The 51,610-nt window shown below is 66.5% G+C and carries 48 protein-coding genes; 25 read left to right on the top strand and 23 right to left on the bottom strand.

Annotated features, from left to right (window positions below; all coding sequences use genetic code 11):
* The first annotated feature begins 479 nt into the window (after positions 1 to 479).
* Positions 480 to 1,655, top strand: a complete 1,176-nt coding sequence (locus EO174_RS20725; RefSeq protein ID WP_126947164.1) for a benzoate/H(+) symporter BenE family transporter — start codon at positions 480 to 482, stop codon at positions 1,653 to 1,655.
* 231 nt (positions 1,656 to 1,886) lie between these two features.
* On the opposite strand, the gene bphP is transcribed toward EO174_RS20725, so the two are convergent.
* From bphP to EO174_RS20740, 3 genes are all read right to left on the bottom strand, one after another.
* Positions 1,887 to 3,788: a bacteriophytochrome BphP gene (gene bphP / locus EO174_RS20730; RefSeq protein WP_104586030.1), complete on the bottom strand. Its 1,902-nt coding sequence runs from the start codon at positions 3,786 to 3,788 to the stop codon at positions 1,887 to 1,889.
* The gene (locus EO174_RS20735) at positions 3,785 to 4,378 is read right to left on the bottom strand and encodes a biliverdin-producing heme oxygenase (RefSeq protein WP_126947167.1); all 594 of its coding nucleotides are present in this window, start codon (positions 4,376 to 4,378) and stop codon (positions 3,785 to 3,787) included. Before EO174_RS20735 ends, bphP begins: the two co-directional genes overlap by 4 nt.
* Positions 4,379 to 4,477: 99 nt before the next feature.
* Positions 4,478 to 5,743 carry a TCR/Tet family MFS transporter gene (locus EO174_RS20740; protein WP_115678165.1) on the bottom strand — a complete coding sequence of 422 codons (1,266 nt, stop codon included), beginning with the start codon at positions 5,741 to 5,743 and terminating at the stop codon, positions 4,478 to 4,480.
* Positions 5,744 to 5,926: 183 nt separating this feature from the next.
* Between EO174_RS20740 and EO174_RS23020 the strand changes: the two genes are divergently transcribed.
* Positions 5,927 to 6,205 carry a hypothetical protein gene (locus EO174_RS23020; RefSeq protein WP_164739330.1) on the top strand — a complete coding sequence of 93 codons (279 nt, stop codon included), beginning with the start codon at positions 5,927 to 5,929 and terminating at the stop codon, positions 6,203 to 6,205.
* A 160-nt stretch (positions 6,206 to 6,365) separates the two neighbouring features.
* Here the strand turns inward: EO174_RS23020 and EO174_RS20745 are convergent, their stop codons facing one another.
* The 3 genes from EO174_RS20745 to EO174_RS20755 all read right to left on the bottom strand — a co-directional run bounded on the left by EO174_RS20745 (position 6,366) and on the right by EO174_RS20755 (position 9,633).
* A complete protein-coding gene (locus EO174_RS20745; protein WP_126947170.1) occupies positions 6,366 to 8,528 on the bottom strand; it encodes a lytic murein transglycosylase in 2,163 nt (720 codons plus the stop codon).
* A gap of 348 nt (positions 8,529 to 8,876) precedes the next feature.
* Positions 8,877 to 9,083, bottom strand: a complete 207-nt coding sequence (locus EO174_RS20750; RefSeq protein ID WP_126947173.1) for a hypothetical protein — start codon at positions 9,081 to 9,083, stop codon at positions 8,877 to 8,879.
* Positions 9,084 to 9,243: 160 nt separating this feature from the next.
* Positions 9,244 to 9,633: a YchJ family protein gene (locus EO174_RS20755; protein ID WP_104650598.1), complete on the bottom strand. Its 390-nt coding sequence runs from the start codon at positions 9,631 to 9,633 to the stop codon at positions 9,244 to 9,246.
* 199 nt (positions 9,634 to 9,832) lie between these two features.
* On the opposite strand from EO174_RS20755, the gene EO174_RS20760 reads away from it, so the two are divergent.
* Complete coding sequence (locus tag EO174_RS20760) at positions 9,833 to 10,612, top strand: TSUP family transporter (protein WP_206515096.1); 780 nt, start codon at positions 9,833 to 9,835, stop codon at positions 10,610 to 10,612.
* Here EO174_RS20760 and EO174_RS20765 read toward each other — a convergent pair.
* The 5 genes from EO174_RS20765 to folE all read right to left on the bottom strand — a co-directional run bounded on the left by EO174_RS20765 (position 10,609) and on the right by folE (position 20,069).
* Entirely contained in the window at positions 10,609 to 12,669 is a 2,061-nt protein-coding gene (locus EO174_RS20765; protein ID WP_164740287.1) for a TonB-dependent siderophore receptor, read from the bottom strand. The two genes, EO174_RS20760 and EO174_RS20765, sit on opposite strands and share 4 nt — an antisense overlap.
* Positions 12,670 to 12,818: 149 nt before the next feature.
* Positions 12,819 to 16,874 carry an SbcC/MukB-like Walker B domain-containing protein gene (locus tag EO174_RS20770; protein WP_126947179.1) on the bottom strand — a complete coding sequence of 1,352 codons (4,056 nt, stop codon included), beginning with the start codon at positions 16,872 to 16,874 and terminating at the stop codon, positions 12,819 to 12,821.
* Positions 16,875 to 17,289: 415 nt separating this feature from the next.
* On the bottom strand, positions 17,290 to 17,991 hold the full coding sequence (locus tag EO174_RS20775; RefSeq protein ID WP_126947182.1) for a DUF4194 domain-containing protein: 702 nt from the start codon (positions 17,989 to 17,991) through the stop codon (positions 17,290 to 17,292).
* Positions 17,978 to 19,447: a DUF3375 domain-containing protein gene (locus tag EO174_RS20780; protein ID WP_104586046.1), complete on the bottom strand. Its 1,470-nt coding sequence runs from the start codon at positions 19,445 to 19,447 to the stop codon at positions 17,978 to 17,980. The genes EO174_RS20775 and EO174_RS20780 overlap by 14 nt, the downstream gene beginning before the upstream one ends.
* 19 nt (positions 19,448 to 19,466) lie before the next feature.
* Positions 19,467 to 20,069 carry a GTP cyclohydrolase I FolE gene (folE, locus tag EO174_RS20785; RefSeq protein WP_104543982.1) on the bottom strand — a complete coding sequence of 201 codons (603 nt, stop codon included), beginning with the start codon at positions 20,067 to 20,069 and terminating at the stop codon, positions 19,467 to 19,469.
* A gap of 130 nt (positions 20,070 to 20,199) precedes the next feature.
* On the opposite strand from folE, the gene EO174_RS20790 reads away from it, so the two are divergent.
* From EO174_RS20790 to EO174_RS20810, 5 genes are all read left to right on the top strand, one after another.
* The gene (locus tag EO174_RS20790) at positions 20,200 to 20,655 is read left to right on the top strand and encodes a MarR family transcriptional regulator (RefSeq protein ID WP_104586048.1); all 456 of its coding nucleotides are present in this window, start codon (positions 20,200 to 20,202) and stop codon (positions 20,653 to 20,655) included.
* A 93-nt stretch (positions 20,656 to 20,748) separates the two neighbouring features.
* Entirely contained in the window at positions 20,749 to 20,967 is a 219-nt protein-coding gene (locus EO174_RS20795; RefSeq protein ID WP_024939640.1) for a DUF1656 domain-containing protein, read from the top strand.
* A complete protein-coding gene (locus EO174_RS20800) occupies positions 20,964 to 21,887 on the top strand; it encodes an efflux RND transporter periplasmic adaptor subunit (RefSeq protein WP_164740288.1) in 924 nt (307 codons plus the stop codon). Before EO174_RS20795 ends, EO174_RS20800 begins: the two co-directional genes overlap by 4 nt.
* The gene (locus EO174_RS20805; RefSeq protein ID WP_126947185.1) at positions 21,884 to 23,344 is read left to right on the top strand and encodes an efflux transporter outer membrane subunit; all 1,461 of its coding nucleotides are present in this window, start codon (positions 21,884 to 21,886) and stop codon (positions 23,342 to 23,344) included. Before EO174_RS20800 ends, EO174_RS20805 begins: the two co-directional genes overlap by 4 nt.
* Positions 23,341 to 25,533 (top strand): FUSC family protein, encoded by a 2,193-nt coding sequence (locus EO174_RS20810; RefSeq protein ID WP_126947188.1) that lies wholly within the window; start codon positions 23,341 to 23,343, stop codon positions 25,531 to 25,533. Before EO174_RS20805 ends, EO174_RS20810 begins: the two co-directional genes overlap by 4 nt.
* A 231-nt stretch (positions 25,534 to 25,764) precedes the next feature.
* Here the strand turns inward: EO174_RS20810 and EO174_RS20820 are convergent, their stop codons facing one another.
* Together EO174_RS20820 and EO174_RS20825 are read right to left on the bottom strand one after the other, a co-directional pair.
* Positions 25,765 to 27,126 carry an MFS transporter gene (locus EO174_RS20820; protein ID WP_024939637.1) on the bottom strand — a complete coding sequence of 454 codons (1,362 nt, stop codon included), beginning with the start codon at positions 27,124 to 27,126 and terminating at the stop codon, positions 25,765 to 25,767.
* A 189-nt stretch (positions 27,127 to 27,315) separates the two neighbouring features.
* Positions 27,316 to 28,209, bottom strand: coding sequence for a LysR family transcriptional regulator (locus EO174_RS20825; RefSeq protein WP_104650607.1), 894 nt, complete (start codon positions 28,207 to 28,209; stop codon positions 27,316 to 27,318).
* A gap of 99 nt (positions 28,210 to 28,308) precedes the next feature.
* Here EO174_RS20825 and EO174_RS20830 point away from each other — a divergent pair, with 99 nt between their 5' ends.
* A complete protein-coding gene (locus tag EO174_RS20830) occupies positions 28,309 to 29,148 on the top strand; it encodes an SDR family oxidoreductase (protein ID WP_126947191.1) in 840 nt (279 codons plus the stop codon).
* A gap of 149 nt (positions 29,149 to 29,297) precedes the next feature.
* Positions 29,298 to 30,563, top strand: a complete 1,266-nt coding sequence (locus tag EO174_RS20835; RefSeq protein WP_164739643.1) for a phospholipase D-like domain-containing protein — start codon at positions 29,298 to 29,300, stop codon at positions 30,561 to 30,563.
* Positions 30,564 to 30,605: 42 nt separating this feature from the next.
* Here EO174_RS20835 and EO174_RS20840 read toward each other — a convergent pair whose 3' ends face one another.
* Entirely contained in the window at positions 30,606 to 31,142 is a 537-nt protein-coding gene (locus EO174_RS20840; protein ID WP_126947194.1) for a hypothetical protein, read from the bottom strand.
* A 268-nt stretch (positions 31,143 to 31,410) separates the two neighbouring features.
* Here EO174_RS20840 and EO174_RS20845 point away from each other — a divergent pair, with 268 nt between their 5' ends.
* The 4 genes from EO174_RS20845 (at position 31,411) to EO174_RS20860 (ending at position 33,521) form a co-directional block, all read left to right on the top strand.
* Complete coding sequence (locus EO174_RS20845) at positions 31,411 to 31,617, top strand: hypothetical protein (protein ID WP_104586339.1); 207 nt, start codon at positions 31,411 to 31,413, stop codon at positions 31,615 to 31,617.
* Positions 31,604 to 32,716, top strand: coding sequence for a type II toxin-antitoxin system RelE/ParE family toxin (locus EO174_RS20850; RefSeq protein WP_126947197.1), 1,113 nt, complete (start codon positions 31,604 to 31,606; stop codon positions 32,714 to 32,716). Before EO174_RS20845 ends, EO174_RS20850 begins: the two co-directional genes overlap by 14 nt.
* A 137-nt stretch (positions 32,717 to 32,853) precedes the next feature.
* The gene (locus EO174_RS20855) at positions 32,854 to 33,108 is read left to right on the top strand and encodes an Arc family DNA-binding protein (protein ID WP_102582218.1); all 255 of its coding nucleotides are present in this window, start codon (positions 32,854 to 32,856) and stop codon (positions 33,106 to 33,108) included.
* Positions 33,105 to 33,521 carry a type II toxin-antitoxin system VapC family toxin gene (locus EO174_RS20860; protein WP_104627459.1) on the top strand — a complete coding sequence of 139 codons (417 nt, stop codon included), beginning with the start codon at positions 33,105 to 33,107 and terminating at the stop codon, positions 33,519 to 33,521. Before EO174_RS20855 ends, EO174_RS20860 begins: the two co-directional genes overlap by 4 nt.
* 125 nt (positions 33,522 to 33,646) lie before the next feature.
* Here EO174_RS20860 and EO174_RS20865 read toward each other — a convergent pair whose 3' ends face one another.
* Positions 33,647 to 34,207, bottom strand: coding sequence for a hypothetical protein (locus tag EO174_RS20865; RefSeq protein WP_126946845.1), 561 nt, complete (start codon positions 34,205 to 34,207; stop codon positions 33,647 to 33,649).
* A 389-nt stretch (positions 34,208 to 34,596) separates the two neighbouring features.
* Between EO174_RS20865 and EO174_RS20870 the strand changes: the two genes are divergently transcribed.
* Both EO174_RS20870 and EO174_RS20875 read left to right on the top strand, forming a co-directional pair.
* Positions 34,597 to 35,031: a DUF6393 family protein gene (locus tag EO174_RS20870; RefSeq protein ID WP_241240051.1), complete on the top strand. Its 435-nt coding sequence runs from the start codon at positions 34,597 to 34,599 to the stop codon at positions 35,029 to 35,031.
* A 450-nt stretch (positions 35,032 to 35,481) separates the two neighbouring features.
* Positions 35,482 to 37,107: an alpha/beta hydrolase-fold protein gene (locus tag EO174_RS20875; RefSeq protein WP_126947200.1), complete on the top strand. Its 1,626-nt coding sequence runs from the start codon at positions 35,482 to 35,484 to the stop codon at positions 37,105 to 37,107.
* A gap of 82 nt (positions 37,108 to 37,189) precedes the next feature.
* On the opposite strand, the gene EO174_RS20880 is transcribed toward EO174_RS20875, so the two are convergent.
* Positions 37,190 to 37,591: an antitoxin Xre/MbcA/ParS toxin-binding domain-containing protein gene (locus EO174_RS20880; RefSeq protein WP_126968946.1), complete on the bottom strand. Its 402-nt coding sequence runs from the start codon at positions 37,589 to 37,591 to the stop codon at positions 37,190 to 37,192.
* A 292-nt stretch (positions 37,592 to 37,883) separates the two neighbouring features.
* Here EO174_RS20880 and EO174_RS20885 point away from each other — a divergent pair, with 292 nt between their 5' ends.
* The 4 genes from EO174_RS20885 (at position 37,884) to EO174_RS20900 (ending at position 41,112) form a co-directional block, all read left to right on the top strand.
* Positions 37,884 to 38,339, top strand: a complete 456-nt coding sequence (locus EO174_RS20885; RefSeq protein WP_164740289.1) for a hypothetical protein — start codon at positions 37,884 to 37,886, stop codon at positions 38,337 to 38,339.
* A 337-nt stretch (positions 38,340 to 38,676) separates the two neighbouring features.
* Positions 38,677 to 39,435, top strand: a complete 759-nt coding sequence (locus tag EO174_RS20890; RefSeq protein ID WP_126947232.1) for a hypothetical protein — start codon at positions 38,677 to 38,679, stop codon at positions 39,433 to 39,435.
* A gap of 28 nt (positions 39,436 to 39,463) precedes the next feature.
* Positions 39,464 to 40,798 (top strand): XVIPCD domain-containing protein, encoded by a 1,335-nt coding sequence (locus EO174_RS20895; RefSeq protein WP_126947206.1) that lies wholly within the window; start codon positions 39,464 to 39,466, stop codon positions 40,796 to 40,798.
* Positions 40,799 to 40,839: 41 nt separating this feature from the next.
* Entirely contained in the window at positions 40,840 to 41,112 is a 273-nt protein-coding gene (locus EO174_RS20900; protein WP_126947209.1) for a hypothetical protein, read from the top strand.
* A gap of 94 nt (positions 41,113 to 41,206) precedes the next feature.
* Here EO174_RS20900 and EO174_RS20905 read toward each other — a convergent pair whose 3' ends face one another.
* From EO174_RS20905 to EO174_RS20915, 3 genes are all read right to left on the bottom strand, one after another.
* Positions 41,207 to 41,881: a DUF2306 domain-containing protein gene (locus tag EO174_RS20905; RefSeq protein WP_241240054.1), complete on the bottom strand. Its 675-nt coding sequence runs from the start codon at positions 41,879 to 41,881 to the stop codon at positions 41,207 to 41,209.
* A 115-nt stretch (positions 41,882 to 41,996) separates the two neighbouring features.
* On the bottom strand, positions 41,997 to 42,326 hold the full coding sequence (locus EO174_RS20910) for a hypothetical protein (RefSeq protein ID WP_164740292.1): 330 nt from the start codon (positions 42,324 to 42,326) through the stop codon (positions 41,997 to 41,999).
* Positions 42,327 to 42,444: 118 nt separating this feature from the next.
* On the bottom strand, positions 42,445 to 43,341 hold the full coding sequence (locus EO174_RS20915; protein WP_126947238.1) for an RluA family pseudouridine synthase: 897 nt from the start codon (positions 43,339 to 43,341) through the stop codon (positions 42,445 to 42,447).
* Between the two features lie 362 nt (positions 43,342 to 43,703).
* Here EO174_RS20915 and EO174_RS20920 point away from each other — a divergent pair, with 362 nt between their 5' ends.
* A complete protein-coding gene (locus EO174_RS20920) occupies positions 43,704 to 44,540 on the top strand; it encodes a restriction endonuclease (RefSeq protein WP_126947215.1) in 837 nt (278 codons plus the stop codon).
* Between the two features lie 28 nt (positions 44,541 to 44,568).
* On the opposite strand, the gene EO174_RS20925 is transcribed toward EO174_RS20920, so the two are convergent.
* Positions 44,569 to 46,131: a DUF5677 domain-containing protein gene (locus EO174_RS20925; RefSeq protein ID WP_126947218.1), complete on the bottom strand. Its 1,563-nt coding sequence runs from the start codon at positions 46,129 to 46,131 to the stop codon at positions 44,569 to 44,571.
* Positions 46,132 to 46,375: 244 nt separating this feature from the next.
* Between EO174_RS20925 and EO174_RS23360 the strand changes: the two genes are divergently transcribed.
* The 4 genes from EO174_RS23360 to EO174_RS20945 all read left to right on the top strand — a co-directional run bounded on the left by EO174_RS23360 (position 46,376) and on the right by EO174_RS20945 (position 48,221).
* Entirely contained in the window at positions 46,376 to 46,498 is a 123-nt protein-coding gene (locus EO174_RS23360) for a hypothetical protein (protein WP_256359937.1), read from the top strand.
* Positions 46,499 to 46,745: 247 nt separating this feature from the next.
* On the top strand, positions 46,746 to 47,078 hold the full coding sequence (locus EO174_RS20930) for a hypothetical protein (protein ID WP_102255212.1): 333 nt from the start codon (positions 46,746 to 46,748) through the stop codon (positions 47,076 to 47,078).
* A gap of 583 nt (positions 47,079 to 47,661) precedes the next feature.
* Positions 47,662 to 47,916 carry an antitoxin gene (locus EO174_RS20940; protein WP_126947221.1) on the top strand — a complete coding sequence of 85 codons (255 nt, stop codon included), beginning with the start codon at positions 47,662 to 47,664 and terminating at the stop codon, positions 47,914 to 47,916.
* On the top strand, positions 47,916 to 48,221 hold the full coding sequence (locus EO174_RS20945; protein ID WP_164740290.1) for a type II toxin-antitoxin system RelE/ParE family toxin: 306 nt from the start codon (positions 47,916 to 47,918) through the stop codon (positions 48,219 to 48,221). The genes EO174_RS20940 and EO174_RS20945 overlap by 1 nt, the downstream gene beginning before the upstream one ends.
* 35 nt (positions 48,222 to 48,256) lie before the next feature.
* Here the strand turns inward: EO174_RS20945 and EO174_RS20950 are convergent, their stop codons facing one another.
* From EO174_RS20950 to recD, 3 genes are all read right to left on the bottom strand, one after another.
* Complete coding sequence (locus EO174_RS20950) at positions 48,257 to 48,547, bottom strand: HigA family addiction module antitoxin (RefSeq protein WP_126947224.1); 291 nt, start codon at positions 48,545 to 48,547, stop codon at positions 48,257 to 48,259.
* A 48-nt stretch (positions 48,548 to 48,595) separates the two neighbouring features.
* Positions 48,596 to 49,654 (bottom strand): virulence RhuM family protein, encoded by a 1,059-nt coding sequence (locus EO174_RS20955; RefSeq protein WP_241240053.1) that lies wholly within the window; start codon positions 49,652 to 49,654, stop codon positions 48,596 to 48,598.
* 24 nt (positions 49,655 to 49,678) lie between these two features.
* Positions 49,679 to 51,610 (bottom strand): exodeoxyribonuclease V subunit alpha (gene recD / locus EO174_RS20960; RefSeq protein ID WP_164740291.1); only part of this gene is annotated, 1,932 nt, incomplete at its 5' end.

Below are 51,610 nucleotides of genomic sequence, written 5' to 3' on the forward strand. Positions count from 1 at the left end.
AGGCTTTTCATCTTCGTCAACCCCTCGTGAAGAGGAAGTTGCCGCCGCTGCACCTCAATCTGCCGAAGCATCTTTCCGTGTAGCGAGCCGCCCATCATAGCCGGCTTTTTCGTTTCGTCAACACCTTGTGATGTTTCCGATTCGCCCCGTTCGTTGTTGCGGTGCTTCGAGAAGCGCCGCCGTCCTGAGCGAGGCCGCGCAGTTTATCGAGACTGTGCAGAAGTGCAAGCACTTTTTGACACTGGCATGACAGGGACCTTGTTGCGCCCAAGCACGGCCCTGATTTCACGTGCCATGTGGTGTATCGGATCTGCTCCCTCTCTATCCGGCACATGGCACCGAATTGACGCGGTGGAGCCGCGCGGCACTTTCCATGCAGGACGAAAAGCACCGTCGATAGAGCAACCACGCAAGCTGCCGCGGTATCGATCATCGGCGCGCTCGGTGAAAATGCGGGCACCAGAGATAGAGAGCTCACGATGCCTCCTTCCCGCAGCCTGCTTCGCGATCTGTCCCTGCCTGCGATTGCCGCGGGCTTTGTCACGGTACTGGTGGGCTTTGCCAGTTCTGCGGTGATCGTGTTCGAGGCGGCACGTCACCTGGGGGCGGACCAGGCGCAGATCGCCTCGTGGATGTGGGCACTCGGGATCGGCATGGGCGTGACCTGCATCGGCCTGTCGCTGCGTTACCGGGTGCCGGTGGTGACGGCCTGGTCCACGCCGGGCGCGGCGATGTTGATCGGCAGTGCGGCCGGGGTGCCGTTGCGCGAGGCGATCGGGGCGTTCGTGGTGGCGGCGGTGCTTGGCATGCTGGCCGGCTTTTCGGGGCTATTTGAGAAGGCAATCCAGCGCATTCCGATCTCGCTGGCCTCGGGCATGCTGGCCGGGGTGTTGCTGCGCTTCGGGCTGGACCTGTTTGTGGCGATGCAGAGCCAGGCGTTGCTGGCGCTGGCGATGCTGGCGGCCTATCTGGCCGGGCGACGCTGGTTTGCACGCTATGCGGTGATTGCGACCTTGCTGGTGGGCGTGGCGATTGCGGCCGGTAGCGGGTTGATGCAGTGGAAGACCGTGCAGCTTGAACTGGCCCACCCGGTGCTGGTGGTGCCGTCGTTGTCGTGGGCGGCGCTGTTCGGGCTGGCGATTCCATTGTTCGTGGTCACCATGGCCTCGCAGAACGTGCCGGGCGTGGCGGTGATCCGCGCCTCCGGCTATACGGTGCCGATCTCGCCGACGATCGGCTGGATCGGGGTGGTCAATACGCTGCTGGCGCCGTTCGGTGGCTATGCCTTGAACCTGGCGGCCATCACTGCGGCGATCTGCATGGGCCGCGAGGCGCACGAGGATCCGGCGCGGCGTTACACCGCTGCGGTAAGCGCGGGCGTGTTCTATGTGCTGATCGGCGTGTTCGGCGCCACCGTTGCGGCGGTGTTTGCGGCCTTCCCGCGCGAGCTGGTGATGGCGATCGCCGGGATTGCCCTGCTGGGCACGATCGGCAACAGCCTGGCGGCGGCCCTGCAGCAGGACAGCGAGCGCGAAGCGGCCTTGATCACCTTCCTGGTGACCGCATCGGGGCTGACGCTGGGCGGGATCGGCGCCTCGTTCTGGGGCCTGGTGGCCGGAACGGTCACCTTGTTGGTGTTGCGACGGCGGGCTTAGCGACCGGTCAAACCGCCAGACGGGCGCGCGGTGCGGGGCAGTCCTTGGGATTCGGCCATCGACAACCGCTCCTTGACCGCGCGCTCGACGCGGACCAGGCCCACGCGGAACACGTTCTGTATCACGCGCAAACTGCGGTTCCTGCGCGCCATCCGCACCCACCTTACGACTGCGCACCACGTTTTACTGGCCACGCTTAGCTGCGGCAGGCCATCCGGTTGTCGACCGGGCTTATTCGGGGTCGCGTAGCTGCAGCAGCCAGTGGGCAGTGACGCCGTTGGGGCTGGGCAGGGGTTCGAGATGGAACTGGCGGTAGACCGGCGCGCTGTCCTGCGAGCGCAGCGGCAGGGTGACGTATGCGGCGCGGCCTTGGCGCAATGCCTCCTCGAGCAGTTCCACCTGGGGCGGGGCGGCGTCGCTGGCCAGCAGGGACAGGATGTCGCAGCCGATCAGGTCGGCCACTTCGGTCTGGCTGAGTTCCGCGAAGGCCGGGTTGACGAACATCAGCCGGTGCGCGGCCGTGGTGCCACGCTCGATGATGGCCACGCCATCGCGCAGGCGCGAGAGCGAGGCTTCGAGCAGGGTGAAATCCTGCTGGAAGCGCTTGCGCTCCATCAGTTCGATCAGCACGCGCAGGCTGCGCGCCGATTCCAGGTGCAGCGGCGACCAGCGCCGCGCGCGACCGCGCACGGTCTCCTGCCAGAGGTCGAAGCTCTTGCGTGGCGACAACCGTGAGTTGGGGATGTCCGCCAGCTTGGCCAGCTGCGGATTGCCGGCCCATTTGACCTGCTGCACCTGCTCGCGGCGGGTCCACAGCAAGGCGCTGCGCGATTGCGGCATCAGCGGCACGAAGATGAAGCCGGCAGCCAGCGGGGCAAGGTCGGCCAGCTCGGGGAACACCTCGCCGATTGCATCCACATGCAGCGCGCCGACCGCGTCTTCGCGCAGGGCGTCGTGGTGCTCGGATTCGATGTGGTCGCGGATGCGGCGCAACGCGGCCGCGTCCGGGGTGCTGCCATGCCGGCTGATCTCGCCGCCGTGGAAGATCGCCACCCCATCGGCGTCGACCACGTCCATCAGGTCCGGCGCCATGTCGGCGAGCATTTCCACGGTCATCTGGTCGGCGTCGTTGAAGTCGGTGATCAACTTCTCGCGCACGGTGAGCAGCACCGATTCCATGTGCGCGCGCGCCACCGCCTGCAATCCGCCGATACGCCCGGCCAGCGCGCGGGTCACCGCATCGGTGGCATCGCGCATGGCATGGCTGGTGAAGTGCGGGCTGTAGTGGTGGCAGGAGATCAGCCCCCATAGCGCATCGTTGACGACGATCGACGACACCAGCGTGGCGGTCACGCCCATGTTGGCCAGGTATTCCAGGTGCACCGGCGAGACGCTGCGCAGACTGACATCGCTCAGATCCACCGGGGTGCCCAGACGCGGATGCAGCGTGGGCTCGATCGGCGAGGCCCGATAGCCGACATCGGCGATCTGGCGGACGCGGTTGCGCAGGTACAGCGCGCGCGCCTGGGCCGGGATGTCGGTGGCCGGGTAATGCAGGCCGAGATAGGCGTCCAGCTCGGGCTGGCGCGCTTCGGCGATGACGTCGCCATTCCACTCTTCATCGAAGCGATACACCATCACCCGGTCGAAGCCGATCATGCTGCGCAGCCCCTTGGCGGCGCGCACGGCGGCTTCGGCGATGCCGGGATCGCGCTCGATACTGCGCAACAACGGCAGTGCTTCGCGCAGGGTGACGTCCATCAGACGTGCGTCGCGCGGCTCGATCTCGACCAGCCATTGCTCCGGATACAGATGCCAGGCGGCCACCCACGGGTGGTCGGTGGCGGCCGCACGCAGGGGGAAGCGCACGTCGGCATGCAGCAGGTGCTGCGCCTGGTCCTCGACCACGAACGGCTGCTCGCCGGGCAGTTCCAGCACCTGGGTGTAGGCCATGCCCAGCAGCTCGGCCAGCGGCACCCCGAGCAGGTCGGCGGCGGTGGTGCTGGCCTGCACGATGCGACCATCGGCCGGCTCGATCACCAGCAAAACGCCGTACGGCTGGATCAGGCCGGGGATATGGATCGGCTCACGCGCACAGACATCCATGTCCAGGGGTTCGGTAGGCTGATTCACGCGCGCGGCTCCGCTGCAAGACAGGTGTGGAAGTGGGCAAACATGCGCTGCGCACCGTCGATGGCGGCCTCGCGCGCGGATGCAGTGTCCAGGCGTTGGTCGAGCACCGCCTGGAAACGGCGCCAGCCGGCCGGATCGTCGTTGGCCAGTTCGAAATACCGCAAGGCGTCGGCCAGCGCCGGCTGCTGCTTGCGCAAGATGCGCGCGATCATCCGCCCACCCAGTTGCGAGCCTTCGATGACGTAGAGCATGCCCCAGCGCGCGGCATCGCTGCCGGCGGCGGGCGCTGCGATGGCCGTCTGCGGTTGCTGGCCCAGCGTGTGCAGGTCCTCGCGCAAGGCCGGTACGCGGCGGCGATACGGCCAGCCACTGCCGGTCAGGGTGCTGAGCCAGTCGCTCAATTGCCCTTCGAAGCCGGCCAGCAAGGCATGGTGCCGGCGCAGGATCAGCGCGTAAGCGGCGCGATCGACCCGCCCCTGCCCCAGCGCCTGCATCAGCGGAACCGTTTCGACCAGGCGATGGGTGTCCTGCGTGGCATGGCGCAACGCGAGCGCGGCCGAGGGCGGAACAGCCAGGGTGTCAGGACACATAGGGAGTCGAAGCGGTGCTGCGGTACGGAGTGCATCAGCCTAGCAGCGACTGCGCAAATCAGATAAAGCGGGCGCGAGCACAAGCTGAATAGGTTGGCATCAGCCTTGGACGGCGGGGGCCACGCCGGCGCCCCGCCCTGCCCGCTTCCAGGCCATGACCCAGCCTGCGGCCAGCAGGAGGCCCGCCAGCAACCACGGGGCGCCAGGCAGATGCAGCGGTGCGCCGCGGCCGATGAACCAGGCGAACACATTGGCAAACAGCAACGGACCGGCGATGCCGGCCAGGCTGACCAGGCTGGTCAGCGCGCCTTGCACGCGGCCCTGCGCATCGGCGCCGACTTCGCGGGTGATCAGGGCCTGCGCGGCCGGTGCGGCGATCGCCCAGAACGCGCTGATCGGCACGCCGACCAGGAACGCGGCGCCGCTGTCGGCCAGGCCGTAGATGACGAAACCGACCACCCCGCAGCCCAGGCCCAGCAGCAGCGCACGGCGTTCGCCCAGCCAACGCACCAGCCGGCCGACCAGCAGCGCATTGACGATGATGCTGCACACGCCGACGCCGGCCAGCACCCAGCTCACCTCGCGCGGGCCCCAGTGATACTGATACCCGGCGAACAGCACGAAGATGCTGGGATAGACGTAGTGCGCCAGGTTGGCCAGGAACACCACCGAGGCCAGGCCGAGCACTTGCGGATAACGGCGCAGCAGCTTGAGCGCGCCCAGCGGGTTGGCATGGGACCAGTCCAGGCGTGGCGTGCGGCGTTCTGCAGGCAACGATTCGGGTAGTACGAACCAGCCATACAGCACGTTCAACAGCGCCAGCCCGGCGGCAAACCAGAACGGCCAGCGCAGGCCGATGCTGCCCAGCCAGCCGCCGATCAACGGGCCGGCGACAAACCCGATACCGAATGCCGCGCCAAGCATGCCGAACGCGCCGGCGCGTTTGTCGGCCGGGGTGACGTCGGCGATGTAGGCATTGGCGGTGGAGAAGCTGGCCGAGCACACCCCGGAGATCACCCGCGCCAGCAGCAGCATCGGCAGGGAATGGGCGACCGCCATCAGGATGAAATCCAGGCCCAGCCCCAGGCACGAGAGCAGGATCACCGGGCGGCGGCCGTAGCGGTCGGACAGGGTGCCCTGCAGCGGCGAGCAGACGAACTGGATGGCGGCGAACAGGAAACCGAACCAGCCGATCCAGCCGGCCGCGACGGCGTAGTCGCCCCCGGTGAACTGGCGCACCAGATCCGGCAGCACCGGAATGATCACGCCGAAGGACAGCACGTCGATCAGCACGGTGATGAAGATGAAAATCAGCGCGGCGCGGCGCCGGCCCGTGGCGGGAGCGGAATCGGCGGAGGGAGACATCGCGCAGCCCAGGGTAGCGAGGCGGGAAGTGTAGCTGCGGATGGAGATCGGTTGCCCCGGGGGGCACTGATGGAGTGCGGACCCAAGCGCCGCCTGGCGGCTGATGCTGAGTGCCTGGATGGCCGCTGGCCCTCATCCGCCCTTCGGGCACCTTCTCCCGCGAGCGGGAGAAGGAATGACGTGGTGCCGGTGATCGGTTATTCGACGCTGATGGTCTGGCCCAGCGTGTGGCTGGCGCCGGGGGCGAATTCGATCACGTCCGGGCCGGCATTGGCTGCTGCCAGGGCCGGCATCTTCTTCCGCGAGCGGGAGAAGGGGTGGCGTGGTGCCGGTGATCGGTTACTCGACGCTGATGGTCTGGCTCGGCGTGTGATGGCGCCGGGGGCGAATTCGATCACGTCCGGGCCGGCATTGGCTGCTGCCAGGGCCGGCATCTTCTTCCGCGAGCGGGAGAAGGAGTGACGTGGTGCCGGTGATCGGTTATTCGACGCTGATGGTCTGGCTCAGCGTGTGGCTGGCGCCGGGGGCCAGTTCGATCACGTCCGGGCCGGCATTGGCCGCTGCCAGGGCCGGCATCTTCTCCCGCGAGCGGGAGAAGGAATGGCATGGTGCCGGTGATCGGTTACTCGACGCTGATGGTCTGGCCCAGCGTGTGGATGGCGCCGGGGGCGAGTTCGATCACGTCGGGGCCGGCATTGGCCGCTTCCAGGCAGACGTAGTCACGCCAGCCATCGCCCACGTCGGCCATCTTTTTGCCGGCTTCTTCGCCCGGGTTCCAGGCCACCAGCGAGCGGCTGCCCTGGGTGGCGATGACGATGCGGCGGCCGAGCACCGGGTCGGTCAGGGTGTAGCGGCCGCCGGCGTTGGTGTAGATGCGGTCGCTGCGGCCGGGGTCGCGCGGATCGCGCAGGCTCCAGTCGCCTTGCTGGCGGTGGGCGGTGGCGTAGTTCTCGTACTTGTCCAGGTAGTCCAGCCCGTCCAGGCCCTGCACGCTGACGGTGAGCGCGTCGCCGACGCGGAAATAGTTGTGCAGTGCCTGGGTGAAGCGCACCGGGGCCGGGCTGGTGTTTTCGGTGATCAGGCGTTGTTCGAGGGTGCGGCCGATGCGCAGGGTCATGCGCAGGCGCAGCGCCAGGTCATCGAAACTGGGCGGGGTCAGCGTGAGCACCAGGGTGCCGTCGTCCTCGCGCCGGCTCTCGGTGAGCTGCCAGGGCACGGTGCGCACGAAGCCGTGCGCGGGGACCTCGCCGGTCTGGTCCTGGCGGCCGAAGTATGGCCAGCACACCGGGGCGCCGCCGCGGATCGGGGTGGGCGGCTGCTTGGCGGTGGGCGACAGCCACATCACGTCCTGCCCGCCCTTGGGCACGAACGACAGCAGCTGGCCGCCGAACAGGCTGATGGCCGCAGTGGAGAACGGGGTGTCGATCAACAGCGAGGGAAAGCCGTGGAAGTCGCCTGTGCGCAGGCCGGTGAGGTCGGACATGGGGGGTGCCTTCTGGACGATGGGGGATTGGACGAATGCGGGATAGGCGGCCGGCAGCTTGAACGCGGTGGCGCGGATGGCCGCCGCGCCGGCGACCGGCGGGGCGGCGCGCAGGGCGGTGAGGATGCGTTGGCCGGGGCGGCCGTCGGCCGGCTGCAGGCCCAGGCGGGTCTGCTCGACCTGGATGGCGCGCCGGCTGGCGGTGCCGATCATGCCGTCGGCCTCGCCGATCAGGTGGCCGCGGGCCAGCAGCAATTGCTGCAGTTCGCGCCGTTCGGGGCGGCCCAGGCCGGGGTCGTCGGTGGGCCAGGCGGCGACCAGGCCGGGGCCGCCGCGCAGGCGGTCGGCGAGCATGGCGATCGACAGCGCGTAGCTTTCGGCGGCGTTGTAGGCGTAGATCGCGTCGTAGTTGCGGAACACCAGGAACGCCGGGCCGGTGGCGCCGGCCGGCAGCAACAGGGCGGCCGGGGCATCGGCGGGCAGGCCGCTCGGCGCCAGGGCCTTGCCGTCGCTGCCGAGCAGCCCTGCGTTCTGCCAGGCCTGCAGCGGCTGGCGCCGGGTGCGGCCGGCCTTGCTGGCGTCGAAGCCGGCCGGCAGGCGCACTTCCATGCCCCAGGGACGGGCGCGCTCCCAGCCGGCCTTGACCAAATAGTTGGCGGTGGAGGCCAGCGCGTCGGGAATGCTGGCGACCAGGTCGCGGCGGCCGTCGCCGTCGCCATCCACCGCGATGCGGGCATAGGTCGAGGGCATGAACTGGGTCTGCCCGAAGGCACCGGCCCAGGAGCCGGTCAAGCCATCCGGCGACAGGTCGCCTTGCTGCAGCAGGCCGAGCAAGGCGAGGAACTCGCCACGGAAGAACGGCTGGCGGCGACCGGCGCACGACAGCGTGGCCAGCGAGACCAGCAGCGGGCGCTTGCCGGTGACGCGGCCGTAGTCGCTCTCCACGCCCCAGACCGCCACGATGGTGGCCGGATCGACGCCGGTCCGTTCGGACAGACGCGTGAGCAGGTCGCGATGGGTGACCAGCATCGCCCGGCCGTCGGCCACGCGCTGGCTGTCGACCAGGCTGGCGAGGTAGTCCCAGATCGGGGTGGTGAATTCGGGCTGGGCATCGAGCAGCGGCAACACGCTGGGATCGGGCGCCAGGCCGCCGGTGAAACGCTGGAAGTCGGCGGCCTGCACGCCCTTGGCGGCGGCCTGGGTCTGCAGGCCGGCCAGGCAGCGGTCGAATGCCGGATCGGCGCAGGCGATCAGCGGCAGCAGCGCCAACAGCGCTGGCAGGACGCGCCGGGACGGCGTCACGGCGCGGTGGCCGGCGTGTGGACGGAGGTCATGCGGTGGAGCGCTCCTGCGGCAAGTCGAGCCGACGAGGATAGCCAACCTGGCTGGTTGCAGGCGTGCAGGCGTGCAGGCGTGCAGGTGGCGATTGTCGCGATGTCGCCGCGTCAGCGTGCGCTGCGCTCGCTGGTGGCAACGCACCGGGGTGAGGGTGCGGCGCACGCTTTCCAGGCCAATGCGCGCCACCAAGCCGCTGGATGACCGGATGAGGTGATGACCTTCCAGCGAGCGATGTCGCGTGCCGAGGCGAGATGCCGAACCGGCGCGCCTGGTGGATGCGCTGCGCCAGCCCAGCGGCGTCGATCGCCGCGCCTAGCTGCCGTCGCCGATGATGCCGGTCAGCAGCGACAAGGCCGGGCTGGAGGGGCTGGCGTCGGACACACGACGGGCACGGGCCCTGCGCGGGGCGTCGTGGCGGGGACCGAACCAGATCAGTGCAGTGGCCAGGCAGGCCGGCAGCACGATCGCAAACACCACGATGGCCGCAAGCACCCACTGCCAGAGATTGAAGGTTGCCATGATCGTGTCTGCCCCGCGGCGCGCTCCGCCGAGGCGGCAAGCTTCCGGGATCGGCTGCGAACGTGGCGTCGACAAAGCGTGCCGGTCCGTGCCGTTCGTCGGGCTGAACGGCTTCACGGCCTGCGGCCAGGGCGCAAGACGCATCCAGGCCTGCGCCTGCTCAGCGCGCGTCGAGGTAATACCACTGGCCGTCTTCGCGCACGAAGCGGCTGTGTTCGGTCATGCGCACCGCACTGCCGCCGCCGATACGGTAGCGGGCCAGAAACGCCACCTCGGCCGTGTCGGTGCCGGTGACGATGGCGCGTTGCACGGTCAGGCCGAGCCAGGTGGTGCGGCCGCCCTCGTCCAGCGACAACGCGGGTGGGCGCGTGGACGGATGCCAGCTGGCGAGCAGGTATGCCACATCACGGCGGACGTAGGCGCTGTAGCGCGCACGCATCAGGGTCTCGGCGTCGGGTGCGGCCGCGCCGGCGTGGTATTGCCCGCAGCACTGCGCGTAGGTGGCGGCGCGGCCGCAGGGACAGGGATCGGTGGGTGTGGAGGTCGGCATCGGGTGATTGTGCGGGAAGGGATTGGGGATTGGGGAGGAAGCCGGTGCTTGGCTCCCGTACCCTCACCCCAACCCCTCTCCCGGGGGGAGAGGGGCTTTTGAAGGCCGCTTGCTTGCACCCCACTCCCCACCCTTGCTGTGGGATTACGCCGCGCGGTGCGGCGGCTATGCTGTCGCCCCCGTCGTGCGGAGCGCCGCCTTGCTGGACCTGATCCCCACCGAGTTGCCGTGGCTGCTGTGCATCGCCTTCGTCGCCGGGCTGGTGGATGCGGCGGTCGGCGGCGGTGGCTTGATCCAGCTGCCGGGATTGTTTGCGACCCTGCCGCAGCAGGCGCCGTCACTGATTCTGGGCACCAACAAGTTCAGTGCGATGTTCGGCACCGCTGCATCGGCCTGGCGCTATGCGCGCAACGTGCGCTTTCCGTGGCGGCCGGTGCTGTACGCCACGGTGGCGGCGTTTACGTTCTCGTTTCTCGGCGCGACCGCAGTCAGCCTGATGCCCAGGCAGGCGGTGCGGCCGCTGATCCTGGCGCTGCTGATCGCGATGCTGATCTACACGCTGATCAAGAAGGACTTCGGTGCGCTGCATCGCCCACGCCACATCGGCCGGCGCGAACTGGCAACTGCATTGGTGATGGGCGCGGCGATCGGGTTCTACGACGGGTTCTTCGGCCCCGGCACCGGCAGTTTCCTGATCTTCCTGTTCATCCGCTTTTTCGGGCTGGACTTTCTGCGCGCCTCGGCCGCGGCCAAGGTGGTGAACCTGGCCACCAACCTGGCGGCACTGTCGTTCTTCCTGCCCAGCGGCCAGGTGATGCTGGCGATCGGCATTCCGATGGCGGTGGCCAACGTAGCCGGTGCGGTCGCCGGCACACGGATGGCACTACGCGGCGGCACGCCGCTGATCCGCACCTTGTTCCTGGTGCTGGTGATCGTGCTGATCGGCAAGATGGGCTGGGATCTGCTGCACGGCGTTTAGAAATCCACGCTCAGGGTCGCCGACAAGGTGCGCGGCGCGCCTGGATAGTTGGTGGTCTGCGTCACCGGCTGCTCGATGTAGAACCGGTTGGCGACATTGCGCAGCATCAGCGCCAGCTGGTAACGGCCACCGAAGCGGTACGCCGCCGAGGCATCGAAACGCGTGTAGCCGGCAATGCGGTAACTGTTGGCGAGATCGCCTTCGCGCTCGCCCACATGCACCGCGCCGGCGCCCAGGGTCAGGCCGTACAGCGGCCCGCTGGCGACGTGGTAGGTGCTCCATAGGCTGGCACTGACGCGCGGCACGCCGCGCAGGCGGTTGCCGACCGGGATGACGGTGTCGCGGGTGACCTGCGCGTCCAGATAACCGGCGCCCAGGATCAAGCGCCAGTTCTGGGTGAGCTCGCCGGTGATGTCCAGCTCCAGCCCGCGCACGCGTTGCTGGCCGGTGACCAGCACGAAGCCGCTGTTGTCCGGATCGTTGCTGGCGACGTTGTCCTTGGTGATCTGGAACGCGGCGGCGGTGGCAAGCACCCGGTTGTCCAACAGCGCGCCCTTCAGGCCGACCTCGTACTGGCGGCCGGTCTCCGGTGGCGCGCTGCCGCCGGAAAACAGCGTGGCGCTGCGCGGGCGAAACGAGGTGGAGGTGTTGGCGTACAGCGACAACTGCGGCGCCGCCTTCCACACCACCCCGATGCGCGGCGAGGCGCGTCGGCCGTCCTCGCGGGTGCGCGCGCCGTTGTCGATGGTGGTCTGCTGCACATCGTCCCAGCGCACGCCGGCCAGCACGTCCCAGCGCTCGCCGATGCTGATCTGGTCCTGCAGGTACAGCGCGGCATAGCGCGCATCGACGTCGATGTCGCGGGCCGGCACATAGGTGCCCGGCAAGGCGCCCTGCACCGGAGTGCGCACGCTGATGCGGGCCAGCGGCGCGCGCGCTTCGTCGGTGTGGCGATGCGCATCGACGTATTCGGCACCGGCCAGCACCTGATGGCGCAGCGGGCCGGTGGCAAAACGCGCCAGCGCTTCGGTCTGCGAGGTCGTGGCGCGCACCTGCTGGTCCTGGCGCACGGCGCGGCGCTGCAAAAAGGCGCGGTCGGCGCTGAAGCCGGTGAAGTCGGCCACATTGCGGCCGCTGTCGCCGTCCTGGTGATTGAGGATCTGGCGCAGCGTCAGCCAGTCGGTGGCGTCGTACTCGATGCGGCCGCGTGCCGTGGTCGCGCTGCCGTGATTGCGCGACCACGGCTCGCCGAAGCTGCGCTGCGCCGGCCCACGCACCACCCCGTCGATGGCGACCAGGCCGCGATCGCCCGGGCTGGTCTGGCGGGTGTATTCCAGATCCAGGTCGGCCCGCAGCTGCGCGGACGGCCGCCACGCCAACGAAGGCGAGACGAACACGCGATCGCCATCGGCCTGCGCGTCCCGGAAGCTGCCGGTCTCCTGCGCGGCGGCGCTGAGCCGTGCCGACACGGTCGGGCCCAGCGGGCCGGTGACGCTGGACTGCACGCGGCGCAGGCCGTGTTCGGCCACCTGCACCGATGCATTGCCGCCGAACACCGCGTCCGGGCGCAGCGTGACCAGATTGATCACCCCGCCGGGTTCGCCGCGCCCGTACAGCACCGCCGCCGGGCCCTTGAGCACTTCCACCTGGGCGACATTGGCCAGATCGCGCACGGTCTCGGTGAAGTTCTGCGCCGGGTTGAGCAGGATGCCGTCGACCGCATACGAAGACGCCTCGAAACCGCGGATGACGAAGGTTTCCGAGCGATTGCCCTGGGTGCCGCCGGGCAGCACGTTGGAGACATTGGCCACCACATCCACCAGCCGGGTGAGTTGCTGTTCGTCGATCACCGAGCGCGGCACCACCTGGATCGCCTGCGGAATGCGCTCCACCGGCGTCTGCGTGCGGGTGGCGCCGGCGGCCTTTTCCGGCCGGTACAGGGCGCGCTTTTCGCTGACCACGATGGCATCGAGCAGGCTGGCCTCCTGGGCGGAGGCCGGCAATGCAGCAAACAGGGACACGAACAACAGGTGGCGAGGCGCAGGCAGTGGGGTCATCGGGATCTTCAGCAGGGCGATGCGCACACTGGCGAGCACATCCGGGCCGCTAATGATAACGATTCTTATCTGCGCTTGTTGGCTTGCGGTGCCCTGCCCCTCGACGCCTGCGACCGCAATGCGGTGACACAGGCATCCCGGTGTTGCGCTCAGCGCTTTCCGCGCGGCTTGCCCGCAGACCCGCGTGTTGGCGCAGGGCGCGCCTTGGCCACTGCCGTTCTGGCTGGCGCGGGCCTGGCGGCGCCGCGCGCCGCGGTTGCCTTGGTTGCACCACGCAGCGCCGTGCTGGCGCGTTTGCTCGCTACCGCAGGCCTGGAAGCAGGCGCCTTCGGCGCTGCCGTGGGCGTCGCGGTTTTCCCAGGCTTGGTGGTCGGCTGGACCGACGCGCTCGTGCGCCGGGAGGCCGCCCTGGTGGTTGCCGGCGTCTTGGCGGCTTTGGTCGGGGTTGCCGGCTTGCGCGGCGTGCCCGCGGCAGGCGAGGCACGCCGGGCTGAGGCAGGTTTGGCTGAGGCGGCCTTGGCCGCTGCGGTCTTGGCCGCTGCGGCCTTTGCCGACCGGGGTGATCCCGCACGTTTGCTGGACGCCGCAGTTTTCGAAGACGTCGGCGCGGCTTGCACCGCCGGCGCCGATGCCGGCGTGACCTTGCTGGCGCGTTTGCTCGCCTTGGCGGCCAGGTCGTCCTGGGCAGGGGTTTCCTGAAGTGGCACACCCGCATCGCCAGAATCCGCACCGGAGCCGTCCACCTGCGTCTGGCTCTGCGTCGAACGCGCTGCATCCTCGGGCTGCGCAGTAACCACCGCCTGCTCCGTCACCGCTGCACCAGCCTCGTCCCCACGCGAGCGCTCGGGCAACTGGAGTCGCTGCGCCTGCGCGTCGTATTCGATCAACAGCACGCCGGAGTTGTGCCGGCCGCTGATTTCCACGAAGCAGGCACCGCCGATGAAGGGCTCCAGCGTCATCACTGACTTCAATGGCGTGGCCACCACCATCTGGAACCCGAAGTTCTCGAAGATGTTCATTGCCAGCGCAGTGAATTCGTTGTCGGCCTTGTCGAAGGCCTCGTCCAGCACCACGGCGCAATAGCGCGGCAGTTCGCCGTCTTCGCCGCCGAGCTGGTAGCGCAACGCAGCGGCCAGGCAGGTGGTTGCCAGCTTCTGGCGTTGACCGCCGGATTTGCCGGCGCCGCTGCGGTAGATCTCCACCTGCGCGCGGGTCTGTGCGTCCAGTTCGACACCGATGAATTCCACATGCAGGCGCACGTCCAGCACCTGCTCGCGCCAGCGGCGTGCGTCCGGTTCCTGCGCGCCCAGGCGTGCCACCAACGCGCGCAAGGTGGAAAACTGCGCTTCGGCCAGTGCGCGGTCTTCGGTCTGTTGATGCGACAACACCGCGCGCAACTGTTGCTGGAAGTCCTGCACTTCGCTCAGGCGACGGTCGCTGACCTCGATGGTCAGCAGCGTGCCGCGATTGAACGGCACCTGCTCCAGGCTGGCGTTGACCTCGTCCATGCGCTGCTTGATGCCCTTGTGGGCCTCGGCGGTGTGGCGCTGTAGGGCGAGCAGATTGTTCTTGCTCTGGGTCTGCAGCAGGTCGAAGAAGCGGTGCTCGTGGCGCGGCAGGCCATCGCTTTCCAGCCGGTCCAGCCGCGCGAGGAAATCGTCGGCACTGGCCAGGCTCACGGTGAAATCGCCGCTGTCTTCCGGCCACTGCTGGCAGTACTTGCGGAAGCAATCGAGCAGCTGCGCGCTGAGCCGGCTGTCGCGGCCCTGGCTCTCGGCCAGTTGCTCGGCCAGGCCACGCTCGACCACGCGGAAATGCGCTTCCAGGTTGTCCAGCGACAGCGGTGCCAGCGCCGCCAGGCGTTCGCGCAGGCCCTGCAGCTGGGTGGGCGTGAGCGCGGCGGTGCCGGCACGGCTGGCGCAGGCGGCGTGCTGCTGTTCGAGCCGGACCCGCTCGCGCGCCAGCTGTGCGCGCTCCAGCCGCACGTCCTCGTAGGTGCGCTTGGCCTGGTCGCGCAGGGTGCGTGCGGTCTCGATCGCCTGGCCAAGCGCGCGCAGGCCGCTGTTGCCTTCGCGCAGCTGCTGCAGCTGTTCGTCGATATCGCTCAGGCGCTGCAGCTTGGGGCCGACATCGATCTCGTCCCAGTCGCGCTCCACCAGAGTGTGCGCGGCTAGCTGCCGTTCCTGGTCCTGCTCGCGTTGCCTGCGCAGCGCGGCCACGTCGGCATCGCAACCGGCGATGCGCTGGGCCAGCGTCTGCGCTTCGCGCTCGAACACCTTGAGCTTGTCGCGGTTGTCGTGGCCCAGCAACCAGCGCTTGCGGTCGTTGACCGCATGGCGGTCGTCCTTTTCGTAACGGTCGCCCGGATGCTTGACCTGCCCTTCGCGGGTGATGGCGCGGTCGGCATTGCGCAACGCGGCGGCGTTATCGACGCATTCGTAGTCGAAGCGGCGCATCAGCTCGTTGCGCAGCCACTCGGTAAAGGCATGCTCGCGCAGCTGCAGCTTGCCAGGCAATGCACGGGCATCCGGCGCGCGCGCATGCAGCGCATCGTTGCGACGCACCCGGAAGTACACCAAGCGCGTGCCGATGTGGGTGCGGTTGACCCACTCGCTGACCTGCGCGTAATGCCGGTCATCCACCAGCAGCGACTGCGCGAAACCGCTCAGCACGCGCTCGATCGCACCGCGCCAGGCTGCCTGATCCTCGCGCACCTGCACCAGTTCGCCAACGAACGGCAGCGCGGCTTCGGCAATACCGGTGTCCTCGCACAGGCGCGCACGCAGGGCCTGCATCGGCGCCGGCATGCTCGACGGCGCGCGCTTCAACGCCTCCAGTTCGGCGCGGATCTCGGCAAAGCGCCGCTCGTCGTCGCGGCGCGCGCCCATGCGCTCGGCAATCGCCTCATCCAGCGCGCTGGCGTCGTGCTTGCCGTTCTCGAGCACGGTCTGGGCATGCTCTACCTGGGCGGCAAAGCCGCTGGCGCCTGCGGCCAGGGCGGTGCCGAGCTGGCGGCAGGCCTGCTCGATCTGCGCGCGCCGCCGCAGACGCTCGTCGCGCTCGCGTTCGACCCGTGCGCGCTCGCGCTCCAGTTCCTCGATCTGCTCGCCACCGGCGGCGCGTTGTTCGCGTTCCAGCCCGGCCAGTTTCTGTTCGTGATTGTCCAGCGATTCGCGCCGCTGGCCTTCCTCGCCGGCCAATCCACGGTCCTGGCTGTCGAGCTCCTGCAGGCGCGTCTCCAGCAAGGCCAGACGCTGCTGTTCGCGATAGCTGTCCACACCCAGCTGCAGCTCGCGCAGCTCACCGACGCTGTGGCGCAAGGCCATCAGTGCCGCATGGTGTTCGCGTGCCGGGCTCAGCGTTTCCACCTGGCGCCGTGCGGTGACCACCGCATGATGGGCGCCATCGAGTTCGGCGAAGTCTTCCACCAGCCGGTCGGCGGCCTCGAACGTGCGCGGCTCGTCCAGCATGAAGCCGCGCAGGAACACGTTGAGATCGCCCAGGTTCTTGGCCGACTGGGTCTTGTGCAGCAACCGCAACGCCATCTCGTTGCTAATGCCCAGCACATGCCGGAAACGCTCCGCGTAGCCGGCGAACCCGTCGAAATGCGCAACCTCCTCGCCCAGACGCGCCTTGAGCTTGCGCAGGTCCAGGTCGAAGCCATCCAGCTCGCTGGCCACATCGAAGCTGCGCGGCGCGACCATGTAATGACGGCGCACATCGGCCGCGGCATTGCCGCTGCCGGCGATCCAGAACAGGCGAATCAGGCTGACCGTCTCGCCATGCGCGTTGCGGTACTCCAGCACCAGCGCAGACCAGGTGGCGCCCTTGCGCAGGTATTGGGTGGCGATTTCGCCCGAGGCGCTGTCCTGCTGATCGGCCCAGGCACCACGCACATACGACACCAGGCTGCGATCGCGCCCACTGCGCTCGGCCTCGCGTGCGGCAGCGTTGAAGTCGACGATGCTGGGCGGGGTCAGCAGTGCCGACATCGCATCCAGCAGGGTCGACTTGCCCGAGCCGGAGCGCCCGACGAACAGGAAGCCCTTCTCGGCGATCGGCACCTCGGTCAAGCCGTTGAACGTGCCCCAGTTGTGCACCTGCAACCGCCGCATGCGGAACTGCTGCGCGCGCTGCTCGGCAAGCGAATCAGTGAACAGGGACGCGCCCGGCTGCGCCGGCGACAGGTTGGACTGGGAATTCATGGCTTACTCACCAAAACGGGATGACGGGTAACGCTGAAGACAAATCACATCACGCATGTTTGAAGCGGGGTGTTGCTGGACAGGCATGGACTGCGGTGGCTGACGGTGATCGGGTACGTCCCTCGCGGCCCGGGCCGCTCCTACGCGGCGCGGTGATCTGGATGGACACGGATGCGTGACGAGAGCGGGTGCTGACCGATGCGCGGGAAGCTGATGGCTCAGTGCCGCCCATGAAGAAAGTCACTTGCGCTGGACGGGGCGTGAGAGCTGACTTTCATCGCGCAATGCATGACGCACGGCTACACACACACTCCAGAGGTCACATCCAGGCATCGCGATCGGCCGTCCCCTCATCCGCCCTTCGGGCACCTTCTCCCGGCGGGAGAAGGGATGGCCGTCCGGGGTGCAGACGCCATCACTCCAACGCAACCTCCCCCTCTCGCAACTCCCGATACGCCACCACCAGGGCCTGCACGTCCTCGGCCGAGAACAACAGCTTCAGCACCGGCGAGACCTCGTAGCGCTCCTCGCTACCGCGCAGGCGCGACAGCAACTGGTTGTCGCGCATCTTGCCGATCGCCGTCATCACCCGTCGCGCGAATCCCGCGCGGTCGGTGGACACGTTCTTCTCGTAGACCGACAAGGCCTCCACCAGCTGTGCCTCGTCCACCACCGCACGCTCGCCGCGCGTATCGGCCTCGGCCAGTTGCTGGCGCAGGAACAGCAGCAGCACCGACTCGATAAAGGTCAGCGGCGCGCTGCGCAGCAAGGTCGGCGATTCCAGCTCGGCGGTATCGGCCTGGCGGGTGAAGGCCACCCCGCCCTCGCGGTCCAGCACCAGTTCCAGGAACAGCTCGCACAACACCTGGCGGATCGGCGCTTCGTTGCGCAACAGCGCAGGCCACAGCGCACCGTGGCGTTGCGCGTCGATGCTGGGGCCGGCCAGCAGCTGGCACAGCGCGCGCCGCGCGTCGAACGGCAGCGTGCCGGTGTCGCCCAGGAACAGCTCGCCATGCGGCTGTGCAGGCGATGGCTCCGTCAGCGGCGTGCGGCCGACATCGGCCGACGCGCCCGTGTCCTCGTCCGCATCCAGGCGGGTGTCCTCAGACCAGTTCATTGCGTTTCTCCCGGGTGAACCACACCAGCGGAATGCGTGCGCGCCGCAGCGCGCCGTCGCCGCCTTCCCATTGCACCGTTTCCATCTGTCCGTCGATCACCACGCCGTGGCGGGTGCCCAGCGACAGGTAGCCGATCACGCTGCCCAGGCCCTGCACGGCCGGGCGCTGCTGCAGCGCATCGCCGATGGTCAGGCGCGGGCGTTGACCGAGCAGCTCGTGCAGGTCGCGGCGCAGGCTGCGCACGTCGATCTCCGATTGCGCGACCAGGTCGCCCACGCTGTCGAGCGAGATGTCCGCCGCATCGGCGGCCTGCACGCGGCCATCGACCTGGGTCAGGCGCGGGTCGTGCAGGCGCCATTGCGACAGCGACCGCAGGCGTGCAGCGCTCAGCGCCTGCGTGTAGCCGGTGGCGGCGGTGGCGTGCAGGCTGTCGCGCAGCTGCAAGGCTTCGCCCTGCGCCTGCCTGAGCAATTGATTGAGCCGGCGCTGTTCCAGATAGCCGCGGCTCTGCACGAAACCGCGCAGGCTGCGCGCGAAGTGCTGCATCACCGTGTGCACCTCGCCGCCGCGCTCCAGCAGCGTGCCGGTCAACCCGCGCAGGAAGGCGCGCTCGCGCCGGTCCAGCTTGCGGGCGAAGCCGCGTGCCAGCAGCGCATCCAGCGCCTGATCGAGCTGGCTGCTTTGCTGGGTGTCGTTGAGCAGGCTCCAGAACGCCTCGAAGGTGCGCCCGGCCTCGCTCTCGGCGATCACGTCCACGCCGTTGAACAGCTGCTCCAGCACATCGCCGCGCGCGCCTTCGTCGTCGATGATGCGCTCGCGGAACTGGCGGTTGAGCTGTTCGAAATCGTCGCGGACGCGATGGAAATCCTCGGCCAGCTCGTCGGACAGATGGATCAGGTCGCGGGCGCGCTCCAGCGCGCGCTTGCCGTCGAGTGCGGCCACGCGGCCCGACGCCACGCGTTCGATCTCGGCATCGATGCGCGCACGTTCGTCGCGCAGGGCGGCCAGGCGCAGCTCCGGATCGGCCTCGGTCTGCCCAGCCAGCTGCACCAGCTGCTGGATCACCAGCGACAGGCGGCTTTCGGTGGCGCTGCTGCTGCTCTCGCGCAGGCCGACGATGAAGCGGATGGCCTGGGTGGCCGCGCGCGACAGCTCGTATTCCTCTTCGGCTGCACCCTCGGGCAGGCGGCGTTCCAGCCAGCCCTGTGCCAGCCAATGCGCCAGATAGGCCTGCGCGGTGCGCGGCAACTCGCGCGAGAGTTCGTCGGCGCGCAGCACGTCGAGCTGGCGCTGCAGGCGCTCGTGCAGCACGGCCGCGGGCAGGCGGCGTTCGCCGTCCAGCAACACCGTCTGCAGCAGGCCGATCAGCTCCGGCGCATGGTCTGCGGCCAGCAGTTTCCACACCGGCTGCTCGCGCAATTGGCGATAGCCGGCGATGCGTGCCTGGTGCTTCATGGCGACGGCAACGGCTGCCTCAACGCTTGCCGCCCACTTCGATGAACTGCAGGAATTCGGCGCGGGTGCGCGCGTCTTCGCGGAAGCTGCCCAGCATCTTGGAGGTCACCATGCTGACGCCGCGCTTGTGGATGCCGCGGGTGGTCATGCACTCGTGCGCCCCTTCCACCACCACGCCGACGCCGCGCGGCTGCAGCACGTCCTGGATGCACTGGGCGATCTGCGCGGTCATCTTTTCCTGCACCTGGAAGCGCCGCGCATAGCTTTCCACCACGCGCGCCAGCTTGCTGATGCCGACCACCTTGCCGCGCGGCAGATAGCCCACGTGCACCTTGCCGATGATCGGCGCCATGTGGTGCTCGCAATGGCTTTCGTAGGAGATGTCGCGCAGCACGATCAGCTCGTCGTAGCCGGCCACTTCCTCGAAGGTGCGTTCCAGGTATTCGCGCGGTTCCTCGCGGTAGCCGCTGAACCAGTCGCCATAGGCCTCGGCAACCCGGCGCGGGGTATCCAGCAGGCCCTCGCGGGCCGGGTCTTCGCCGGCCCAGCGCAGCAGGGTGCGCACGGCATCTTCGGCCTGGGCCTGGGTGACGGGGGAATCGGGCTGGTCGGACTGGCTCATGCGCAGGTGCACCCAAAGGGGGCGAGCATGGTACCCGAGGACGGGCCGGCCGCCCCAGTGGCGGTTGCGCCGGCTTGCGCGGGTTCAGTGACTATTGATTCATTGTTGAATTGATAGCATCCTATCTATTATGACGAACAGCGTTCTCTCCTCCCGTGCCCAGCTCAGCTCCGGCCTGCTGGTCGCCGCCCGCCAATGGCAGCGGCTGGCCGACCAGGCATTTGCCGACTTCGGGCTGTCCAGCGCCTGCACCGGGCCGTTGCTGATGATCGGCCGCTCCGGCGGCGGCATCCGCCAGGTGGCGCTGGCCCAGCAACTGGGCATGGAAGGCCCCTCCCTGGTGCGGCTGCTGGACAAGCTGTGCGCGCAGGCATTGGTACGCCGGCAGGCCGACAGCAGCGACCGCCGCGCCAACCAGCTGTGGCTCACCGATGCAGGCCAGGCGCTGGTCGGGCGCATCGAGATCCGCCTGGATGCGCTGCGTGCGGAGGTCTTCGGCACGCTCAGCGAAGCGCAGGTGCAGGTGGTGCTGACCCTGTGGGAGCAGATCGCGCAGGCGCATGCGCGGCTGAGTGGGTCCGACTGAGCCAGTTGTAAGGCGTCGTGCTGCGACGCGTGTAGTGCCTTGCCGATGTCCTGGCGCGCGCGGCGCCGGACGTCGTTGTTTTCCTTACCCAGGATGTGCCCGATGTACGGCGAATTCAGTCTCTACGGTGTGTTCGTTCCCACCTTGCTGGCGTTGATGACGCTGGCCTACCTGCTCAACAGCGCCATCGGTGCGCTGCTGACCCGGGCCGGCGCCTACCGGCACATCTGGCACCCGGCGCTGTTCAACCTGGCGCTGTACATCGCGCTGCTGGGCGGCCTGTTTTCCCTGACCCGTTGGATGCAATCGTGAAAAAGCTGATCAAGACCGCGGGGCCGGCGCTGCTGACCCTGGCGATGGTGGTGGTGGCCGCGGTGGTGCTGCAGCACCTGTGGCGTTATTACATGGAGGCGCCGTGGACGCGCGATGCGCACGTGGGCGCCGATGTGGTGCAGGTGGCGCCGGATGTGTCCGGGCTGGTGGAGCAGGTGGCGGTGGCCGATAACCAGGCGGTGACGCGCGGGCAGTTGCTGTTCGTGGTGGACCGCGCACGCTATGCGATCGCGCTGGAACAGGCGCGCGCCGCGCTGGCCGAGCGCCAGGCCACCTTGAGCCAGTTGCGCCGCGAGATCGCGCGCGACCGCAGCCTGCAGGACCTGGTCGCCGCCGAAGATGCCGAGGTACGCCGCTCCAATGTGCAAAAGGCGCAGGCGGCGGTGGCCACCGCGCAAGCGGCGGTGGACCTGGCCCAGCTCAATCTGGACCGCACCCAGGTGCGCAGCCCGGCCGACGGCCACATCAGCGACCGCACCGTGCGCGTGGGCGATTACGTCAGTGCCGGGCGCCCGGTGGTGGCGGTGCTGGATACCGGCTCGTTCCGCGTCGATGGCTATTTCGAGGAGACCCGCCTGCAAGGCGTGCATGCCGGCCAGCGCGTGGACGTGCACCTGATGGGCGAGCCGGCCACCTTGCACGGGCATGTGCAGAGCATCGCCGCCGGGATCGAGGACCGTTACCGCAGCGGCAGCGCCGGCGCCTTGCCCAACGTCACGCCAGCGTTCGACTGGGTGCGGCTGGCGCAGCGCATCCCGGTACGCATCGTGCTGGACCAGGTACCGGCGCATGTGCAGCTGATCGCCGGGCGCACCGCCACCGTGAGCATCCTGCCGGACGCCGTGCGTGACGCTGCCGCCAGCGCGCCTGCCCGCGTGCAGGCCAAGGCCGCGCCATGAACCGCAGCGTCTTGCGTCCTGTGGGATTGGCCGCACTGCTGAGCGCCCTGAGCGCTTGCAGCACGGTCGGCCCGAACTACGCCGTGCCGGACGATTCGGCCTACCAGCGTCCGGCCGCCAACGCGGCGTTTGTCGACACCGGCAACGCCCAGGTGCAGGCCGGCGCGCCGCTGCCGGCACGCTGGTGGGCGCTGTATCAGGACCCGATGCTGGACCGCCTGATCGAACAGGCCTTGCGCGACAACGTCGAGTTGAAGGTGGCCGGTGCCAACCTGCGCCGCGCCGCCGCGGTGTACGAACAGGCGCTGGACGCGGGCGGTTTCGATTACGAGGTGGAGGCCGGCGTCAGCCGCGCGCAGGTCTCGGCCGAGGCGTTCCTGCAGCAGGAAAAGCTGCCGGTGTTCAACCTGGCCGATGGCAAGCTCGGGGTGTCGTATCAGTTCGACCTGTTCGGCAAGCTGCAACGCGGCGCCGAGGCCGCGCAGGCCGATACGCAGGTCGCCCAGGCCGCGATCGATCTGGCGCGCGTCAACGTGGCCGCGCAGGTCGCCGGCAGTTACGTGGAGATCTGCCACGCCAACCACGAGCTGCACGTGGCCGAGCATTCGCTGCAATTGCAGCAACGCAGCCGCGACATCACCCAACGCCTGATCGCTGCCGGCCGTGGCACCCCGCCCGATCTGGCCCGCGCCACCGCACAGGTGGCGATGCTGGAAGCGGCGCTGCCGCCGCTGCGCGCGCGCCGCCAGGCCGCCGGGTATCAACTGGCCGCGCTGCTCGGCAAGACCCCCGGCGAGGTGCCAGCCGGTGTGGACGGCTGTGCGCACGCGCCGGCCCTGCAGCAACCGATTCCAATCGGCGACGGCCGCGCGCTGCTGGCGCGTCGCCCGGATGTGCGCCAGGCCGAACGCCGGCTGGCGGCAGCCACCGCGCGCATCGGCGTTGCCACTGCAGAGCTGTATCCGGAGATCCGCCTGGGCGGCTCGATCGGTGCCACCGGCCTGCTGGCCGATGTCGGCGAGCCGGCCACGCATGCCTGGTCGTTCGGCCCGCTGATCTCCTGGACGCTGCCCTCCAGCGGTGCGCGTGCGCGCGTGCGCGCCACCGAGGCCGGCGCCGACGCGGCGCTGGCGCAGTTCGACCACACCGTGCTGCAGGCGCTGCGCGAAGTGCAGACCAGCTTGTCGCGCTATGCGCAGGACCTGGACCGCCTGCACCTGCTGGAGCAGGCGCAGCAACAGGCCGAGCTGGCGTCGGCGCAGAACCGGCGTTTGTACCAGGGCGGGCGCACGCCGTATCTGTCCAGCCTGGATGCCGAGCGCACGCTGGCCACCGCCGACATGACGCTGGCCAATGCGCAGGCGCAGGTCTCGCAGGATCAACTGCAGCTGTTCCTGGCGCTGGGCGGCGGTTGGGAAGCGACCGCCGGCCGCACCGACGCCACGGCCGCGCGATGAGCGCGCTGCTGCGCGACCGCCAGGCCTGGCTGTTTTCGGCCAAGACCTTCGCCGCCTCGATCGCGGCGTTGTACGTGGGGCTGGCCGGCAATCTGTCGCGGCCGTACTGGGCGATGGCCACGGTCTACATCGTCTCCCAGCCGCTGCTCGGCCCCACCCGCGCCAAGGGCGTGTACCGCGTGCTCGGCACCTTGCTGGCCGGCGCGGCGACCCTGGTGATGCTGCCGAACCTGGTGGAGACGCCGCTGCTGCTCAGTGCGGCGATGGCGCTGTGGCTGTCGGCCTGCCTGTTCCTGGCGCTGCTCAATCGCAGCCCGCGTGGCTATGCGTTTCTGCTGGCCGGCTACACCACCGCCTTCATCGGCTTCCCGGCGGTGACCGCGCCGGAAGGCATCTTCGACACCGTGGTGGCGCGCAGCGAGGAGATCATCCTGGGCACGGTGATGGCGGTGCTGTTCGCCGCGCTGGTGTTCCCCGCCTCGGTCAAGCCGATGCTGACCGGGCGCATCGGCAACTGGATGCGCGACGCCGCGCAATGGTGCCAGCAGGTGCTGCAGCGCGGCCCAGCGCAGGCACCGCGCAACCGGCTGGCCGCCGATCTGGTGCAGTTCGAGGCGCTGATCGCCTTCGTGCGCCACGACGACCCGCGCCATGCCGGCACCGCCCCCACGCTGGAACAGCTGCGCGCGCGCATGTTGATGCTGCTGCCGGTGCTGTCGTCGGTGGCCGACCGGCTGGATGCATTGCAGCGCGATGGGTCGGCGTTGCCGCCCGAGACGGCAACGTTGCTGGAGGATGTCGCGGCCTGGGTGGACCAGGACGAGGACACGCGCAGCGATGCGGACGTGGACGCCCTGCGTGCACGCATCGCCGCCCTGCGCCCGGTGGTGGACCAGGACATCGAACATCTGCTGCTGGCGAGCCTGCTGCTGCGGCTGGAAGAGCTGCTCGACCTGTGGCAGGACTGCCGCGCGCTGCAGCAGGCAGTGGTGCGCGGCACGGCGATGCCGGTGCTGCGGGCCATGCCGGGAGCTGCGCGACAGCCTGCAACGGCCCAATCACCCGGGCAAGCCGCGGCGGTGCAGGGCGCACCCGCCACGCGTTCGCGCATGCAAGCGTCATTGCGACAGCGCCTGGGTTGGTCACGATCCGATGCACCCGTACCTGCCAGCAGCAGCCGCCACATCGATTTCGGCATGGTCGCGTTTTCCGCCCTGAGTGCGGGCGTCGCGCTGATGGCGTACTGCGTGCTGTGGATCGGCATCGGCTGGGAAGGCGGCGGCAACGGCGCGATGATGGCCGCGGTGACCGCCGCGTTCTTCGCCGCGCAGGACGACCCGGCGCCGAGCATGCTGTCGTTCCTGGCCTGGGCGGTGGTGGCCAGCGTGGTTGCCGGCATCTATCTGTTCGGCATCTTCCCGGCCATCCACGATTTCCCGATGCTGGTCCTGGTGCTGGCGGCGGTGTTCCTGCCGATCGGCGCATTGCTGCACCGCCCCAAGACCATGCTGATCGCGCTGCCGCTGGTGGTGAACCTCACCGCGCTGCTGAGCCTGCAGAACACCTACAACGCCAATATCCAGAGCTTCGTCAACGCGGCGGTGGCGATGGTGCTGGGCATTGGATTTGCGGTGGTGCTGACGCGGCTGTTCCGCTCGGTGGGTGCCGAATGGAGCGCGCGCCGGCTGGTGCGCCAGGGCTGGCGCACGCTGGCCGAGGCCGCCGACGGCCGCGGCGCACAGGACCGGCAGCACTTTGCCGCCCGCATGCTGGACCTGCTTGGCCTGCTCGCACCACGGCTGGCCCTGACGCCGGAAGGCAGCGACCTGGCCTCGGTGGACATGCTCAACGAAGTGCGCGTGGGCTTGAACATCCTGCAACTGCGCAGCGCGCGGCACGGTCTGCCGCAGCCGAGCATCGAGGCGGTGGACGCGATCCTGGTCGATGTTGCCGCGCACTACCGGCAACAGATCGCGCACAAGCGCCCGCTGCCTGCGCCGGATGCCTTGCGTGCGCGGCTGGATGCCTCGCTGGCGCGTGTCGGCAAGGTGCCGGCGGGTGCGCATCGCGATGAGGCGCTACTGGGGTTGATCGGGCTGCGTTACAGCTTGTTTGCGCAGACGGCGCCGCACACCCAGAGAAACACCGGTACCGCGCCGCCCTTGGCCCCTCTCCCTGCGGGGCGATAAGGCACTGCCTGCGCGTCAGGGGTGCGCGTGCCCTGGAGCGCCCGCGCTGCTGGCGCGAGCCGGGGCGCGGGGGTGCGGTGAGGGGACGAGGCGACGCCACGCGCGGTAAATGACACGAGGCGTCGCACGTCCCCTCATCCGCCCTTCGGGCACCTTCTCCCGCGGGGAGAAGGAAGATCGACTCCCGCAGGGAGAAGGACGCTCAACGCCCGACGGGAGAAGGGCAGAGCATCAGCGCTTGCGCTGATGCATCGCCGCTTCGTCGTCCAGCCAGTTGCTGCCCTTGTTGGTCAGGAAGAACATGTACACCACCAACGACACCGCGATCACCGCCGTCGCATAGATCACGAACTCGCTGACGTGGCCGGTCTTCAACGAGGCCTGGTACAGCAACGGCGCGGTGCCGCCAAAGGCGGAGTTGGCCAGCGCATAGCCCAGGCCCACGCCCAGCGCGCGCACATGGGTGGGGAACAGTTCGGCCTTCACCACCGCATTGATCGAGGTGTAGCCGGTCAGGATCACAAAGCCCACGGTGAGGATCGCGAACGCGGTCAGCCAGTCGGTTTGCTTCGGCAGCTCCATCACCAGGAACCAGGTGTAGAGCACCCCGCCGATACCGAAGAACACCAGCAGGCTCTTGCGCCCGACGATGTCCGACAGCCAGCCGCCCACCGGCTGCATCAGCATCAGCACCGTCAGCGCGACCAGGTTGATGATGGTGCCGGCCATCACGTCGCCACCGGCAAACGCGGTCTGGATCATCTTCGGCCCGGTGACCGAATAGGTGTAGAACGCGATGGTGCCGCCGGCGGTGATCAGGAAGCACAGCAGCAACGGGCGCCATTGGTTGACGAACAGCTCGCGCATCGAGCCCGACGCCTTGGCCTTGCCGGTGCGCGAATCGGCGATGGATTCGGAGCTCAGCGACTCGTCCATGGTCTGGCGCAGCCAGAACACCACCAGCGCACCGATGCCGCCCAGGCCGAACGCCACGCGCCAGCCCCACTCGGACACCTGCGGCGCATCGAAGAAATGCAGCATCACCAGCAGCGTGGTCTGCGCCAGCACGTGGCCGCCGACCAGCGTGACGTAATGGAACGAGGACAGGAACCCGCGCCGGCCCGGAATGGCCGCCTCGGACATGTAGGTGGCACTGGTGCCGTACTCGCCGCCGGTGGCAAAGCCCTGCAGCAGGCGCGCCAGCAACAGGATGATCGGCGCGGCGATGCCGATCGTGGCCACCGTGGGCGTCACCGCGATGACGAACGAGCACAGTGCCATCATCGACACCGAGATGGTCAACGCCAGGCGGCGGCCGTAGCGGTCGGCGAAGCGGCCGAAGTACCACGCACCGATCGGGCGCATCAGGAAGGTCATCGCAAAGATCGCCCACACGAACATCGTGGCGTTCTTGTCTTCCTTGGAGAAGAACTGCGATTCGAAATAGGTGGCAAACACCGAGTAGACGTAGACGTCGTACCACTCGACCAGATTGCCGGCCGACCCCTTGAGCGTGTTGGACACCGAACGGCGAAGGCTACCGGGGGCTGCGCCAGAACCGGCGGCGATCGGAGACGTTGGGGGTGCGCTCATGCAGTCAGAACCTCGTGGGTGGGACACCCGGGAAGTATAGGTGCGTGCTTGTGTGACGCATGTAAGCATTTCGGCGCATATACAGGCGCCGCAACCGGCGTCGGCGCACCCGCTTCAGCCCGCTTTCGGAATCGGCCGCGACGCCCGTGGCCCATCATGGGCGTGACCGCCCTGGATGCCGATCGACGGCTACGGCAACACCTGCTTGAGCGTCTCGATGAATGCGCGCAGCCCGGGCGGAATCTGCCGATGCCCCGGGTAATACAGCACCAGTCCCGGAATCGCCGGACACCACTGCTCCAGCACGCGCACCAGCGTGCCGCGTGCCAGTGCCGCCATCGCCGCGTGCTCGGGCACATAGGCGATGCCAAGGCCGGCCTCGGCGGCTTCGCTCATCATCAGGAGCTGGTCCAGCGTCAGCCGCCCCGGCACATCGATCGCCACCTCCTGGCCGCGCCGCTCGAACTCCCAGCGATACAGCCTGCCGCTGGGCATGCGATGCCGGATGCACGCATGACGATGCAGATCGTCTGGCGTGTCCGGGTAGCCGGCATGCTGCAGATACGCAGGTGCGGCCACCGCGATGAAACGCGTCTGCCCACCAAAGGGCACCGCAATCATGTCCTGCGGTACCGACTCGCTCAGGCGAATGCCGGCATCGAAGCCGGCCGCCACGATGTCCACCAGCCGCCCTTCGCTCACCAGGTCCACCGACAGCGCCGGATGACGCGCCAGCACCTGCGGCACCACCTGCTGCAACAACAGCCGCACCACCACTTCGGGGGCATTGATGCGCACCGTGCCGGTGGGCCCGCTCCGGAAGGCATCCAGTTCGCCCAGCGCCTGTTCGACGTCCTGCAATGCGGGCACCAACTTGGCGTAGAGCCGTTCGCCTGCTTCGGTCAGCGACACGCTGCGCGTGGTTCGATGCAGCAGGCGCACGCCAAGGTTGCGTTCCAGCGCGCTGATCAGATGGCTGAGCGAGGACGGTGCCAGCCCCAGCTCGGCGGCCGCACGCCGAAAGCTGCGATGCACCGCGACGCTGGTGAACGCGGCCAGGTCATTGAAGGTCGGCTTGGGCATTGGTGGATATTTCACATCAACTCATTCGGATTCTATGGCATAGACCCATCAATTCCCCGCGCCTAGAGTGGAATTCCCTTCCACGCAAAGGCCCCCCCCATGTCCCGGACCTGGCTCATCACAGGCGCATCCTCCGGCTTCGGCCGCGGCCTGGTCGAAACATTGCTGGCGCGCGGCGATCGCGTCGCAGCCACCGTGCGGCGCGCAGGAGCGCTTGCCGATCTGCAGGCCGCGCACGGCGACGCTTTGACCGTCCTGCAGCTGGATCTGCGCGACAGCGCAGCGGTGCGCGAGACCGTCACCCGGGCCTTCCAGGCCCTGGGCAGGATCGACGTGCTGGTCAGCAACGCCGGCTACGGCACGCTCGGTGCCGCTGAGGCCGCCACCGACGCCCAGGTGCGCGATCTCATCGACACCAACCTCATCGGCTCCATCACGCTGATCCAGGCCGCGCTGCCGCACCTGCGTCGCCAAGGTGGCGGGCACGTGGTGCAGGTGTCGTCCGAAGGCGGCCAGATCGCCTACCCCGGCTTCAGCCTGTATCACGCCAGCAAATGGGGCATCGAAGGCTTCATCGAAGCCGCCGCGCAGGAAGTGGCCGGCTTCGGGATCCATTTCACCCTGGCCGAACCCGGCCCGGCGCGCACCAACTTCGGCGCCTCGCTGGTCAGGACCGACATCCCGTCCGACTACCGCGGCACACCGGTCGACGCACTCAGCCGCGCGCTGGACGACGGCAGCTGGGTCATCGTCGGCGACCCGCAGCGCATGGTCGCGGCCATGATCGCCTGCACCGAGGCATCCCCCCCGCCGTTTCGGCTGGTCATGGGCACGGCGGCCTACCACGCGATCCGCGAAGCGTTGACCACGCGGCTGGCTGCGCTGGAAGACCAGCGCGACATCGCGTTGTCCACCGACAGCCCGGCTGCCGCCGGATGAAGGCAGCGACGCTGCAGCGCGCGCGTTCTGCAGCGTCACCAGCGCCGATCCGCAGCTGGCACCCCACCCTTCACGGCCCCCATGCCGCCCGGCTTGCCAGAATGCCGGCCGCTTGGGCCGTCGATGGCAGGGGAACAGGGGTTGGATGCATGACATGGATCATCGTGGCCACGGTCGTCACCACGCTGGTGGTGGGGCTGCTGCTGCTCAACTTCGCCACGCCCGAGAAAAAGCTCGAGCACATCCCCAGCCATTGCTACGACGTGTCCGACCCGCAGTTCAAGCGCGAGATGTCGGTGTTGCTGGGTCCGGCGATCCTGCCCGGCAACAAGATCCAGGTACTGCATAACGGCAGCGAGATCTTCCCGGCGATGCTGGCCGCCATCCGCAGCGCGCAGCGCACCATCACCTTCGAAACCTATATCTACTGGTCGGGCGAGATCGGCCGCGAGTTCAGCCAGGCGCTGTCCGAGCGCGCGCGCGCCGGGGTCAAGGTGCGCGTCACCATCGACTGGGGCGGCAGCCTGAAGATGGATGCGTCGCTGGTCGAGGACATGACCAAGGCCGGGGTGGAAGTGCATCGCTACCGCCCGCTGACCTGGTACAACCTGCACCGCGTCAATAACCGCACCCATCGCAAGCTGCTGGTGATCGACGGCCGCATCGGCTTCACCGGCGGCGTGGGCGTGGCCGACCAGTGGATGGGCGATGCGCAGGACCCGGAGCACTGGCGCGACTCGCATTACCGCATCGAAGGCCCGGTGGTGGCGCAGGTGCAGGCCGCCTTCAACGACAACTGGATCAAGAGCACCGGCCGCGTGCTCAACGGCGCCGAGTACTACCCGGAGCTGGCACCGGCCGGCGACAGCGACGCGCAGCTGTTCGTGGCCTCGCCGGCCGGCGGCAGCGAGAGCATGCACCTGATGTACCTGATCGCCATCGCCGCGGCGCGCAGCTCCATCGACCTGGCCGCGGCCTACTTCGTCCCCGATGCGCTGATCACCCGCTCGCTGCTGGAAGCGCGTGCGCGTGGCGTACGCATCCGCGTGCTGCTGCCGGGCAAGCATATCGATGCAGTCTCGGTGCGGCTGGCCTCCAAGGCCAGCTGGGAGCCGCTGCTGCAGGCCGGCATCGCCATCCACGAATTCCTGCCCACCATGCTGCATACCAAGCTGCTGATCATCGACGGCCTGCTGGTCTCGGTGGGCTCGACCAACTTCGACATCCGCTCGTTCCGCCTCAACGACGAGGCCAGCCTGAACGTCTACGACCGTGACCTGGCCGCGCAGATGACCGAGGTGTTCGAGCGCGACCTGCAACGGGCCGAGCCGTACACGCTGGAGCGCTGGCGCAAGCGGCCGCTGCGGCAGAAGCTTGGCGAGAAGCTGGTCCTTCCGTTCCGCTCGCAGGTGTGATGCAGCGCGGACGCCGCAAGCAGCGGCGGCGCCCGACAACCCTCACGACAGTGGCGGCGGCACCGCGATCGGCGCAGCCTGCAGCCGCAGCTGGCGCAGCCGCCACCACAGCCCGCCCAGATGCACCAGCGAATACAGCACCAGCGCCGCGGCGATGCCCAGCGTCAGCGGGCTGGCCTGCGCGCCAGCCGCCGCCGCGCCCGCGCTGAAGGCGCCATCGGCCCAGCGCCAGGCCAGGCGCCCGAGCAGCACCAGCATCAAGCCACCGCCGATCCACGGATTGGGCGTATACCAGCCGCGTCCATCCACCCATTCGGCATGCGTGTAGCGCAGCGATGCGGCGCCCAGCCCGATGCCGACCAGCGCTCCCGCGGCGATCCCCGGCCGGACCTGCGGCAGGCCATAGACCGCGTACGCCAGCGCCGCCGCGGCAACCACCAGCACCACGGCACGCAGCGCCGTGCTTACCGGCTTCCAGCGCTGGCGGCCGAAGCTGCGGCGGATGCGCCGGTAGTAGAGGAAGGCGATGGCCGCCATCGACAGATACGGCGTCAGCGGTGCGATGGCAGCAGCGGGCATGGCGATTCCTTTGCGGGGTGAGGTGACCACCGCAGAATGAAACCGCCCCCGGTAGCGAACAAGGTGCCAAGTGTCACTTTCTGCGTGCGCAGGCGGCCGGCCGGGCCGCCGCCACCACGTCCGGCCATCGCGACGGACCGGAGGCCCTCGCGCAGGACCGCTTTCCCTGCCACTGCCAATAAACGCCTCAACCGCGCGCCAGCCATTGCCACACGCGAACCAGAGCCGCACGGGTAGACTTGCCGGCAGAGCTCCCCACCGCAGTGCCATGTCCGCCATCAAGCAAGAAGCCCATACGCTGATCGACACGCTGCCCGAGACGGCAGGATGGGACGACGTGGTTCGCGTCGTGGACACCGCCAGCTTCGAGGCCGCCGTGCTGGAGGGCATGGCCGCAGCGGATCGGGGCGCGGTTGTCGCACCGGCACAGGTGGCGGCACTGTTCGCCAGATGGGGGGTTGATGTTGCGGCGTGACTGGACCGTCCCGGCCGCCAGGCAACTCGCACACGCCCAGGATCACTACCACGCGCTCAACCCGACCGCCGCCGCCGCGATGGCGCGGCGGGTGCTGGACGCCACCCGCACCCTGGCCGAGCAACCCGGGCGCGGCCGCGCCGGCCGCGTCGCCGGCACCCGCGAATGGGTGGTCAGGCAAACGCCCTACGTGCTGGTCTACCGCGTGCGCGACGACGCGCTGCAGCTGCTGCACGTCCGCCTGGAGACGCAGGACTGGCTGCCGCGCACCGAGCCGCTGATCGAGCGCATCGAACCGTGGATCGCCGCGCTGATCAGCGCCCTGCTGCATGTGCTGATGCTGCTGATCCTGCTGTCGGCCTCCACGCCCACCATGACCCCGCCGCAGGGCTCGGCCAGCGGTGGCCGCACCAAGGTGGATTTCGTCGGCGACACCTCCACGCCCGACCAGCCGGTTCCGTCCCCGACGCCCACCCCGCCGTCGCCAACGCCCGCGCCCGTGCAGCCGCCGCCGGCCGCCTCGCCGGTGCAGTCCACCCTGGTCAAGACCGCCAAGAACCCGATCCCGCCGGCAGGCAACACCCGCCGCGGCGGCCTGGTCGAGCAGCGCCAGACCCAACCGGTGCGGCGCCCCACCCCGCCGCAGCCGCCGGCAGAACCCTCGTCACCGCCGCAGCGCCGCCCCGAGACCTGGACCGGCCGCCCACCGGGCATGCTCGAAGAAGAGGCCGATGCCGCCGAAGACGGCATGTCCAACACGCCCACCATCAGCGAAGGCCGCCGCCGCGACCGCAGCAACGCCCAACCCAGCATGGATGTGGGCGGCTACCAGGTCTATTACGAGGTGCGCAGCGAAACCCAGCTGCGCAACTGGCGCGACCAGGGCATGAAGGAGTTGGCGATCATCCTGCCCGGCACCCAGTACCGCATGGTCTGCCCGCTGGAAGTCGCGCTCAAGCGCGGCTCCAGCAAATGCCGCCTGCTGCCGCCGGACTCGCCGGAGCTGAAAGACATCGGCGATGCCCGCGAGGTCATCAACATGATGGAGGTCTACAAGCAGGGCGAGCCGGTGTGGCGCGGCCCCGGGCCGTATCGGTGAGTGGTGGGGCCAGGTTGGCCCCGGATTCCACTACGGCTGGTGCGGTGATGACTGCTTCGATACCGGGTGTGTTGAAGTTGTCTAAGTGCTTGCACTTCCCTAAAGTGCAAGCAACCTGACTCCACCGGGAGGGCGACATGCCTTCTTTCACCGTCCGCAATATCCCCGATGAGGTGCATCGCGCGATCCGCGCGAGGGCCGCACTCCACGGCCGCAGCACCGAGGCGGAGATCCGCGCAATCCTTGAATCAGCGGCCAAACCGGCAGACCGGGTCAAACTCGGCTCCCTGCTGGTGGACATTGGCCGCGACGCTGGCCTGACAGCAAAACAGGCCGACGCGTTCGACACCTTACGCGACAAGACCGCAATCAAGCCGATCAGCCTGAAGTGATCCTGCTCGATACCAATGTCATCTCCGAGCTTTGGCGGCCTCAGCCCAACCCGAAGGTCGTTGCCTGGATCGATGCGCAGGCTGTCGAGACACTGTTCCTGTCGGTGGTAACGGTGGCCGAATTGCGTTATGGCATTGCCGTGATGCCCGAGGGCCGCAAGCGATCCACGTTGCATGCACGGTTGGAAAGCGATGTATTGCCACTGTTCAATGGGCGCCTGCTGGCGTTTGATCTGGACGCATCGCACGCATTCGCGACACTCGCATCGAAAGCCAGAGCCGCAGGACTCACACTCGGCCGCGCCGATGCCTACATCGCTGCAACGGCAGCCGCGCAAGGCCTGACCGTTGCCACTCGCGACACGGCACCGTTCGCGGCGATGGCGCTGGACGTCATTGACCCGTGGAGTTGATCCGGAGCGTGCGGTGACAAACCGCCGTTTCGCCCGCCCCCTCCAACGTGCTGCTTTGAAAACAGCAGCCGAACGAGCCGACGCTGTCTTCGGCTCGTTCGCCGATTACCCAGCGGTTGCAAACATCAGCGGCCCTGGTCTTTGCCCAGTTTGGTACCCAGTGCTCCCTTGAACGGCGCCGGATTGCTGGTCACCAGGCAGTTGTAGGGTTTGTCGCTGTTGAGAACCAGCACGGACGACTGCGGCCCCTTGAAATCCAGCCCGACCGAAAACAGCACATAGGTGTCTGGCAGCGCGCTCGGCCGAAACGCGCCGAAGGCATACTCCCCAGCCACGCCCAACGGCGCCAGCGGTATCGTCACCGTCAGCGGCTGTGTGGCCACAGGCGATGGCAGCGACGAGGACGCGGACATCATCTTGGATTGCACGTCGATGGAGTACTTGGTGGTGACCGCCGAGCCCAGGTACTTGGAAGCCGGTGCGGAAACCTGCTTGCGACAGGCCGCAATGTCTTCAGGCTTCTGATCCTGCTGGCCCGTCTGCAGCGTGGCAAAAACATGGGTCAGCGTGACCGTGTCCGTCTTGCTGACCGGTGCTGCAACAGCAGCGTCCATGCACAGCGCGGCCACGACGAGTGAAAGGCCACAGGCCGCAAGCGCACCGCGATAGCTGGTTTTACGTTTCATTTCGATCACTCCTTGGTCTGTGATGCAAGGTGCCGGCAGCGGCCGTTGCGCGGCTGTCGCTTGCGCCTTGAATGGAATTCGCAACGGCACCTGTGCATAACGCCAAGCGGCAGATGATCGATTGCGTACGATGACGCCCTGCTTGTGTGTGGGAAGCACCACACCTACGCCACCCAGCTGGCCACGCCGCTGGTGTGCTCATCGTTGAAGACCAACGCCTCGCAAACCCGGCAAATCGTCTCAACAACCTCGTTGCGTGATGCAGTGTGGAGTTCGGAAGCAAGCACGGCGCTCCATCGCTCACATCAGACATCCGTCAAGATAGAACGGTTACCTGGAATAGCTCGCAGACATCTGATCCATATGATCAGCTGTATCAGGAGATCGCCATGCCACACATCACGCCAAGCCGTTGGGCAACCTTCGTGCTCATAGGGATCGCAGTGCTCTCACTTTCGTCCTGCATCAATGCAGAGACCGCACGCACCGCTTCGACACAGGAAGACATCCTGAAATCAGAAGCCAGACCCATGCTCGACGAAATTTATGCGTCCCAAAAGCCCTTTCGCTTCCAACAGATCGACGTGAGCAGCATCGTCAGCAAATACATACCGCTGGCTACAGCAAAAGCAACTGTGCTGAAGATGTTCGGCAATTCTCCAACGTCAAGGATCGTTGAAGACACTGCAGGCAAGCTGGTCGTCAGGGATAACAAGGGTCAGGCGATCATGGCCCCCGATGCACGCTCCATCGTAATGACTTTTTCCCTGGATTCCAGCGGCAAAGTGACGCATGTCGACGCTGTCTACATCAAAAGCCAGTAAGCCAACCAAGCACCTCATGAACGAGAAAACCGACGTAAAAACCCGATGGCGGCCGTCTTCAACGCAACGCTGCCCCCGCTTTCAATGCGTCGGTCACAGGACCAGACACAATCTGCCGTAGCAAGCGTGCCTGACCGGAAACAAGTGAAATCTGGAACCAACATTAGATTGGCTGTTTGTCAGACATTTACCGGGTTGGAACTGACGCGGGCTTTCGTTTTAGTTACTTGGGGCTGGCGAGGCTGGCCCAGCTTCACACTATAGCTTGCACTGCTCGTGATACCGGGTGGAGTCGGGGTCGGGTCCGGTTGAGGAGGTGATTCCTGGACAGGCAGATCGGATACGGTGACCTGACCTCGCGATGGCGGCGCACGGTGGGCCGGGAACTGGCTACAGTCTGCGCAGGGCCGTGTGTGCCCGCCTCGTCCACCTGCGTTCCAAAGGATCTGCATGTCCCTGCATCGTCTTGTTCCCCGCCTGGGTCTGGCCATTGGCCTGTTGTGCGCCTGCTGCGCGCACGCCGCCGCACCGGCAGCGGCCCATCGCCTGCTGCGCGTCACGCTGGACGGGGCCAGCGACCAGCCCGTGTCCGGGCGCCTGCTGGTGTTCGCCACGTTGGCCAAGGACGCCCAGGCCGCGGCCAAGGATGGAAAGGACGGCAAAGCCGGCAAGGTGGAAGAGGTGGACGTCAGCCCGTTCCGCCCGACGGCGGTGGCCGTGGCGGCGCAGGAGGTGACCGCGCTCGCCCCCGGTGCCAGCGTCGAGATCGACCTGGACAACATCGCCTTCCCCAGCGGGTTTTCCGCGCTGCCGGCCGGCGAGTACCTGTTCCAGGCCGTGCTGGATCCGGACCACAGCTACGGCTACAGCGGCCGCGATGGCGGCGATCTGCTGAGCGAGGTCACCGCGGTGACGCCGGGCAAGGGCAAGCCGTTGCCCACGCTGAAGCTCAGCAGGCAGGTGCCGGTGTCGGACGACCCGTGGCAGGTGTCGCCGCGGGCGCCGCAGGCGATCCGCGACGCCATTCCGGAGGCCAAGCTGCATAGCGCGGACGCCTCGCTGGTGAGCCCGGCGCTGAGCGCGTTCTGGGGCCGGCCGGTGTCGCTGCGCGCCCGCGTGCTCACCCCGCCGGGCTACGACGCCAAGGCCGCTGCCCGCTATCCCACCGTGTATGTCACCCACGGCTTCGGCGGCAACTACAACCGCTTTGCCGGCAGCATCGCCGCCACCTGGAGCGCGATGGCGGCCAGGCAGATGCCGCCGATGATCTGGGTGTTCCTGGACCAGTCCACGCCCACCGGCACCCACGAGTTCGCCGACTCGGTCAACAACGGCCCCTGGGGCACCGCGCTGACCGAAGAGCTGATTCCCGCGCTGGAACGCCAGTACAAGATGGACGGCAACGCCCGGGGCCGCTTCTTGAACGGGCATTCGTCCGGCGGCTGGGCCACGCTGTGGCTGCAGACGCGCTATCCCAAGCTGTTCGGCGGTACCTGGTCCACCTCGCCCGACTCGAGCGACTTCCACGACTTCACCGGGCCGGACCTGTACGCGCCCAATGCCAACGTCTACCGCCGCCCGGACGGCAGCCAGTTCCCGCTGATCCGCGACCAGGGCAAGGTGGTGGCCGACCTGGAGACCTTCGCCAGGCTCGAACGCGTGCTCGGCCCGTACGGCGGCCAGCTCACCTCGTTCGAGTGGGTGTTTTCCCCGCGCGGGCCTGACGGCCGCCCGCTGCCGATGTTCGACCGCGACACCGGCACGGTGGACCCGGCCGTGGTGGCCTACTGGCGCACGCACTACGACATCGCCGCGCGCGTGGCCGCGCAATGGCCCACGCTCAAGCCGGACCTGGACGGCAAGATCCACCTGATCGTCGGCACCGCCGACACGTTCTACCTGGATGGGGCGGCGCGCAAGTTCCAGGCGGTGCTGGACGGCCTGGGCGCCAAAAGCGACTTCCGCTACCTGGAAGGCCGCAGCCACTTCGACCTGTACAAGGAGGGCGAGGACAGCAACGCCTTGATGAAGAAGATTGCCTGGGAGATGTACGCCGTGGCGCGGCCCAAGCAGTAAGCGCGCCCACGCACGGCCGGCGCTGCCGATCGACGGGCCGGCCACCGGCGCGCCAAGGCGCGCCGTGCAACGCTGTCGATCCTCAGGCCGAGCGCTTGGACAACTCCCATTCCAGCTGCTGCCTGAGCACCAGCAGCAGCACCTGCAGGCGGCCACCGCGCACCAGCGCGGCCGGCGTCTGCCCGTCCAGAGCGTTCATGGGCTTGCGGAACCAGCCGATCAGCGCCTCGTTGTTGCCGCCGTTCAAGGCCCAGGCGTGGCAGACGATCTCGCCCAGGTTCTCGATGCCGGTGCTGCCCAGCAGCTTGAGGTGCTCCGGCGTGAAGGCGAACAGCGTCAGCACCAGCTCGGCATCGGCCGCCTTGCCGTAATCGGCCTCCATCTGCTGGCTGTGCGCAGTGCTGTAGATCAACGCCTGCGCGCGGAAGTCTTCGGCACGCCGCATGCCGGTGAGCAGTGATGCAATGAGGTCGGCGCGTTCCATGAGGCAGTCCAGCGGTGTGATAGCGCGCACGCTATCGACGTTGCCGCCGCCGCTCAATCAGGAGACTCCTGACAGGCGGTATCGGCGTCAGCGGCCGTTATAGTCCGCGCCGGCCGGCGTTGGTGCCTGGCGGCGGCGTTGGCGGCCGATTGCTGCTCGCGCGCCCGCCGTAGCGGCGTCACCCATTGGCCGTGCTTGACGTGCACATTGCTAGGATTCGGGCGCGTTACTGGCAGCAGCCCGCGCCTGCAGGGCTGCAGTACTGGAGTGTCATCTCATGAGGAGTTGTCAGATGCCCTGGAAACCCGCCCTCGCCGTGCTTGCCCTGTCCACCGCCGCGCTGCCGGCCTTGGCCCAGTCCGACCGCCAGGTGGTCAAGGACATGCTCACCCGCTCGGCCAACGTCTGCCCCGGCCACAGCACCGACCGCACCGGCCCCACCGTCAAGGCCGTGCCCGTGGGCGCGCTGCGGGTGATGCTGGAACGCGGCCTGGTCATGTGCCCCGACCGCCGCCTGGATGCCGCCGCGCCAGCGGTGTTCTACGGCCGCCTGGGCGTGTTCGCCTGGAACCCCGAAGTGCCCGCCGGCAAGACGGTGATCGTCAAGCAGATCGACACCATGACCCGCAACGAGGACTACCCCGCCGAGACGCTGGTGTGGGACGCCAAGGGCACCGCGCTCAAGCAGCAGACCGTGCCAATGTTCGAGCCCAGGCCAGGCGCGGCGGTGTTGTACAAGGTGCGCTAAGTCGAAGGCTCACAGAAGCACTCAGTCCCCTGGCTGCAACGGCTGCATCCTCTCATTCCATCTTGCAGCCGCGGCTCGCCTACAAGGATGCCCGCCGGCTGCCGTACCTGACATCGCGCCAGGTGCGGCGGCCGGCGGTCTGCAGGAAAACCGGCCGTGGGCACGGACCGTATTGTCGGCGCATGCGGCACGCCGTTCTGTCCACTGCCTATACTCGACTTCGGCACGCAGCATAGGAGGATGCATGAGACACCCACTGGCCCTGGCGGGCCTCGCATGCATCGCATTGGGCCTCGCCGTTCCCGGCTGCAGCGCAACACAAACAGGCGCCAACACCATGACCAACGAACAAGGATGCGTCCGGCAACGCGGCGGTCCGCAAGACCCCGGCACCAGCCCGCCACCGGTCATGGAGGCGTGCCTGGGTCCGTACAAGCTGCATATTCCAGCCAACTATTTCGACGACCAGATGGGCCCGAACTTCGATGGTAGCTTCGGGCTATATCTGGAATACCCGGATTTAAATGCGTTTGCTCCTGGCGAACGTGCCCACCTGAAGCTGGACGTGGCCACCCGCACCGTCAATATCGGCTATCGCTATCTCGACCGCGTTGATCCCGATGTGTTTCTTCGGCGGCAGTACACGCCGGACAGCACAGCGCAGGACACCCCGGAGGCGGATATCAACACGCGCATCAAGGGAGCAGAAAAAGACGGGCTCACGCCTTACTACGCCAACATCGCCGCGTACCGGGAGCACTACTTGGCGCAAGGGCTGAAACCATCCAATTCCATCATGGACGCAAGCTACTACAAGGATTGGTATGTCCGCCGCGACGCACAAGGAAACATCGACACCATCATCAAGTGCACGTCCCGCGAGGTCGAACAGTCGGGCGTGGAGGTCCGCGAGGGCAAGCTAGTGCGCAGCAAGGACCGGGAACTTCCCCGCTGCGAGCACATCTTCGTCATTCCGGAACTGAAGGTCGCAGTGGAGATCGACTATGTGCGCGTTGCGTTGAAGGACTGGAAGAAGATCCAGGACCGCGCACGAAGCGCACTGAAAGACTTCATGCCGGCCCGCACCGGCACCTGAGTGCTTTCTAACGACAAGGAGGTGATGCGTGCCAGGACTGACACAAGACGATCTTAGGATTCTTTCGGCCTATGCGCGGCAGGAAAACCGCGAGCTGTATTGGAACTACCTCGCCCACAAGGACGGCAACGATGGCTACGGCCTGCTTGCCTTGGGTGTGGTGCGCAACGACAACGCTCCCGGAGCGACCGCAAACATCTTCGCCGACAACCGCGCACGCGATGGCGGCGTCCGGATGAGCGAGCGCGAATGGAACCAGTTTGGCGTCGACCTCATGCGGCGCGATCTGGACGAACGCCGGGGCCAACTGGATGCCGGGCACCCGGACCTGGCGCTCAATCTCCCGGTCCGGGACGTGCAGGACGTGCATGACCGTACCTTCCAAGCCCACCAGATCGATCCCAATGCCTGGACGCCACGCGAGTTTCTGCAAGCCGCACGGCGCCATGGCGGTGAAGGTGAGGCAGAACAGGCCTGGACCATGATGCTGGACAACACGGCCCTTGGCTTGTCGCGCATGCGCGCGACCAGTTGGGACACCATGCATACCTACAACGACCAGAACCTGGATGCGGCGGCATACATGGGCCGCATGGCTGGGGCAAGGACATTGGCGACCCAGGCACTGCCCAATACGGATCCAGACCGGATTGGAGCGGTCAGTTCTTATGCGCTATACGACGCGCGCTCAAAACAGTGGACCCAGGTGACCACAAGCGGGGAGGTGCCCACATCTCAACCCATTCGAGATACCCACCAACTGCAGGAGCTCAACGACACGCGCCAACTCAGGTTGAACCGGCAGGAGCTGAGGCGCGAGTTCCATCCCGATGACCCGTACCGGAACCTGCCGATCGTCCGCAGCCCTTACCTGTTGTCCGACAACACGCCGTCCAATGCGCAGGAACAGGCAACGCAAGTGGCGGCCGCCGCGTCCGTCACCACGCCCGATCAACCCGGTCACCCACGATTCGCATTGCACCAGCAGTGCAGCGCTGGAGTCGATGCACTGGACCGCCAACTCGGGCGCCAGCCCGACCAGCGTAGCGCATGCATGACCGCCAGCCTGACCGCCCTGGCGGCTGCCAATGGGCTCGACCGTGTGGACCACGTGTTGCTGAGCAAGGCCGGGAGCGAAGCACAGGCGGGTCAACATGTGTTCGTCGTCCAGGGCGATCCAGGCAACCCGGCGCATCTGCGCGCGCATATGCCAACGGATCAAGCGGTCACGACGCCGGTGGAAACCTCGTTCCGCGAACTGGCGCAGGTCGATCAGCGCCAACAGTTGCAGCAGCAAAACGCGCAGACGCTGGCGCAACAGCAAGAGGCACCAACGCACGGTGCGCGCGCACTCGGCATTTGATGCCGGTCGTTGAAATGGATCACCTTAGCGAGCAAATGTGCATGAGCGACAACGCCGATTTGGAGAAGCGACTCTTTGCCGCAGCGCTTTACGAGCTGCGACTGCTTCTATCCAGCTACGTCGACCCCAACGATCAAAGCGCATTGGGAAGCGCCGCGTGGATTGCGTACCGGCTGCATAACCAGGCACTTGCCACGCTCGCAGGGCAACCGTTCGATGTAGAAAGCGCGCTGGATGGACTACAGAAACTGGAGCCAGCGCTTGGCAAAGAGCGCATGGAGCAGTTCCGCTGCGCAGTCTTCAATCAGGTCTGACACTTCGGCAACTGCTGGATCGACGCGAGCGGATCAGTGATCGACCTGAGGTGCTTTAGGGCCTAGCCTGCGCTTCGCGCAGCGGAACCGTTTTTCAGCCGGCGTCGATGCGGAAGTCGGCGCCTCGCACGTTCCGGCGCACAATGCCGACGATCCCGCCCCCCATTATGTGAATCAGCAACGGCACCGCCCAACTGGCCCATAGCAATACCGCGATCGTTTCGGGCGATGGCGTCACCCCGGCACCGACCGCTGCGTAGAGCACCGCACGGAACATGACCGGCGCCAGGGTCACCAGATACGCCCGTACCATCCAGCGCCGGTGCCGGCCAACCTGCCCGCGATGGATGGCCACCAGGCCGACGGAAGCCACCACCAGCCACGCCGCTTCCGTCGCCGCGAAGGCTACGCGGATGACCATCGGCGCTGGCGAGGTGGCAATCAACCCGGTGGCGCCCACCATCGCCACCAGCATGCCGGCGAAGTAGGCACGCCCAACCCAGCGGTGCACCCATGCGTGCCTGCGCCAGCGTTGCGTGGCGAACTGCAGCGTGCCCAGTGCAATGCCGGCGGCGCCGCCACCCAGATGGCACCACAGCCAGCCGCGCCGGGTCAGGAACATGGCATATGCCGGCGACTCCAGCGCGGCGTACTTCAGGTACACGTGACGCACGAACTCGGCCGCGAACGCGGCCAGCGCAAGCCACAGCAGCGCCCACGCCACGCGGGCGACCGGCCTGCCACCAGCAACCGCTACACCGTCGCGCATTGGATCGACCCGCATGCCCCGCTCCTTCGGCCAGCCGGCTCTCGGCAGCGGCACGCTAGCATGGACACGCCGCGTGAGCGCTGGCGCAGATCCTTGAGCGATGCGGGACGAAGGCTTATGCGTGCCGCTGCACGTCATGCGGCACCGGGTCCCGCCACTCGCTGCCGAGCCGCTGCTCATAGATTTCGTCCACGACACTGCGCGCTGCACGGGCGGCATTGAAGATGCTCTCGCCCAGAACCGACAAGCTGGTGGCATCCAGTGGCTTGCCGCTGCACACCGCCACCATGTCGCTTTGCGCGGTGATCGTGCGCAGCAGCGTGTGGAACTGGTCGATCTGCTGCAGGGTGACGCCGAAGGTGAAGGGCTCTTGGTGCGGTTGCAGCTTCGCCGCTGGCGTGGCGCGTCGCCGAGCGGTAGTCGAAAGGGCTTTCGAAGCAGTCATGGCGTCCATCCTCGACGTGAGCGGACGGGATGTCCGCAAAGCCAGCGTAACGCGCTCTTTCGGATATCTGAAAACCAGATATTTCGCCTGGATTTCTAGCGAAACGGAGGCTCGCGTCTCAAGCCAATTTTGTCGGTTCGACTGTCGCGGTGAAGAGCCGAGGATCACCGGTGATCGGATCATCGAACGCCAACGTATGCGCGAACAACCGCAGCGGCCGTTCCGGATCATCGGGCCGCTGATCTTCCAGCTCTGGATAGAAACGGTCATGCAGGATCGGGGCGCCAAGTGCGGCCATGTGCACGCGCAACTGGTGCTTGCGCCCGGTGACCGGCTCCAGCCGATACGTCCACATGTCTGCGCCGCGCGCAATCACATCGATCACCGTCTCGCTGTTCGGCTCGCCCACGCCCTCGCGCATGCGGAAGAACGGCTCACCCGGCTCCAGCCGGCTGCGATGCACATATGGAAACGTCAGCCCCGGCAGCGGCGGCGCCACCGCCAGATAGTGCTTGCGGATGCGTCGCTCGCGGAACAGCGCTTGGTAGATCCCGCGTGTGGCCGGGTTGGCAGAGAACAACACCAACCCCGCAGTGTCGCGATCGATGCGGTGCAGCGGTACCAATGCGGGGTTATCGAAACGCCGCACCAAACGGGTCAACAGCGTCTGGTGCACGTAGGCACCGGCTGGCACCACGGGCAGGAAATGCGGCTTGCAGGCCACGACAATATGCGCGTCGGCATGCAACACCGTTTCCGTTGCCGTGATGATCGGCTCATCCGCGACTTCCCGGAAGTAATAGATCTCCGCACCAAGCCGATACGGCGCGGCGATATCCAATGCCTGCTGCTGCGCATCCAGTACGCGCCCACGCGCGAAGCGATCACGCCACGTGTCAGCACCAACGACCGGAAAGCACGCACACAGCGCCTCCCACACCGTGTGCCACGGGCCGGACGGGAGCTGGAACTGGCTGGCAGGAGTGCCATCGAGGGTCGGGCGAGGAGCAGACATGGCGACAGCAGAAGCGCACTCAAGCAGATGGGCTGGGATCGTACCTTGTCGCGTCGATTCTCTCCGCAGTGATGTATCGGCTCTCCAATTCAGAAAGAGATTTTCGAGCGCTACGAATCGCATGCATTACTGGGAAGCGTACACAGAGACCACTACCGCAGCCCGCTTCATCGCGTTGATTGGCATGCGGTTGCGCTAAACAACGCGCAAGCGAACTCAAGCTTTAGCGTAAAGAACACACCTGTTTACCTGCGCACGCGTCGTGCCGAGCGTTGATGAGCCATTGATCGCAACGGCGCGCATGGTCTGCTGACAAAAACCGCTTCAACGGCTATGTTCAAACCGGGAACGGGGGTTCTGGCATGGGACGCAGAAAGAAACAGGGTGGATTCGAAGCGTTGGCCGCATTGCCGTGGCCGGTTGGCTTCGTGATGGGAATCGCTGCGTATCTGGTGGTGCGCTACGGCATTGGCTGGTGGTTCTCTCACCACGGCGGGATGTTGTCGCAAGGCTTCGCACAGCAATCGAGTGGAACATTCGCGCCATTGGCGTGGACGCTGCTCGGCGTCTGCTGGCTTGCTGCGTTGTTCTCCTACCTGGGCACGCGCAGCCGGCGGCGCTTTCTGGAAACACGCACAAGCCTGGAGAGCCTGGCCGCCGGCGGCTGGCGCCAGTTCGAACTATTGGTGGGCGAAGCGTTTCGCCGCCAGGGCTACAGCGTCGAAGAAACAGGCCTGGGCGGCGCAGACGGCGGCATCGACCTGATACTGCGCAAGGACAGCCGCCGCACGCTGGTGCAATGCAAGCAGTGGAAGCGCCAGCAGGTCGGTGTCAGCGTAGTGCGGGAGATGTACGGCCTGCTGGCCCATCACCAAGCCCATGCGGTCAAGATCGCCTGCATCGGTACCTACACGAAGGACGCTGAGCGCTTTGCCGAAGGCAAGCCGATTGAACTGATTGGGGGCAAAAAGTTGCTGGGAATGATTCGAGCGGCGCAACACCACGCCACCGCGCCACCGACACCACAAGCAGCGCGCGTCGAAGCTGTCTCTGCTTCGACTGAGTCCACTGCTTCCGCGACCATCGCCACCCAAAACTGCCCGCGCTGCGGCAGCTCGCTTGTGCAAAGAATAAATCGGCGCACTAGCGAGAACTTCCTAGGCTGCAGCCAGTTCCCGAAATGCAGAGGAACTGCGTAAGTCAACTGACCCTGTTTTATCAATACGGTTACTTTATTCCTTCTGTAGTAAGTCCATCTTCATTGATGTCAACGACGCCCAACTCAGATAGGAGTGAAACTACCAACTCGTCAGACCTCCCGGCATAAAATTCGTCGACTTGAGCGCAAATTCTGTTAAATAGTCCGATTGTATCTTCAAGGACATCTTCTAATGGTCTCTGAATGCCACGAGGAACTCGATGCAGACGATGAAGAGGATTCATGCATATAGCAAGTGACACGTCACGAACAGCAGCCCATCCACCATGCACAAAGGTAGATGACCACCCATAGTAAGCATCGTATTCGTACTTCACGCCGGCAGTTTCAGCCATCTTCCGCAAATCGGCATTGCACCAATGGCCCAAATCGACTGTAACAAACTCTTCGGATGCGTCTTCATTCGCGATGAGTTGGAGCGACTCCTCACTAAGAAAATTTGGGCGACTTTCAAGCTCATTTAATTTTAGCAATGCAAGCTTCGCCTGACCAACTCCATAGTTGCGATACCTCAACCAAAGTTGATCTTCGTTTTTCGCCGCGAGGTAGGAGAGCGTAATCCTACACTCAGTTAACGAACGTAGAAGCAATCTGCCAGCTATCCCAAACCGGTTGTTACCGTTCATTACCTCTAATAACAAGTTTCCGGCAAAAAGTGCAATACCAAAAACCGCGTCAATCTTTGCGTCAAGTCCAGTCGTTGATTGCAAGCGAAGGAACCTTTCAACCAACTCATACTGTTTTTCGAACCAGGAGGCCTGTAGTGATTGCAAGTCAACTTCCGGAACTTCAGCTGTTCGTCTATCTGGAATGCATTGACTTTTCTCAAGAGATTCCTGCCAGAATGACCTGCACCACTGGGATTCGACATCCTCCCCATCCTGGGTCATCATCCTAAAGGCCATCTCTGCCGCGCGTATAGACGGTCTGATGAAGCGCATTTCCTCGTCCTCGGGCTCAATCTCCATGTATTTCCTTAATCTTTCAGCCATTGTTTCCGGGAACTGTGCCTGTCCTTTAAATATCTTGAAGATCAGAACTAGCCATCGAATATCAGTTGACTGCTGAGATTGATGATCCAAGCACTTGCTGATTGCCTCTGCAAGCACACCAACATCGTCTTCTACAGATTCCTGCTGAAGTTCAGAAAGCCATCGCTCCCGGGCTGGTAAAGATTGCAGAACTAGGAGCGGACGTAGTGATTTTATGCCTGCTGGATGCAGCTTTATGACAGCACATATCTGTTCGATTCCGTCGTTAGATACGCCCAGCGCAGAGTGGGTAAGGTTCGCTGTATCAAAGGCTTTATTTCGGCTCGCAGCGCCAAGGTCAATTGCAATACGAAGGAAAATTTGAAGTAAATCTTTTCTCGGGATCAGGTTGGCTGCTAATGCGGCCCATAGAAATTCAGGCAGATGATTATTTAACCAAGATGAGAATCGCAACTTTTCCTGCGGGAGCATATGTATCATTGGTGGAAGCAGCGTTTTTCCAACCCTTTTATGCTGCAGTAGAGTGCTTCTATTACTATTTAGATTATTCCGCCTCTTACCCTTCTTCTTCTTTCCCATAAACTCCCCTAGGTAACTTATAAAATCACCGACCTTCTACTATCTGGCAATCACAAATATCACAAATATGGAGCTCACTTCGGTCGATCAACATGGATGCAAGCAAGCTAAGAATTGAAGTTGGGTGAAACTCTGAAGCTTCTCGACGATTCCTTAGAAGTACTAGCCACCTATTTTGGGTAAATTTAAGAAGCTCGCTCACGGCGCGTTCTCCGTAGTTACAATCTCAGGAAGATCGCAGACCATGACCGACGGTAAAGTATTACAAAAAATATCAGGGCTCAACAGCGATTTCGATGCACTTGATGTTCCAAAGAACCACGTTATGACAGTCAAATCGTTTTTGCAGGGTGACTGCCGTTCTTGATCGAACTGGACCGCAGCTAAGAGCAGCACCGGGCCTATCTGCGTACCCCGCAAATGCCTGAATTAGCTATTGAGCCGCCATCATTGCATACCAATCGAGAGCACTTGTATGAGTCAATGGAATCAAATGTGAGTTTAGCCGCTGCCTGAGTCGCTCTCGCATTCGAGTCGCCGTTATCGGCGCCCTTGACCTCCCATACATCCCCCACCCACCATCCTCGGCCCCAGCCTCAACTGGAGAACACACGATGATGAAGTGGATGGGCACCGCGCTGGCCGCGGCACTGCTGGTGAGCGGTTGCGCCAAGGTGGAGGGCGAGAAGTTCGTCGGCCACTGGGTCAATGTGCAGACGCAGGAAGAGACGATGGACATCGAGCGCAATGGCGAGACCTTCATGGTCCGCAGCACCACGCCGAAGTTCTTCAGCCGCAAGCCCAAGACCGAGAGCTACCCGGCGGTCTACAAGGACGGCGCGCTGCAGGTCACCAACGATGGCGAGACGGTGAACTTCGCCATCGACGCGGCCAACGGCCACCTCAACACCGGCGGCGAGCAGTACCAGCGCGTGCCGGCCAAGTAAGCCCACCGCTGTCGCCAGCGCCCGCGTGCAGACCTTGCCGGTCGCACGCGGGCGTTTGCGTTTGCGTTTGTGGCCTAGCCGGCCACGCCGAAGGGCTGCCGGCGCTTGCTGCGTTGAGCAAACGCCGGGCCGGGCGTACCGCCTGTCGCCCGGCCTTGCGCTTCCGCTGCCCTTCCACCCCGCGCAAGCCGTACAGTGCGCAGGCACGCCAGGGTCATGGCGCTGCCCCACCGATCAATCCAGCAACTACGAGGGTGTCATGAGCAAGGGGATGGACCAGAAGAAGAGCCAGAAGAAAGAGCCGACCAAGACGCTGAAGGAAAAGCGCGCGGCCAAGCAGGAAAAGAAGGGCAAGTAAGCCGCCCGGCCTGCAAGACGGCAGACGAGGTCAGGCGCAGGCCTGACCTCGCGTTTTTTAGGCGTGGCGCGTGGCGCTGAGCGTTGGCTTGCGAACCCGGCCTGTCGGACTCTCTCAATCGCTACTGACATGGCCTGCGTAGCGCCCCAACGCGCTGTTGACCGAACAACGGGCCGGCCAGACCGGCTGTGCTAATGTGGGTTTGTGCGGAATTCGGAGCGCGTCATGAGCCGTTTGACCATCGACCTAAGCGATCAGCAGCACCAGAGCCTGAAGGCGCTGGCGGCTTTGCAAGGCAAGACCATCAAGCAATACGCCCTTGAACGCCTGTTCCCTGGCGATATAAACGCTGATCAGGCATGGCATGAGTTGAAAGGCCTGCTTGGGGGACGTGTCGAGGAGGGCCTTGCCGGCAAGGTGTCTACCAAGAGCATCAGCACCATCCTGGATGAAGAATTGGCCGAGGGCCGTCGCGGCTGATGCACGGCTACGTCCTCACCGACGCAGCCGAAGCCGATCTGCGCGGGATCATCCGCTACACCTCGGCACGCTGGGGCCAGCCGCAGGCTCGCCGATACATCGCAGACCTGGAACAGGGCATTGCCCATCTCGCAGCAGGAGAATGCACTTTCAAGGATCTGAGTGCGCTGTACCCTGCGTTGCGGATGTCGCATTGCATGCACCATTACATCTTCTGCCTGCCGCGTGAGCAGGCTCCATCGCTGATCGTGGCGATCTTGCATGAGCGCATGGATCTGATGGTGCGTTTGGCCGGCAGGTTATAGCGCACGATCCACGTAGCGATGGTGTGGCTCTCGACTCAAGCCGCCAGCCGCTTGATCCGTGACGGCAGGCCGCCCAGCGCGCGGTGTGCCTGTTCCAGCTCGTCATCGGCTTGCAGGCCCAGCCAGAAGCGCTCGGTCGTGCCCAGCGCTGCGGCCAGGCGCACGGCGGTGTCGGCAGTGATGCCGCGCTTGCCCAGCACGATCTCGTTGATGCGGCGCGGCGGCACATCGGTAGCCCGCGCCAGTGCGTTCTGGCTGATGCCCATCGGCTCGAGGAACTCTTCGAGCAGGATTTCGCCAGGGTGGATGTTGGGTAGGACTGTCATGGACAGATGCCTCGTGCTCAGTGGTAAACGACAATGCCGGGACTGGGTTTATGCATCTCCGGCCTTCTTGCCAGCTGCGCCACTGCCCCGGGCACGTGCCATCTTCTTCAACTCTCGCGTAGCGGCGTCGAAATCGCGCTCGACCGCTGAGGGCTCGGCCAGCTTCTGCTGCTTGTGGCGTGCGAATTCCGCCTTACCAAATTCCAGCGCCTGCTCACGGCTGACCCGGCCCGCGTGGGTGAGGACCTCTCGGTCGCTTAGCCGCAAAAAGTCGTCAAGCTTGGCGATCCAGTCGGCCATGGTCATGGGCTTGCGGTTCAGCGCCTGAAGCTCGGCAAATTCCAGATAGGCAGTGACGATGCGATTCAGTGCGTCCAGCTCGTCAGGATTTAGATAGCTTTTTGCGACCGTGGCGTCGGATGCACGCGGCGTAGCGCTAACCCAGTTGGTCATCCCGCTATGCGGCTTGCCTGCGTCGGCGCGCTCCATGATCAGCTCGGCGGCAGTGTGTCCGTGCGCAGCCCAATGCATCTTGTTCTGCACCGTAGCGAAAAAGCGCTGGCTGGCCTCGGCCGAGGCATCGTAGTCGACGCTGGTGGCGTAGATCTCCAGCACCTTGCGCCAGAACATCTTCTCCGAGGAGCGGATGTCGCGAATCTTGCCAAGCAGGTCTTCAAAGTAGCCGTCATCAGGGCCACGCTTGAGGCGTTCGTCATCGATGGCGAAGCCTTTGACCAGATACTCGGTAAGCCGGGCGGTGGCCCATTGCCGGAACTGCGTGCCGCGCGAGGAGCGGACGCGATAGCCGACGGCCAGGATGGCACTCAGATGATAGTGATCCACGGCACGACGAACCTCTCGCGCACCTTCGATTTGAACTATCCGGAGTTTCCGGACAGTTCGTTCAGGATCCAGCTCATTTTCAGCAAAGATGTTCTGCAGGTGTTCGCTGATCGTCTTGACTGTGACCTGATACAGGTCGGCCAGCTGCGCCTGGGTCAACCAAACAGAGTCACCCTCCATCCGTACTTGAATGTGTGTCTGTGCATCCTCGCTGCGATACAGGATCAGCTCGGAAGCAGGGGCATCCTTGTCATCGGTGTTCATGCGGTCTCCAAGCGCGTGATGTCATCAGAATAACGAGCCTTGCAGCGGTGCAACCGGTGCCTCTGGCGAATCCTGTGCGATTTCAGCAGCGGGCCGTATTTGTTCCCCACCCAACCGCCACGCCAGGCCCGAGATGCGCGCGGCGTGCCGGGCGAGCGCGCTGCGGATGACCGCTTCGCTGCCGGCCAGGTGCAGGGCGCGGCGGGCGCGGGTGATGCCGGTGTAGAGCAGTTCGCGGCTGAGCACGCGGGCGTCGCGGGTGGGCAGTTGCAGCCAGACGGTGTCGAACTCGCTGCCCTGGGCCTTGTGCACGGTCATGGCGAAGGCGCTTTCGTGCGCGGGCAGTGCGGCGGGGTGGAAGCCGCGCACCTGGCCGTCGCCGTCGCCTTCGAACCAGGCGACCAACGGGCCCTGGGCACGGCTCTCTGTGCCTGGGGCGTGGCGGTTGGCGGTGGCGGCGGACTGGCCTGGCGGTGAGGACGGGCCTTCGTCACTGCGCCCCGAAAAGGGACTCGCATCGCTTCGCAGGCAGATGCCGACATCGCCATTGAACAGGCCGTGGCGGTAGCTGTTTTCGGTGATCAGCAGCAGGCGGCCCTGAAACCAGGGCGAGGCGCTGCCGAGACGGCGGGCGCCGGAGCCGGTTTCGGCCAGCAGTTGTTCGATACGGGCGTTGAGGCCGCGTGCGCCCTGCGGGCCGGCGCGCACGGCGGTGAGCAGGCGCAGGCGCGCGGCATCGCGCAGGGCGGCGGCCGGGTCGTGCGCGTCGGCCAGCGCGCGCCAATGGGCGAGCAGTGCGTCGCGGCCCAGGGTGAGCGGGTCTTCGCCGTCTTCGTGGAAGTGCACGCCGGCCAGCTCGCCGCTGCGCAGCAGCGCCAGGGCGGTGTCGGCGTCGCCGGCGCGCACGGCGTCGGCCAACGGTGCGAGCGCGAAGTCGTGCGCCTGGCGGTAGCCGCGCAGCAGGTGCACGCGGTGGCCGGCCAGGCCGCCGCTGTGGGTGGCGGCGGGCGTGGTATCGCCGGGCGCGTTGCCGAGCAGCGGTTGCAGCGCCTGTGCATCCTGCGGCTGCAGGGTGTCGCCGGGGCCGGCGGCCTGCAGGATGGCGGCGAGCACGTCGCCGGCTTCCACCGAGGGCAGCTGGTCGGCATCGCCGAGCAGGATCAGCTGGGTGCCGTCGGCCACGGCTTCCACCAGCTTGCACATCAGCGGCAGGTCGACCATGGAGGCCTCGTCGACCACGATCAGGTCGAACGGCAGCGGGTTGTCCGCGTTATGGCGAAAGTTCGGGGAATCGGGAATGACACCGAGCAGGCGGTGGAGGGTGCTGGCGCCGGTGGGGAGGAGGGAGTTCCAGGTGGACGGCTGGCCCTCACCCGCCCTTCGGGCACCCTCTCCCGCTTGCGGGAGAGGGGAAACAGCGGGGTTTGCTGGCTCTGGCGTTTGATGGAGAGAGGAAGCGAAGGGGTTCGGTGGCTCTGTCGCTTGATGGGGAGGGGAGGCGACGGGGTGCGGTGACGGCTTCGCTTGCCCGGGCGCGGCTGCCGCGGGAGTGGGTGCGAGCTGGATGCCGTCGGCGATGGCGCGGGCAACGGCCAGGCGCAGGCTCTCGGCCATGCGCTCGGCGGCGCGGCCGGTGGGCGCGGCCAGGGCGATGCGCGGTGCCGGGGTGTTGGATGCTTGCGCCTGCGCGATGCGCAGCAGCAGCAGGCGGGCGATGGTGGTGGTCTTGCCGGTGCCGGGGCCGCCGGTGACCAGCAGCAGGGTACGGCGCAGCGCCAGGGCGGCGGCCTGGGCCTGGCGGTCCTGGTGGTGGGATGGGGCCGGTGGGTGCGTGCCGTCTTGATAGACGGATGGCGCGGGCGGGGCCGTGCCCTCTTGGTGGACAGATGGCTCGGGCAGGCCCGTACCCTCACCCGCCCTTCGGGCACCCTCTCCCGGGGGGAGAGGGGTTGGGTC

The sequence above is a fragment of the Xanthomonas sp. BRIP62418 genome (assembly GCF_003993495.1).
GTDB lineage: Bacteria > Pseudomonadota > Gammaproteobacteria > Xanthomonadales > Xanthomonadaceae > Xanthomonas > Xanthomonas euroxanthea.

Excerpts from the sequence above, each read along its gene's own strand:
- EO174_RS20725 (WP_126947164.1), top strand. The coding sequence starts at position 480 with ATGCCTCCTTCCCGCAGCCTGCTTCGCGATCTGTCCCTGCCTGCGATT.
- EO174_RS20735 (WP_126947167.1), bottom strand. The coding sequence starts at position 4,378 with ATGTGTCCTGACACCCTGGCTGTTCCGCCCTCGGCCGCGCTCGCGTTG.
- EO174_RS20740 (WP_115678165.1), bottom strand. The coding sequence starts at position 5,743 with ATGTCTCCCTCCGCCGATTCCGCTCCCGCCACGGGCCGGCGCCGCGCC.
- EO174_RS20750 (WP_126947173.1), bottom strand. The coding sequence starts at position 9,083 with ATGGCAACCTTCAATCTCTGGCAGTGGGTGCTTGCGGCCATCGTGGTG.
- EO174_RS20755 (WP_104650598.1), bottom strand. The coding sequence starts at position 9,633 with ATGCCGACCTCCACACCCACCGATCCCTGTCCCTGCGGCCGCGCCGCC.
- EO174_RS20765 (WP_164740287.1), bottom strand. The coding sequence starts at position 12,669 with ATGACCCCACTGCCTGCGCCTCGCCACCTGTTGTTCGTGTCCCTGTTT.
- EO174_RS20770 (WP_126947179.1), bottom strand. The coding sequence starts at position 16,874 with ATGAATTCCCAGTCCAACCTGTCGCCGGCGCAGCCGGGCGCGTCCCTG.
- EO174_RS20775 (WP_126947182.1), bottom strand. The coding sequence starts at position 17,991 with ATGAACTGGTCTGAGGACACCCGCCTGGATGCGGACGAGGACACGGGC.
- EO174_RS20780 (WP_104586046.1), bottom strand. The coding sequence starts at position 19,447 with ATGAAGCACCAGGCACGCATCGCCGGCTATCGCCAATTGCGCGAGCAG.
- folE (WP_104543982.1), bottom strand. The coding sequence starts at position 20,069 with ATGAGCCAGTCCGACCAGCCCGATTCCCCCGTCACCCAGGCCCAGGCC.
- EO174_RS20790 (WP_104586048.1), top strand. The coding sequence starts at position 20,200 with ATGACGAACAGCGTTCTCTCCTCCCGTGCCCAGCTCAGCTCCGGCCTG.
- EO174_RS20795 (WP_024939640.1), top strand. The coding sequence starts at position 20,749 with ATGTGCCCGATGTACGGCGAATTCAGTCTCTACGGTGTGTTCGTTCCC.
- EO174_RS20805 (WP_126947185.1), top strand. The coding sequence starts at position 21,884 with ATGAACCGCAGCGTCTTGCGTCCTGTGGGATTGGCCGCACTGCTGAGC.
- EO174_RS20810 (WP_126947188.1), top strand. The coding sequence starts at position 23,341 with ATGAGCGCGCTGCTGCGCGACCGCCAGGCCTGGCTGTTTTCGGCCAAG.
- EO174_RS20820 (WP_024939637.1), bottom strand. The coding sequence starts at position 27,126 with ATGAGCGCACCCCCAACGTCTCCGATCGCCGCCGGTTCTGGCGCAGCC.
- EO174_RS20825 (WP_104650607.1), bottom strand. The coding sequence starts at position 28,209 with ATGCCCAAGCCGACCTTCAATGACCTGGCCGCGTTCACCAGCGTCGCG.
- EO174_RS20830 (WP_126947191.1), top strand. The coding sequence starts at position 28,309 with ATGTCCCGGACCTGGCTCATCACAGGCGCATCCTCCGGCTTCGGCCGC.
- EO174_RS20835 (WP_164739643.1), top strand. The coding sequence starts at position 29,298 with ATGACATGGATCATCGTGGCCACGGTCGTCACCACGCTGGTGGTGGGG.
- EO174_RS20840 (WP_126947194.1), bottom strand. The coding sequence starts at position 31,142 with ATGCCCGCTGCTGCCATCGCACCGCTGACGCCGTATCTGTCGATGGCG.
- EO174_RS20845 (WP_104586339.1), top strand. The coding sequence starts at position 31,411 with ATGTCCGCCATCAAGCAAGAAGCCCATACGCTGATCGACACGCTGCCC.
- EO174_RS20850 (WP_126947197.1), top strand. The coding sequence starts at position 31,604 with ATGTTGCGGCGTGACTGGACCGTCCCGGCCGCCAGGCAACTCGCACAC.
- EO174_RS20855 (WP_102582218.1), top strand. The coding sequence starts at position 32,854 with ATGCCTTCTTTCACCGTCCGCAATATCCCCGATGAGGTGCATCGCGCG.
- EO174_RS20865 (WP_126946845.1), bottom strand. The coding sequence starts at position 34,207 with ATGAAACGTAAAACCAGCTATCGCGGTGCGCTTGCGGCCTGTGGCCTT.
- EO174_RS20870 (WP_241240051.1), top strand. The coding sequence starts at position 34,597 with ATGCCACACATCACGCCAAGCCGTTGGGCAACCTTCGTGCTCATAGGG.
- EO174_RS20875 (WP_126947200.1), top strand. The coding sequence starts at position 35,482 with ATGTCCCTGCATCGTCTTGTTCCCCGCCTGGGTCTGGCCATTGGCCTG.
- EO174_RS20880 (WP_126968946.1), bottom strand. The coding sequence starts at position 37,591 with ATGGAACGCGCCGACCTCATTGCATCACTGCTCACCGGCATGCGGCGT.
- EO174_RS20885 (WP_164740289.1), top strand. The coding sequence starts at position 37,884 with ATGCCCTGGAAACCCGCCCTCGCCGTGCTTGCCCTGTCCACCGCCGCG.
- EO174_RS20890 (WP_126947232.1), top strand. The coding sequence starts at position 38,677 with ATGACCAACGAACAAGGATGCGTCCGGCAACGCGGCGGTCCGCAAGAC.
- EO174_RS20900 (WP_126947209.1), top strand. The coding sequence starts at position 40,840 with ATGAGCGACAACGCCGATTTGGAGAAGCGACTCTTTGCCGCAGCGCTT.
- EO174_RS20905 (WP_241240054.1), bottom strand. The coding sequence starts at position 41,881 with ATGCGCGACGGTGTAGCGGTTGCTGGTGGCAGGCCGGTCGCCCGCGTG.
- EO174_RS20910 (WP_164740292.1), bottom strand. The coding sequence starts at position 42,326 with ATGACTGCTTCGAAAGCCCTTTCGACTACCGCTCGGCGACGCGCCACG.
- EO174_RS20915 (WP_126947238.1), bottom strand. The coding sequence starts at position 43,341 with ATGTCTGCTCCTCGCCCGACCCTCGATGGCACTCCTGCCAGCCAGTTC.
- EO174_RS20920 (WP_126947215.1), top strand. The coding sequence starts at position 43,704 with ATGGGACGCAGAAAGAAACAGGGTGGATTCGAAGCGTTGGCCGCATTG.
- EO174_RS20925 (WP_126947218.1), bottom strand. The coding sequence starts at position 46,131 with ATGGGAAAGAAGAAGAAGGGTAAGAGGCGGAATAATCTAAATAGTAAT.
- EO174_RS23360 (WP_256359937.1), top strand. The coding sequence starts at position 46,376 with ATGACCGACGGTAAAGTATTACAAAAAATATCAGGGCTCAACAGCGAT.
- EO174_RS20930 (WP_102255212.1), top strand. The coding sequence starts at position 46,746 with ATGATGAAGTGGATGGGCACCGCGCTGGCCGCGGCACTGCTGGTGAGC.
- EO174_RS20940 (WP_126947221.1), top strand. The coding sequence starts at position 47,662 with ATGAGCCGTTTGACCATCGACCTAAGCGATCAGCAGCACCAGAGCCTG.
- EO174_RS20945 (WP_164740290.1), top strand. The coding sequence starts at position 47,916 with ATGCACGGCTACGTCCTCACCGACGCAGCCGAAGCCGATCTGCGCGGG.
- EO174_RS20950 (WP_126947224.1), bottom strand. The coding sequence starts at position 48,547 with ATGACAGTCCTACCCAACATCCACCCTGGCGAAATCCTGCTCGAAGAG.
- EO174_RS20955 (WP_241240053.1), bottom strand. The coding sequence starts at position 49,654 with ATGAACACCGATGACAAGGATGCCCCTGCTTCCGAGCTGATCCTGTAT.